Here is a 54,105-nt window from a genome sequence, read left to right as displayed (position 1 = left end):
TAAAATACTAATATCTGTAACATCTGTATTTTACAAAATATATCTAACAATTTGGGATATTAATTCAACAGTCTTTTCAATGAATTATTTTATTTAAACACCTCACTAATGTTTAATTTTATTTAACAAAAGTTAACTAGATAGTATATTTTTATCGAAGAATATCCTTAGTATGATTATTTACGTAACCAAGAATAGTGAGATTATTTTTTAGTCTAAACCAAGTCTACTAGACTAGTTTTAACTATTCTTACAAACATTCAAAAAAATACAACTATGTAAATTAAATACATTAGGGAGATTTTCTATGAAAAAAACTAAAATTCGTATAATAACAGCATTTCCAGTTAACGAACAAAACCCAACAAGGACAATTGATGATATTATACATTTAGAATCTGATAGTATCGAACTATCAATTTCCTATAACCAGTGTGGCGCAGAATATTTTAATAGCGACGTAGAACAGTTCTTATCGATAGGAGGAGTTGCTCTCGAAGCACAAAAAGCTGAAAAAGAAGGTATTGATGCCGTAGTCATTGAATCAGGAGGAGATACTGGAATTGAAGCGTGCCGTGAGCTTGTTAAGATTCCTGTAATAGGCTTATCTGATGTTGCATTTCGAGTTGCTGGTATGTTGGGTAGAAAATTTGGCCTAATTACTGCTGATGATTGGCAAGGATATGCTACTGAAAGAGTAATTCATAAATATGGTCTTGCGAATAAGTATTGCGGTGAGTTCAAATCAATTAAATCACTACCTTTTTGGGTAGATGGTGAAAAAAATACTAGCGTCTTAGATAAAGCATATCAAGCTGCAACTGTCATTATTGAAAAATATAATATAGATACAATTGTATTTAGTGGGAGCTACTTCTTTGGCTTTTCTGAAAAGTTAAAAGACTTATTATTTAAAAATGGGGTTGGAGATATTGTAATTATAGAACAAATGCCGTTAGCTATTAATTTTGCAGAAGCAATAGTAAAATCTAAACTATTACATAGTAAAAAAATATATGCTTCTCCTAAGATACAAACAAATATTCATGGTTATTTAAATATCCATGAAACACCGTTATCTGTAGTAAACGATAAATCAGACGTTGATAAACAAATCTAATCTTATTTTTTAGTTGCATTTACAAAACCTCTAGTTATTAGCTGAGGTCTTGTTATAGCTAAACCAATTACTAAAACATATGCTCCAGCACCATAAGCATTTTTTGCTTCTTGATGTGTTAATCACCTTCAGCTATTTGGGTTCTTTATAAACTTTGAAAAAAACCTCTTTAATATCTAGTAATTTTTATTTAGTTTCTATTTTAATGCTCTCGTGTACTTTCACGCTAAAACAACAGATACTAATTATCAATAGATTAACCAAGACTAAAAGATAAGCACCTTAATTATTACTAGTATTTTTTTAAAAATAAGATTTTAGAGTGATTAATAATTAAATTTATTGCTTTATTTATTCTTACTAGTAGAAAAAAAAGCCACTACACTAATAGCAAATATAAATGGTAATATTAAAGCATTTATAACTGTCACAACAATATTCTGCATACTCATTTCTAATGAATTCATTTCTATATTCATATTTTTTAAGATATAAATTAAACCAAAAGTAAGTAATGGCTTTATAATCATAAGAGCTAAGATTGTTATTGTTACTCTAAACATATAGAAAAAATTATTTTTCACTATCCAAAAATTATTAGATATTGATTCAAAAACACTTTTCTGATCTAAAAGCACAGCAGGCATTACTGTCAAAAATAATAATATCGTTATAAATATGCCAATATATTGTAGAAACATTGTCAATATTGTCATTGCAATCATAGAAAGTATAAAAACTCCTATAAAAGGAAATACTCTTTTTGAAAATATTTGTAACGCCACTCTCATAGCTTCAGATATTTTCATTTCATGCTTAACCATAATTCCTTGAAGTATGATTATCATCGCATAAACGAATATCGTTGCGATCATTATTATTAAAACCATTAATGCCAAAATATTTCCTCCAGGGAAATTATCTGGTAGACTCTCACCCCCACTCTCAACAAACTCAGCCATCCCATGCTGCATAAGATATACAAAACAAAATTCAGATATAAATGAAAGCATAAATGCTAAAAGAAAAGTAATCTTAAACCCTCTTTTATATATAGTTGTTGCAAGTGAAATTGTTTCTTTAAAATTTAAATTACTCATATCAAAAATACTCTATTAATAAATAAAACAAGCTAAAATATAACATAATTTTAAATATTTTGTGATCTTAGAACAAAGATAAATAATAAACTTAAAAAAGTTTAATAAAAAAACTTGTAAAATCTCACATCAATACCACCTTATATTAAATAAGTTATTTTAACAACGCCGAATAAAGGAATAATAAATATGGAAACAATGAAGGGAACTACTATTCTTTGTGTTAGAAGAGGAAATAAAGTAGTAATCGGTGGCGATGGTCAAGCAACTTTAGGTCATACTGTAGCAAAAGATAATATTGTAAAAGTTAGAAAATTAAATGGTGGTAAAGTACTTACAGGCTTTGCAGGATCTACTGCAGATGCATTTACACTATTTGAAAAATTTGAACAAAAACTAGAATTCTATCAAGGAAACCTTGAGCGAGCAGCTGTCGAAATGGTTAGGGAATGGCGCTTAGATAGAATGTTAAGTAAACTAGAAGCTATGATTATTGTTGCAGATGAAAAATTATCACTTTTAATATCTGGTGTTGGCGATGTAATGGCAGCAGATAAAAATGATATCATATCTATCGGTTCAGGCTCTACTTATGCTCGCTCTGCAGCTACTGCTCTTGTTGAAAATACAGATTTTTCAGCAGAAGAGATTGTTAGAAAAAGTCTTACCATTGCAGCAGATACTTGTATTTATACAAACCATAATTTCACTATAGAAAGTTTAGAAAACAAAAAAGGATAGTTATACCATGGCAGAAATAATGACTCCAAAAACAATCGTACATGAATTAGAAAGACATATTATTGGTCAAAATGATGCAAAAAAAGCTGTTGCTATTGCATTACGTAATAGATGGCGTAGGATGCAACTTGATAGTGAAATGCGTCAAGAAGTAACTCCTAAAAATATTTTAATGATTGGACCAACTGGTGTTGGTAAAACAGAGATAGCTCGTAGACTTGCTAAACTAGCTGATGCTCCTTTTATAAAAGTAGAAGCTACAAAATTCACAGAAGTTGGTTATGTTGGTAAAGATGTTGAATCTATAATCCGTGACTTAGTTGAAATGGCTGTAAAAATGAAACGTGAAGATGCCAAAAAGCAAGTTACTGAAAAAGCAGCTAAACTCGCTGAAGATAGAATATTAGATGTTTTAATTCCACCTGCAAGAGCAGCAGAATCAAAAGTTGGCTTTGCTAATGAACCAGTTGAAGAAGCAGCTTCTAAAAAAGAAAAAGAGAATAAAACTCGTGAGATTTTTAGAAATAAAATAAAAAATGGCGAACTTGATGATAAAGAAATTGAAATTGAAGTAGCTGCTGCTCCTAAAAGCATCGGAGTAATGGGACCTCCAGGAATGGAAGATATGACAAGCCAGCTTCAAGATTTATTTTCTAGCTTAAGCAGTGATAAGAAGAAAAATAAGAAAATGAAAATCAAAGATGCTATTAAACTTGTCCAAGATGAAGAAGCTGCAAAACTGATTAATGAAGAAGATATAAAAGCTCGCGCTTTAGAATCAGTTGAGCAAAATGGTATAGTATTCTTAGATGAAATTGATAAAGTTTGTAAAAAATCTAGTAACTCTGGTGCTGATGTGTCTCGTGAAGGTGTTCAACGTGACTTACTACCTTTAGTAGAAGGATCTACTGTATCAACAAAATATGGCATGATTAAAACAGATCATATTTTATTTATAGCATCTGGAGCATTCCATGTTGCAAAACCATCAGACCTTATTCCAGAGCTACAGGGAAGATTACCAATCAGAGTTGAATTAAGATCTTTAGAAATAGAAGACTTTGTTAGAATCTTAAAAGAACCTGATTGCTCTATCCTTAAGCAATATATAGCTCTTATGAAAACAGAAGGTGTTGAGTTGAGCTTCGATGAAGATGCTATCAAAAAAATTGCTGAGATATCTTACCAAGTTAATGAAGAAGTTGAAAATATCGGAGCTAGAAGACTACACACAGTTATGGAAAGACTTTTAGAAGAAATATCTTTCGATGCTCCTGAGCTTGATAATAAGACTATTAACATAACTACTGAATATGTTAACGAAAAACTAGGAACTCTAGTTAAAAATAAAGATCTAAGCCAATACATTCTATAGTGCCAAACTCCATATGGCAAATACTTATTTTTTGTCGTATAATTATCTCTTGTTTTAATTACAATCACTTAAAATGTCAATAAATTTTTCATTATTTAAAAATGCCTCAAGGCTTTTGTTAATAACTCAACTTGTTTCAACGATAAGTTATGCTGTTCTTTATTCAACCTTAGTTTTATTTATGACCCAAGGGCTTGGATTCACAGTTACTAAAGCAAGTGCTATTATGGGAGTTTTTGTTGCATTTAATTATGGTCTTCACCTTCTAGGTGGTTATGTAGGTGGTCGATTAATTAGTTATAGATCTCTTTTCTTAATAGGCATGGTACTACAAACAATTGCCTGTTTATTCCTATCTTTTCCATCTACAGAAAATCTATATATTGCTTTAGCATTATTCTTATCAGGAAGTGGTATGAATGTCCCTTGTATAAATATGATGCTAACACAGCAATTTGAAAATGATGATAACAGTAGAGAAAGCGCTTTCTACTGGAATTATGCTGGAATGAATGTTGGCTTCTTTATTGGCTTTACAGTTGCTGGCATATTCCAGCAAGATAATAGCTATAATATTCTATTTCTTCTAACTGCTATTACAAACGTTATTGCCTTTATACTTTTAGCAACAAGTTGGAATACGGTTGCAGATAGAACAACACCTCTAGTTAAAAATGTTGAAAAAATTGGGACACATATCTTACTAAAAAATAACTCCTTTGCTATTATCATTATACTTTTAGTAATTGCCTTATTATTTTTAGCATTACAGTATCCATTAAATACAAACTATATTGTTCTTGGTATTGGTATATTGCTACTAGCTATGTTTATTCCTATAGCAAACGCTCAACGGGAAAAAGAACAAAAAGAAAAAGTTTATGCTTATTTTATACTAGCATGTTTTGGTCTTGTTTTTTGGTCTGCTTATTCACTTGCCCCTATGGCATTAACGGTCTTTACTGAAGCAAATGTAAATAGACACTTTTTAGGCTTTTTAATGCCAACTCAATGGTTTCAAAACGTAAATACTATTGTTATAGCTATTGGTGGTATGATGCTTCCAAGTATATTAATAATAGTTCGTAAGCGCTTTATTTTCTCTTTCCCAATGCAGTTTTGTTTTAGTATTATCTTTATGGCTATAGGTTTCCTAATGCTTATTATAGGCATACTTTGTGCAAGTACTGCTGGCTATACTGCAGCGATATGGTTAATACTTAGTTATGTTTTCCAATCTATAGGTGAACTGCTTATTGGACCTACAGGTTATGCTATGGTTGGTAAGCTTGCTAGCCCAAAACTTCAAGGTTTAATGATGGGATCATGGATGGTTGTTACAGGAGGCACATCTGGAGTTATTGCAAGTTTATTATCAATGTTAGTTGCTTCTCCAGATATACATGCAGCCCCTACTGAAACAAACTCTAGTTACTTAATCTTATTTTCTGTCTTAACTTTAGTTGCTGCTATATCTGCATTCTTTATGTATCTAATAATCCCTCGTATTAGAAAACTTGCTCATATCTGAGTATATTATCTATATTTTATCCAAACTATATTCTATAATTTATTAAACACATTATATTGAGTTAATATTTTGTTAATGACTTTTCGAGAAAAATACTCAAAATATATACCTCTCTTTATTTCTATAACTTTAACATTAAATGGCTTTATTACTATACTAGCTGTTGCCATACCGATCATTAATAAAATTTTCTCAATAAATCTAGATACAAATATCCCATCAGATTTATATGATATAGGCATGAAATATAATACTGGCTTAGGAGTATTTTTACCTCTTATTCTTGGATATTTTATGATTATAATTGCTAGAGGTATCTATCTTAGAAAAAGATCATTTTGGTTTTTAGCTGTAATATTTATATGTTTATCTATTATTGGAGACTATGTCCAAGATAGACATATTTCATATAATGTCGCTTTTTTTACTCATATAATAGAAATTATTTTATTAATAATTTTTAGAAAAACTTTTAACAAAAAAAACTCAAGAAAATTTACTTTTTACCAATTTGTTTTAGCAATTACATTTTTCTTAGCTATCGGCTATAGTGTTATAGGACTGTATTATTTAAAAGATCAATTTGATGGTATAAAAACCATTTCTGATGCTGTCTATTTTACTATAGTTACATTTAGCACCGTTGGATATGGTGATATACACCCTATAACTGAAGAAGCCAAGCTTTTTACCGTATCTATTATGATTATGGGAATAGGATTATTTGCAACAATTATAACAGTATCTGCTGGTAGTATTCTTGGAAAAATTACTGAAAAATTTAAACAAAAAGATGGAGCCCTTTTAATGAAAGATCATATTGTAATTTGTGGCTATACAGAAATTACTAAATGCTTAATAAAAGACTATCTAGAATCTCATATTGATAATCTTGTAGTTATTGAAAAGAATTATCTACAAAAATTTGTAAATATTGATATGGAACAGAAAAAACACTTTATAGATGCTGAATCATACGATTATGATGCTCTAAAAAAAGCTAATATAGCTAATGCAAAAAGTGTTTTTATATTAAATGAGAAAGATTCTGATAATATTTTAACTTTACTTGCAATAAAAGAAGTATTAAAAGAACTTCACAAAGATTCTCAACCAAAAATATCTATTAAATTAGATAAAAATGAAAGTATTAGTATAGCTAATAACATAGGAGTTGATCAAATAGTATCACCTACTAAAAAAATTGCCGAAATGCTTATAAAATATAAATAATTTCATCAAATTATACTTAATATAAGTTTATACTATGTTATTATCTTGTTTATAAATTCTATATGAAAACTTGGTATTGGAGTTAAACCATGGAATACAATTACGATATTATTATTATAGGTAGTGGACCTGGTGGTGAAGGTGCTGCTATGAAAGCAACAAGAAATGGTCAAAAAGTAGCTATTATCGAAGATGATGCTATTGGTGGAGGTTGTAATAACTGGGGCACAATACCAAGTAAAGCTCTAAGGCAACTTTCACGTGAAATTTGGCATAACCATAAACATTATGATTTCCCTGAAATGCTTGATACATCATTCGAGATTGTTCTAAAGCAAAGAGAAATTAAAAGAAACCGCTATGCCGAAAATGAAATAGATGTATTTTATGGTTTTGCAAGCTTTCTTGATAAACATAAGATAAAAATTTCGCGTAAAAATGGCTCTACTGAAATTATTACTGCTAAGAAATTTATATTAGCTACAGGATCACGTCCTTATCATCCAAATGATATTGACTTCTCACATCCTCGAATTTTAGATAGTGATAAACTATTAGAACTAAAAGACCAACAGCTCAAATCTATTACAATCTATGGCGCTGGGGTAATTGGTTGCGAGTATGCCTCTATTTTAGGAACACTTAATATCCAAATAAATCTTATAAATACTAGAGATAAATTAATGTCTTTCTTGGATAATGAGATTATTGAGACTCTTACTAATCACTTTACAGTGAACCAAAAAATACACCTAATCCATAATGAAACATACAAAAGTATTAAAGCAAAAGGCGATAAGGTTATTACCACTCTTAACTCTGGAAGAATTATAGAATCTGACTATGTTTTATTTGCTTTAGGTAGAGCTGGCAACACAGAAGGATTAAACCTAGATAAGATCGGTGTTGAATATAATCCTCAAAGAGGTCTTGTTCAAGTAAATGACAACTATCAAACTACTCAAAGCAATATATACGCTGTTGGCGATGTTATTGGTTTTCCATCTTTAGCATCATCAGCCTTTAACCAAGGAAGATTTGCTGCGACACATATTATAGATGGTTCATGTAACGATAAATTAGTTGAAGATATTCCAACAGGGATATACACTCGTCCTGAAATTAGCTGTATTGGTAAAACAGAAGAACAACTAACTAGTGAAAATATTCCATATGAAGTTGGACGCGCATATTTTAAAGATTTAGCTCGTGCGCAAATATCAGATAGCGTAACGGGGATGTTGAAGATACTTTTCCACCAAGAAACTTTTGAAATTCTTGGAATCCATTCATTTGGACATAGGGTATCTGAGATTATTCATATTGGACAAGCTATTAAGTCAATGCCTGGAAAACATAACTCTATAAAATATTTCTTAAATACTACTTTTAACTACCCTACTATGGCTGAGGCTTATCGTATCGCAGCCATTGATGGTGTTAATAAGCTAAGAACTAAAAATGGCTTAATTATCAAGAAAGAGAATAAAAAAGAAAAATAAAACTTATGCACTACGACATTTATATAATATTTCTTTTTATTTTTCTATTTGGTGCTGCTATTGGAAGCTTTTTAAATGTCGTTATTTATAGAGTTCCAAACAAGCTTTTTTCTGAAGAAAAAGCTATTGCTCGAGAAATACTAGATCTACCAGAGGAATCTTCTTCTGAAAATTTTAACCTATTAACCTCATCGAAATGCCCTAAATGTAATAATAAATTAAAATATCGTCATAATATTCCAATATTAGGATGGTTTATTTTAAGAGGAAAATGTTATTTCTGTCATAAAAAAATATCTTTTGAGTATCCTTTAATTGAGTTTATTACTGCGATTACTTTTGTTGGTATATTTTATTATTTTGGATTTACAATACAAAGCCTTGCTCTTGTTGTTTTGAGTGTTTTCTTTATCCCATTATTTTTTATAGATGCAAAACATAAGATACTTCCTGATTCTTTTACCCTAACTCTTTTATGGATAGGAATCATACTTAATTACTATAATGTCTTTACAACTTTAGAGTTATCAGTCTGGGGAGCAATTATAGGCTATCTCTCATTATGGGTTGTTTTTTGGATATATAAAATTTTTACTGGCAAAGAAGGTTTTGGTTACGGTGATTTTAAGCTTTTAGCTGCAATAGGAGCCTGGTTTGGCTACCCTATGCTTTTATATACTATATTTGCTAGTTGTATATTTGGCATAATTATTGCAATTATGATAAATATTATAGGACGTAGAACAAACATAATACCTTTTGGACCTGCAATAATTTTAGCTGTATTTTTTTATCTGCTGACTAAAGATAATATTTATGTATGGTATAATCATATTATGTTAATTGGTATTCAATAAAATCTCTAAAATGCAAAAGAAAAATTTTACTATTTTAATATTAGTTATTATTATAGCTGTATTGATATTATACATATTTAGTACTACTAGCCTTAACAAATCATTATCAGAAAATAAGCAAGGTCTATATATTGTTGAGCAAGCATTCCCACAATATAAAGTTATCAAAACATTTGATACAGGACTTCACCTTGAGGCTTATATTCTTCAAGATAAAAAAGACCCTAACAAACGTACTGTCACATTCACAACTGAAGACGGTAGCGTAATTGTAAATGGTCAACTTTTAGCTTGGGATAGAAGTGCAAATAAACTCACGAGTCTAAATCAGATATATACAAATTATTTCACATCAAATCCTAAAGCAAATGAATTATATTTAAATATAAAAAAATATGCTTCATATATTCAACAAGGTAGCAATGATGCTCCACATAAATTTTATGCTGTAATTGATCCAAGTTGCAGCTACTGTAATCGCCTTTTTGAAGCAACACAACCTGCAATAAAATCAGGCCAACTAGCTGTGCGTTGGATTCCTTTAGGAGCATTACATAATAGTCCAGAAATAGTAAGAAGCTTATTCAACTCTCAAGATCCTTTAGAAGCTCTAATTAAATATCATGAAACAAAAACTTATGATAAAAATAAAACTCAAGCAAATGAGAAAGCTGAAAATAATATGAAGCTATCTAAGTATATCCAAGGATTCCCTACGATATTATATAAAACTCCTCAAGGAGCTTTAAAGATATCAGGTGGAAATAAGCTACCGTTAACTGATGCAAAAATTGCTGAAAATGATAATATCCAAAAAATTAATGAATTTTTACTTCTAACATCAAACCAATTCTAATTTATTAAAATGAAAAAAATAATTTTTACTTTACTATCTCTTTTTATTATAAATTTATCTTTTGCCACGAATAATGAAAATGTTCATATATCTAATGATATACATGAAATAGAAAAACACTACGGTGGTAAGGTTGGTGTTTATACTATAAATCGTAATAATTTTAGTAACTTTTCACATAATGAAACTTTTTACTTCCCTATATGCAGTATTTATAAGTTTCTTGTCGTTGGTGCTATTCTTAAAGAAAGTATGTTAGATAAAAACTTACTGAATGAAAAAGTTAGAGTTTCAAAAAATCAAATAGTTGGATACTCTCCTATTACAGAAAAATATATTGGAAAAGAAATTTCAGTTAAACAACTTTGTAAAGCATCTATTCTAAGTGACAATACTGCAACAAACCTTCTAATATATAAGCTAGGAGGATTAAAAAAACTAGATGCATTTATTCTATCTTTAAAAGACCATGCTACAAAAATCACTGCTATAGAGCCTAAAGTAAATAATGTTAGCTTAACTAATAATCTAAATAAAACTACTCCAAAAATAATAACTAGAGATTTAAATAAAATTGCCTTTAGTGACGATATTCTTGATAAAAAACATCAAAGCCTGTTTAAAAAGTGGTTAAAAGAGAATAATACTGGTAGTAATCGCATAGCTGCAGAAATTCCAAAAAATTGGAAAATTGGTGATAAGACCGGAACTTGTGATTATGGCTCAACAAATGATGTAGCTATTGTTTGGCCTAATGATTCTGATCCAATAGTAATGTCTATCTTATATACTCAACCAAATAAAGATGCAAAACCTAACGATAAGGTCATACAAGAAGTAGCTAAGATATTATTTAATAATTTTAATACCAAAAAGAATAAATAAAATGCCTAAAATAAAAATGATTGTTGGCCTAGGAAATATAGGTAAAGAATATGAGAATACTCGTCATAATGTTGGTGAATGGTTTATCTCAGAGATAGCTAAAGAACAAAGTGAAAGTTTTAGTTCAAATTCAAAATTAAATTCAAATATAGCTAAAGTTAGCCTAGCGTATAATAATGTTATATTAGTATTTCCAACAACATATATGAACAATAGTGGCCTAGCTGTTAGTAAAGTAGCTAACTTCTATAAAATTGAACCTGAGGAAATTCTTGTTGCTCATGATGAATTAGATATAGATTGTGGCCAGATTCGTCTTAAAAAAGGTGGTGGCCATGGAGGCCATAATGGGCTTAGAAGTATCCATCAACATTTAGGAACTAATGAATATTTACGCCTAAGGATTGGTATTGGCCATCCTGGTCATAAATCAAAAGTTTCAAATTATGTTTTATCAAACCCTTCTATCCAACAGAAAAACTTGATAGATGAATCTATTAATAATGCTATGTGTGTTTTAGATGATATAATAAACTACAAACTTGAGCCTGCTATGCAGAGACTTCATACTAAATAAATATTACTTCTCTAAAATATAGAAATATAAGGAATTAAAATATGGGATTTAAATGTGGTATTGTTGGTCTACCAAATGTTGGTAAATCTACTCTTTTTAATGCTTTAACTGAAGCTGGTATTGAAGCAGCTAACTACCCTTTTTGTACAATTGATCCAAATGTTGGTATTGTTTCTGTACCTGATCAAAGACTTAATGAATTAGCAAAAATTGTTAATCCAGAAAGAATCTTACCTACCACAATGGAATTTGTAGATATTGCAGGACTTGTTGCTGGAGCAAGTAAAGGAGAAGGTTTAGGTAATAAGTTTTTAGCAAACATTCGCGAGACTGATGCCATAGCACATGTAATAAGATGTTTTGAAGATGATAATATTATTCATGTAAGTGGAAAAGTTGATCCTATTGATGATATCAATACTATTAATATGGAACTAATATTGGCAGATATTGAGTCTTGTGATAAAGCTATCCAGAGATTCTCAAAAATGAAAAAATCTGGTGATAAAGAAGCTCTTGCAAAAGCAGATTTTTACACAAAATTAAAAGAGCATCTTGAATCTGAAAAGCCAGCTAGAACATTTGAGCTTACAGAAGATGAAGCTAAGTGGCTTAAGCAAACTCCTTTACTAACTAGCAAACCAGTATTATATATTGCAAATGTTAATGATGATGGTTTTGAAAACAACCCTCTTCTAGATAAAGTTATCGAATATGCTAAAGCTGAAAACTCAAATGTTGTACCAGTTTGTGCAGCTATGGAACAAGAGATCTCTCAACTGGAACCAGAAGAAAAACTTGAGTTCTTAGCGGATATGGGACTTAGTGAAACAGGTCTTGATCGTGTTATCAAAGCTGGTTATGCTCTTTTAAATCTACATACATATCTTACAGCTGGCGTAAAAGAAGTCAGAGCCTGGACTATACCAGTTGGAGCTACGGCTCCTCAAGCAGCAGGTGTTATTCATACAGATTTTGAAAGAGGCTTTATACGTGCTGAAGTTATCTCATATAATGACTATATTCAATATAAAGGTGAAAAAGGCGCTAAAGAAGCTGGTAAGGCTCGCTTAGAAGGAAAAGAATATATAATGAAAGACGGCGATGTTGTAAACTTTAGATTTAATGTCTAAACTACAATATTTATAACTTTACTCAATATGATAAAAAAAATAGCAAATTCTTATACTATTGTCATTAGCCTATCAATTATTATAATTACTGGTTGTAATGCAACCTTTAGCCTTCCAAGTTATCAACTAAATGGTACATACTACAATCCTGATTATTCTGACTATAGTAAGGATGATTTGATCCATCGTTATTTCAATCAGAGTGTAGAACAGATGGAAACTAGTCCTTATACTTACCAAGGTCAGTATTATGAGGAAACTGGTTATACTCAACCAAGCCCATTTATGCAAAATATTAATTGGAATAGGATGGGCTCAGCCTAGCTTTATAAAATATTAAGCTTTATTTAAATACTACAAAGCAATATATTAATCATCTCAAATAATATGAAGTTATAAAATAAGCTTTGATTTATTTAAACATTAGGAAACTCATATTTCTTTAGTTTATCTAAGCAACATTGACGGATAGCTTTTTTATCTATGTCTTGAAATAAGGCACTAGTACTTAACACAAAGACATTATGAAAGAAATTTATTAATATTTGAGACTGGATATTTCGATTTAATTGATAAAAATTTCTAAGTCCTTTCATTATAAAAGTTATCCCAGAATTATCTTCGACATTAATTCTTCCACTATATTTTTTATAATTACCCTCTTTATTAGCAAATAATTTAATTTCATTGATAATTTTTTTAATAACTTCTTCAGTAGGTCCATTAACCAACTCGATAGATACTGAATCAATTTCTGTATAAAACTCCATAATCCTATTATAGCCGCTATTTCCATGTACATGTATGATTCCATAATATAAATTCTTTTTATCATAGTTCTCTAAATACTGAGTAATTGATTCAAGAATCATATTTCTCAAACCAATAATTTCCTTATAATCAGATGAAATAATATCTATGCTATTTCGAAGATAGTTTTTAGAAAAATTACGATAATTTTCACCATAAATATAACCATTATAGTTATGGTAAACTATTTTATTGTCACTATATTCCTTGCCATGATTAAAACGTCCCGTAAATAAAAACTTATTATCTACTCTTGATTTACTTGAAAAATCACTAATTTTAAATGTATTTTTATTTATTTGATCTCCAAAGCTAATTACTACAGTATCGTTATATGCTATAACTGCACTTTTGGTAAAAGACTTTTGATCAAGTTCTTCCATCAAATTTTCTGCAAAGTTTTGAGCATTACAGACAATTAATTTTATCTGTAAATTTTTTTTAGCTCTTTCAGGAATATGCTTTGCAAAAATTTCTGCTAAATCCTCATAATAAATTTCAAAACTTAATAATTGATTATCTCCAGGCATTTTTATGTTTTGAATAATGCAATTATCATTTTTTTTACCATGAGCTTCAATATATATAATAGATCCTGGTTCTAGTTTTGAAAATACTTCTTGTATCATTTCTATTGCGACTTGATAATTAGTTTTATTATTATCATTAATATTTAATTTTTTATCTTTATATCTAACATCTTTTCCTTCAAATGGAAAATTAATTCTAACAAATGGAATTGTTTCATAAGGTAATTTCTTAGAGTTAATTTTGATTTTATAACTACGATTTAAGGATTTATCTGCTTGATAAAAAAACGATTTAATGGTTCCAAAACTACAATCGCCCATAAAAGATATATATACCGCTCTAGCAAATTTCATATAAATTACTCTTTTATAAAAATAATTTGAAGAATAAAGTATATTTATATCTAAAATATTTAATAATTGTTAAAAAATGTAAATGCTTTTATTATAGGATATTAAGCTTTATTGAAACAATTTTATTATCTACAATATCCGTAATTTCTAATAAAGTATTATTATATTTAATACAACATGCGCCAGATGGTAAATTTTCAATTTCTTCAATTATAAGACCAGAGAGTGTCTTAGCATCTTCACTTTCAAACTCAATACCTATATGACGGTTTATTTCCCTGAGAGTTGCACTACCACCAATTAAATAACTATTCTCATCAACTTTACGGATATTATTATTTACATCAAATCTATCAGAAAATTCTCCAACAATTTCTTCCATAATATCTTCAATAGTTACTACTCCTGTAACATCACCGTACTCATCAACAACTACCGCAAAACGTTTACTTTTTTTCTGAAAATTTATTAGCTGAGCCTGTAAAGAAACAGTTTCAGGAATAAAATAAGGCTGATGTGCAATCTTACGCAAATTAGCTCTAGTAACATTTAATTTCTTTGAAGAAATTAATAGATTAATTATATCTTTAAGCTTAATAATACCTATTATATTATTAACACCATTTTCACAAAGAATTATATTTAATGATTTAACTTTTGAAATTCTAGTTAAAATCTTATCCATCGAATTATTCAAATCAATATATTCTATTTTATTAAAATGAGTCATTACTTCTTGAACTAATATTTTATCTAGCTCCAAAACACCTAAAAGCATATTTTTATTTTTGGCACCTAGTTTTGCATTTGACTCATGCACAACCGTGTGAATTTCTTCTTTATCTAGAGATTCATTATTTACAGGCTCCATTTTAACTCCAAAAATTTTTAAAGTTAGTCTTGAGACTGTACTTAAAAAGATTACAACTGGATACAAAACCAACATAATAAACTTAAGAGGTAGAGAAAAAGGAAATGCTAATCTCTGAGGATATATAGCCGCAAATGATTTTGGGATTATCTCACCAAACACCAATACCAATATTGTTACAACGATTGTTGATATTAATAAACCAAAGTCACCAAAATGGTCTTCAGAATATGATGAAATAACTGTACCTGCAAAGATATTAGCAAAGGTATTACCAATTAAAATAGCTACTAAAAGCTTTTCAGGATTGCGAACTAGAGATAAACTTCTTTTTGCAGCTCGATGATTTTTTTTTGCTAAATGCTTTAATTTATATTTATTCAAAGCCATCATTGCAGTCTCAGAGCTTGAGAAAAATGCTGATGTACAAATAAGAATAAATAATATAATAACTACAGAATAAGTACTCATATCTTCAATTATAAAACTAATAAGTAACTATTCTAACACAAGATTTTTTCAAAAAAGAAGATTAAAGATAAATAGATAAATAGATAAATAGATAAATAAAACTTATACTCTCATAAAGTCAGCATGAACTAACTTAACTTTATATGGATGTCTTTGTAAAGCTTTGATTATAACTTTTTCTTCTTGTCCATTAATATCTAAAGTTATTTCACTTGAGAAAAATGCTTTATCTTCAGTAGAGTGTAATACTTTATCATGATCTATAAGTATAGATACAGCTTCTTTGTCACCACCATATACAACAGCTGGGATTTTACCAGCTCTTCTTAGACGGCGGCTCGCACCAGTACCTAAGTCATCTCTTTTTTCTGCTTTTAATACGAAATTTGCCATTGTTAGATTCCTTTTATATTTTTTATTTCTTTAATAAATAATCTTGTTAACCTATGCGACCCTAGATTAACTGTGCTATTGTAGTAGATTACGGTTATTAATTCAAGTGATTAATCAACTAGACCATCCGTTCTAAATATATCACTTACAGACTCTTCACCATTTGTCTTCTCCACGATTTGAGCTAATAGTGGTGCTAATGATATAACTTTGATTTTACTACAAGCCTCAGCATGAGGTTTAAGAGGAATAGAATCCGTAACAATAAGCTCTTCAATAGCTGAGCTTTGTATATTACTAATAGCATCTCCAGAAAGCAGAGGATGTACACAAAAAGCTGAAACTTTTGCTGCTCCCCCTTTCTCAATTAAAGCTTTAGCTGCTTGACACATAGTTCCACCAGTATCCATGATATCATCCACAAGAATACAGTGTTTGCCTTCAACTTCACCTATTATGTTCATAACTTCAGCAACATTTGGTTTAGGTCTTCTTTTATCAACAACAGCTATTTCAACGCCTAAATTTTTAGCAACAGATCTTGCTCTAACAACTCCTCCCATATCAGGAGAAACGATTTTAATATTATCATATTTAGCAGGATTATTACGCACGTGCTCTAAAAATATCTTTGTTGCAAATGCATTATCAAATGGAATATCAAAGAAACCTTGAATTTGTTCTGCATGAATATCAACAGATAAGATTCTATCTAAACCAACAGCTTGAAGCAGATTTGCAACGACTTTAGCAGAGATAGGAACCCTAGCAGATTTTGATCTTCTATCTTGTCTTGCATAACCGAAATATGGTAATACAGCAGTAACTCTTTCAGCAGATGATCTTTTAAGTGCATCAATTAGAAGAATTAGCTCCATTAAATTATCTGATGGTGGACAAGTTGATTGAATTACAAAAACATCTTTACCACGGACATTTTCATTTAGCACCACTTGTATTTCACCATCTTTAAATCTATCAACAGTAGCATTACCTAACGTTGCACCTAACTCTTTAGCTACTTCACAAGCCAGCTTTTTAGAAGCATTACCACTAAAAATCATCAAATCTTCAGACATCTTATCAAAACCTTCAAAATTACACATATATTCAGTTACTAATTTTAATGTTTTTTTTCACTATTGAAAGATACAATTAATAAATTTGAGAAATATTTGATAAAACATAACTTAAGAGATATGACTTTTCTGCATTTTTGAATTAAAAATAATACTTTGTTATACTACAACATCATTAATCGTAATTAGTCTTTCGATCTTTAAGTACTTTAATAAGTTATGAAATTTAAAATATTCGATAAAACTTTCCAGCCTGGTGAAATGGCAACTCTAGCAATGCCTCTACCAAGCCAATATTCTTGTGCTCCGATGTATCTTCCGATAAAAATTCTTAATGGGGTTAAAGAAGGGCCTTGTATTTTAGTTTTTGGGATGGTCAATGGTGACGAATTTAATAGTATAGAGATTATTAACTCTCTACTAGAAGAAACAAACCCTAAAAAATTACATGGAACTATTGTCGCTATTCCAGTACTAAATATATTTGGATTAGTACATTCTGTAAAACACTCAACACCTTTAGAGCAAGCATTTCCTGGGGATGAGTACGGCTCTTATATGCATCGCTATGCTTATAGAGTAACACAAGAAATTATTAAGAAAGCAAATTACTCTATTCAAATTAAAACTGGTGGTTTAAATAACGAAATCCTACCTCAAGTCTACTTCAATGGTGATGATGAAGAATCCATAATAATGGCAAGAGCTTTCCAAGCTCCAGTAATAACAGCTGTAAATATGAATCAATCAAGCATTCGTAGGATTCATCAAGATTTACATATTCCCTTTATCTGTTATGAAGCTGGTGAGGCAAATAAATTTAATGAGGAAGATATCAATGTTGGTATAGCAGGTATCCAAAATGTTATGCGTAAATTAGGACTCTTAAGTGATGAAGAGTTTGTCCAACAAGTGAAGCCTTTAGTTTCTGAAGATACCGAATGGACAGTATCAGATAAGCCAGGAATACTAAGAACAGAGATAGAACTAGGAACAAGAGTCAAAGAAGGTGAAAAAATTGGTAAGCTTATAGATCCTTTTGGTAATGATGATAGTATTAATCTAAAATCTCCAATAGATGGTATTGTTCTTGGTATTAATAACTATCCTATGATTAAAGAAGGTGATCAAGTCTTTAAAGTTTCATCATTCCAAGATGATGAAAAAGCTGAAGCTAAAATAGAAGATTGGGAAGAAATTACAAAAGAAAACTTTAGTGATGAATAATAGATTATCATTTTTAGCACTAATTATATGGCTTACTTGTGCTATATTTTTTATGTATGAGTTTCTACTCAGAACTATATTAGGAACTTTTGAGCATCAAATTATCTCAGACCTAGATCTTAGTATACTTACATTTAGTATATTAAGTTCTACTGCATATCAGCTCACATATGGTGTGATGCAAATACCCGTTGGAATAATAACTGATAAGCTTGGACTTAAAAAAGCCCTTACTCTAGCTATATTAGTATGTGCTCTTGGTGTTGGCTTATTTGGAGTATGTAATGGCTTTGCTGCCGCTCTAATATATAGAGTAATGATAGGTTTTGGAGCATCTTTTGGATTCTTGTGCTTACTTATTGCTGTTTATGATTGGTTACCTCATAAGCATATAGGCTTATTTATAGGACTCTCTCAATTTATTGGCGTTATGGGGCCAATGTTAGCAGCAGGCCCTTTAGATTCATTATCACAGGCTGGTGGAATAAATTGGCGCTATGTCTTTATAGTATTAGCAATTGTTGGTGTAATATTAGCCATTTTAACACTACTTATTGTTAAAAATAATGATAATGATCAATCATCAACTGGATCAAATAAGAATAGATTTATTCTCCTAGAAAATCCAAGTTCTATTTTAGCTGAAATAAGAAGTATTTTTTCTAATAAACAGATCTGGTTAATAGCTGTATTTTCTGCCACATCCTATTTAGCTATAGAGTACTTATCTGAAAATGCTACTACTAGCTTCTTACAACTTAATGGTTTTAACTCTAAATTTTCATCTTATTTAATTACTCTAGCTTGGCTCGGATATGGTATTGGCTGTCCTGGTTTAGGAGCTATATCAGATAGAATTAGAAGAAGAAAACCTGTGATGGTTTTTGCAGTTTGTCTAGTTTTTATATCATTAGTAACAATAATATTTTTTCCGGTTAATAAAGCTATATTATATTTAGCATTTTTTTGTTTAGGCCTTGGTGCTAGTGGACAAAGTATTGGTTTTGCTATTATAGCTGAACAATCAAACTCAAATTGTCGAGCAGCAGCACTTGGAGTTAATAACTTCTTAATTATGTTTTCGGTAGGTATTGGCTCACCAATTATTAGTGAAATCTTTGATATATTTTCTAGTCAAGGTAAAAGTGTCTCAATACAAAGCTATCAATTAAGTTTAAGCTTACTACTTATATTTACAGCTATGGGTATATTAATTAGTATTTTCTTTATAAAGGAAACATTTTGCCGTTCAACAAAAGAAGTTATTTTCTTAGAAAAATAATTTTTAAAGCTGATCAAACTTATCTAGACTAATTGCTCGTGCTCTAAACTTATCCAAAACTAAGACAAAGATTATAATAGTACTAAATAATAAAGGTACTATTAAATAAATAAATGCACTATCAAAAACTTTTATATCTATATTTACTTTTAAAGGGCCTCCATTTAAATATACACTAATATAACTTATAAGATACTGAAATACTGCTCCACATAACCCTATAACCATATTTACTATAGCCAATGCTGTTGCCTTTATTTGTACAGGAAAAATCTCTTCAACTACTGAAAATGCTAGTAGCATACTAGATACACAAAAACCTATTACAAAAAACATAATATATAGAAAATCAGCAGAGATAAGCCTAGGGAAAATTATTACTGAAGAGAATACTAGTATAGTAATTATATTACAAATAAACATCCAAACCCTCTTCTCACCAAATATACTTGCTATAAAACCATGAGATGGTCCTCCTACAGCTATTCCTATAAATAACATCACACTTACATGAGCCGCAGTATGATCTGATAGTTGATAAGCTTGTTGTAAAAACAGTACATCATATAACTCAGAAAATGAGTTTACAACTATACCAACCATTAAACCTGCATATATTGCTAATAGCCAAAGCTTTTTATTTAATAGAAGTTTCAAACTTTCAGAAAAACTTAAATATTTAAATTTATTATTGATAGATTGATTAGGATTATTTGAGTACTTTAGAAAAAGTACAATAATTACACTCCATAATATGCCAAAATAACCTATTGCTGCCAAAGCTAATTGCCATCTATAAAGCTCAACTAAATATACCAATAGAACTTGACCAAATATTCCTCCAAGAACTCCTATGGTATTTGTAAGCCCAACAGCTATTGGGAAAAACCTCTCAGGCAGTACATCTGCAGCGACTTTTAATGTTCCTACAAAAGCTACAGCTGAACCTATTGCTATAAGAATTCTACCAATAAACATAGTATATAAACTAGGATTGTATACAAATAGAAGGATTCCTAAGCTCATTATTAGACAAGATATTGATAGCATTGCTTTTGAGCCATATTTATCTAAGAGGATACCAGCTGGAACTTGTGATATAGCATAAATAGGAAAATATATACTCATTATATAAGCTATATCTTCAATACCTACACCCATATCTGATGCTATAGGTTTTATTAAGACGCTTGGCGCAGTATGTTGAAAATAATCCAAGCCATAAAAGATTGCAGCAATAGACCAAATACTCCAACCAACTATTAAACTATATTTTGTAACTTTCATTTCTTATAATTTATAAAAATACTATATTTAGAGAATATAAGAAATTACTCTCTTTTAAAACTAATTACTTAAAAGATTAACACCAAGATCTTCTAAATTACTAAAAAGTTGCTGTTTTAGCTCATCGTTTGATAATTTTTCGTTTTCAAAATTATCATAAAAATTAGGTACTGACATTGAAAAACATAACTGCCCATTAAATATTGACGCTGATTTTCTAGCTATCTCTAGAACATTCTTACCACCCATACCACCAGGAGATGTTGCTAATAAAATAAGTTTTTTACCCTGAAAAATATTTGTCGATATACGCGAGCACCAATCAAGTAAATTTTTATAGAAAACGCTATAATTACCATTATGCTCAGCATGCGATATTAATATTAAATCAAACTCTGCTAATTTATCTAAAAATTTTTGAGCCTGAGGTGGAATACCTACTTCTGTTTCATGGTCTATAGAATAAATAGGCATTTCATAATCAGTAATATCAAGGAACTCAGTATTATCACCAATATTAGATAAAATATACTTTACTAACTTCTTATTTATTGAATTTTTACTATTAGACGCCGCAAAACCAAGAACTTTCATTACCCACCTATTTTAATTAATAATTTATCTCTATAAATAATATCATTAGAGAATGATATTATTAAATCTATTTTTAACTTCAAATAGATTAGAATTAAATAATGCATTTTTTAAGCTATAATATTCTTATAAGAATTGGTATAGCTATGTAATATGCTTTTATATAATGAAATAATTTTAAATATAGTTACAACTCTAACCTATATTGTAGTAATCGCTATAATAGCTGGTTTAAGCTTTTATACTCTCAAGAAACGTGCTAAGTCTAGTCGACAAGTTAAAAAACTAAAATCAAGAACCATATATGTTAGCCTAATAATATTCTTCTTAGCTCTTATAAAAATATGGGTTGGAGGAATTGGACATTTACTAACAATGCTCAGTTTAGTTGCCGCTGGTTTAGTAATAGTTAATAAAGAGACTGTGATGAATTTTGTTGGTTGGATTATTATTAACTGGCGTAGTTTGTTTTCTGAGGGTGATTATATTCAAATCCTAGGCTATCACGGCTATATTAAAGAAATTAAACTTTTTTATTTTAGAATGTATGAAACTATTGAACATGGCGATAAAAAAACTACAGGAAAATTAATTAAACTTCCAAATGCCTTAGTAATCACAAATCCAATATCTACTTTTACTAGTGATGATAGTGTTATCCTTCATAAAATACCTTTTCTAATCAATACTGATAAAGATGTTATAGAAATAGCTGAGAAATCAAATGCCATAATAAATGATATTATTATTGATAAATATCACTTTAATAAAGATTTCTCTAAAAGTAGTGTAATAAATAAGAGCAAACTAAAACATTGTGAGATTATTGATTTTAAACCCGATGTTGAAATAAAAACTCTAACAGACAAAGAAAATATTGTAAATATTCAAGCTAACTTCTATTGCTATATTAATGATAAAAAAGATATAGAACAGCTATATATAAAAGAACTTCTAAAAGAAATAAAACTTATCATCTCTTCCTCTTTATAAAGTTTTTCGTATAGAAATTTATACTACTAATCCATAGTGGACTAAATAATAAAGATAGTGATATTAAAGTAATACTGTATTGATATATGCTTATATCTAATATACCAGAAACATATCCCATAGATATCAATACAAAACTAAACTCTCCAATTTGAGATAGCATTGCTCCACCTATCAAGGCTTCATCTAATCTCTGTCTTAAGGCTTTAAAAATCAAAGTATTAATTATAGTATTAAGTATAAAAATTAATAGTAAAAATAATATAAACATTAAAATATGATCCCAAAATAACTTAACATCTATTAACATTCCTATAGAGATAAAGAATAACGCCATAAAAATAGTTTTAACAGTTGATAAACTATGACCAACCCATTCTGTTTCCTCTACAGTCGCAACTATCATTCCTCCAACAAAAGCTCCCAAAGCTGAAGATAACTGTAATGACTCTGTTAAAGTAGCCATACCAAAGCATATGACTAAGGCGGCAAAGACTCTCATTTCTTCATCTTTTCCTAAAACAGAAATAAAAGAAAGCTTAATATTTTTTTTCACTGCCATAATAGCAGCAATAGTTATAACAAGAATACCACCTAGTATCTGAATAATTATCTGTGTAATATCAGGAGACTCTCCCCCAATAATTCTAATAATAATTAGCATTGGAACGACAGCAAGATCCTGTATTAATAATACTCCTAATACATTCTGCCCAAGACGAGTTTTAATACTACCATTATCATTCAATAACTTAAGAACAACAGCTGTACTGCTTAGACTGACAACCGCACCAAAAAGTAATATTTTTGCTAAACTCCAATTTAAAGCTAAGCCTATTATTGAAACGACTAAACTTGTTACTAGCATTTGCAATATTGTTCCTATAGTAGGAACTTTCCAATTCTCAGCAAATTTACGCGGAGAAACTTCCATTCCCGCAAAAAATAATAAAAGAATAACTCCAATTTCACCAAGCCTAGATAGGCTCTCCTGATCTTGAATTAGTTTTAACCCATAGGGTCCCAATAAGATACCTGTCAAAAGATAAGCAACAACGTACGGTTGTTTCAGCTTTTTTATAATTATAGTAACAACTAGAATACCCAACATTACAAAAACAAAGATTGGTATCAAAGGCTCATTATGCATTTTTATTTTTTTATAACAATAACTTATGTTAATAATACTTTATATGTAATCTAAATTACACAATAATAAATATTTTTATAACAGACTATAAACTCTAATTACTATACTATCAAACTCTTTGTTAAAATTATTATAGACAGTTATACACTAAATAAAAAATCAATGAATGACCTGCAAAAATTACTAGAGCTAGATACAATCAATACTGCTAAAAAATTGCTAGGACATTTTCTTGTTAGAAAACAAAATGATACTTATATAATAGGTAAAATCGTTGAGACAGAAGCATACTTAAATAATGACTTAGCTTCTCATTCTTATCCTAAAAAAACTCAAAGAAATGCTATGATGTTCGAAAAACCTGGGGTGTCATATGTTTATTTCACCTATGGGATGCATTACTGTATGAATGTGGTTACATCAGAAGTTGGTATTGGTGAAGCTGTATTAATTAGGGCTTTAGAACCAATACAAGGTATAGATCAAATGCAAATTAATAGATCAAAAACTAAACTTAAAGACTTATGCTCTGGCCCAGCTAAATTAACTCAAGCATTAAATATTAACCTAAAAGACAATGGTCTTAATTTGCTTGATACAAATAATGACTTATATCTAGAATATAACAATGATTTGAATAACTTTGATATAGTAGAAACTCAACGAATAGGAATTTCTAAAGCTAAAGAAAAACTTCTTAGATTCTATATTAAAGACAATAATTTTATTTCTAAAAAATAAATAAAGATTACTATTTATCTAATACTAAAAAACTAACCAAAATATATAACTCAATGATAGAATATCTTTAAATATGTATAACATTAAAAGCATATGTCTATAGAAAAAAAATTAAGAAAAAAACTAGCGGTATGTCATCATGTAATTCATCACTATGGTTGGGATGACTTATTAGCTACTCATATATCAGCAAGACTAACTGATGGCAATATAATAATAACTCCTCACAATGTTACTTTTGATAAGGTTAATAGTAAAAATATAGTAACTGTCACTCTTGATGGTGAAATAGTTTCAAATAATGGCTATAAAGTAATGCCTCAAGCAGCAAATATCCATTTAGAAACTTATAAAGCTAGAAAAGATATAAATGCTATAATTCACACGCATAGTAAATATGGAGTCATATTATCATCCTTAGAATGTGGTATGCAATTTACTAACCAACAATCACTAAGATTCTATGATGATATATCATATCATCACTATGACGGCCTAGCTCTAGATAATGAAGGAAAAGCAATTGCAAATAGTCTTGGTGATAAAAATAATATGATGATACTTGATAATCATGGAATTATAACTACTGCCGAGTCTATAGAAAAAGCTATTTATAAACATTATTATTTTGAACAGGCTATAGAGTTAGAAGTTAAAACTCTAACTACAGGTCAGAAGATTAAGTTAATTCCAGATGAAGTATGCAAAAAAACTTCAGAACAATTTACTAAAATAAACACTTGTCATCTAGAATTTGAAGTTTTTAAAGAAATTACAAAACACTATCGTAAATAAGTTATTTTACATTTAGTTGCATCAATGTGACATCAATCCATTTATCAAATTTATAACCAACTTTTTTTAAAGTACCTACATTATTAAATCCTAATCTTTTATGGAACTCTATTGATACTGAAGTTGATATCTTTGCGATAATGGAATGAATATTAAGAAGCCTAGCTTTTGCAATTAAAGCTTTTGCTAATAAAATACCATAACCTTTACCTAAATTATCTTGATTAAGATATATGCTATTTTCAACTGTAAAACGATAAGCTGACCTATATGAAAATTTGGTTAAATAAGCATACCCAATAATAGTATTATCTTTCTCCAAAACTAAATACGGTAGAGAATTATTAATAACCTCATCTACTCTTCTACTCATTTCTAAAACCGATGGCACTTCTTCCTCAAAAGTTGAGATAGAATTAAGCACATAATACGAGTATATATTATGTATAGCTGATATATCTTTATCTGTCACTCTTCTTATTATGACTTTTTCATCAGAATTAATAACCATAGATCGCCTATTTTACTATAAGTTTAGTAGTTCTTTTCGAAAGTGCTTTTTCATTTATTTCTATACCAAGTCCTGGAACATCTGGTGCTTCAAAATAGCCATTCACAGGCTGAGGATCTTGAATACAAAGCTCTCTATTAAAGTCTTTAAGAGCGTAAGTATGATGCTCATGAATTATAAAATTTGGAATAGCAGATTCCAAATGTAAGCTTGCTGCTGTTGCAATTGGACCACCACAGACATGAGCTTGTATTTTAACATCATACATATCTACATAGTCACAAATTTTCTTAGCTTCTGTTAAACCTCCACATAAACCAATATCTGGCTGTAAAATGTCTATAGTCTGCTTCTCTATATACTCTCGCACACCATGTCTTAGATATAACCTTTCACCAGCAGCTATGGGAACTCGAAGTTTATCTTTTAGAGGCTCATGTAACTTACTATTTAGATAATTAACCGGTTCCTCAAAATATAGACAATTAAAATCTTCTGCTATTTCACCTAGCTGTAACGCTGAAGTTAAACTAGGTAGACTATGGCATTCAAAGATAATATCACCATTTTCACCAAGCACATCACGAATAGCCTGCATTCTCTGACGAATCAATTTCAAATGATCTCTACGAAATGGTAATGTACAATCATAAAGAGTATCACCTTTGTGATCAAACATCATAGGATCAACTTTGATTGCATCATACCCTTCTGCTACAGCTTTCTCTGTAGCTTTTGCATAATCTTCTGGTTTAAATAATGTCTTACGCTCATATTCATCCCAATCAAACTGCAATTGACTAGCATATGTTCTAAGCTTTTTATTTGTCTTACCACCAAGTAGCTGGTATACAGGTACTCCTAGAGCTTTACCTTTAATATCCCATAGAGCTATATCAATAGCACTCATTGCTGCATATACAACTGGACCTCCTCCAAGTCCCCAAAAGCTCTCACGTAGCATTCTATCCCACAATCTTTCACTTTCGAATGGATCTGTACCTATTACCATCTCTTCAGCAAACTCTTTAATCATATTAGCTGCTGCTGAGTGCCCTAAGTCATAAGCAAGACCGGCTTCTCCAACTCCTGTAATACCCTCGTCTGTAATCACTTTTACAAATACTGGTGACCATGCTGGTCTTTTATCACAATATACATCAAATATTTCTACTGCTACTATTTTCATCATTTAAACCTTATTATTTTAATTATTAAAATAAATCTTCTGAGCTACATTTCTAAATACATTTTCTGATATCGTATCATTATTGATATATTTATGTAAAAAACTCTGCCAGAAATCATAATTATCTTTATGTGAAACTGGAAAGTTTGACCCATAACATAACTGTGTATCATGTATATTTTCAAAAATAAAATCTAATGCTTTATTAATGTGAGAAAAATCATTATTTAGTTCAAATCCTGATAGTTTAAAATTCCAGTTGCTATTTTGTTTACACTCATTTATAAGAATATACCAACTCTCTAAACTCTCTTTATCATTAAATATTGGCAGGCCAAAATGCTCTATTACCATAGTTACTTTAGAGTTATCTATTTTTTCTAAAATATTTAAAAACTGCTTTGGATACATTTGAGCCTCAAATACTAAATTATTTTGTTGTAGAATCTTTAGTTTATCTTCTAAATCATTTGGAATATCTTTAGTAAACGGACTATAGCTAGATTTATTAGTTTTCGCCATAATCTGACGAATACCTACAATATCTTTATATTTTCTTATAGCTGTAGTTTTTTTCTCAAAACTGTCAATGTCTAAAGTAAAATCTACAAAAGCTACCACCTTAATACTTTTATTTGCAAACTCTGATTTAAGCCATTTATACTCACATAAAGGATCAAAGATCTCACTATGGGCTTCTATATGTACAAAAGCATCCGCATTTAAGCCTTCTGGAGTCACTCGACTAGGAAAGTTTGTATTTTTAACCCAATCATTATAGCCATTTTTGAGATCCCAAAAGTGTATATGTGAGTCAATTATATTCATATCAATATGTACTTATCTTAATTTTAAAATACCTATTTAGATTATAAACATATTTATATTTTTTTGAAAAAGACTTTACAAAAATTATTTAGTGAAATATAATACACGAAAATTAAATCATATATTAATATTCATATTTAATGAGAGAGGAGAGAAATATGACTAGACAAGATATAGATAATGCACTTGCTAAATGGAAAGATGGTTTATTAGAAATATCTAAAACTTATAGGGAAGGAGGAGACTATAAGAAATTAGCTCATAATCTTATCAAAGATATATATGCTTATGATAATAGTAATGTTCTATTTAAACCTACTTTAGCTTCTAAAAAAATGTTTAGAGGCGATTTAGAAGGTGCAGTATCTTATTTTGTTGCTGGTAATGATAATTATAGTGAAGATAATGGTTTTGCAATAAATCCTTGGGCAGAACTAGAGTTTGAAAATGCTGGATACATTATCGAAGATAATATCGGTATTGTCATGGGTAACAAACATCTAACTCAAACAGATGGTACAAAAGTAGTAGCTAATTATACGATGGCATTTAAACCAAATAAAAAAGGTGAACTACAAATCGTACTTCACCATTCATCTTTACCGTATACTCCAGTATAATAAGAGAAGATAAAAGAAACTAAATATAATTTTTTACAATGAGTATAAAAAAAAATCATAACTGGACTTTTTTAACAAATCATTCACATGTGTTATGTCTCATTAATAGTAACCCAAACATCACTATTAGAGATATGGCTATCAAGGTTGGGATCACTGAAAGAGCAGTCCTAAATATACTTAGTGACCTAACCGAGACAGCCTACTTAACTGTTACAAAAGTAGGAAGAAATAATCATTATGAGATTAATAAAGATAAAAACTTACGTCATTCCATAGAAAACCACTGTACTATAGATGATTTCTTAGAGCCATTAGTTGCAAAAAAATCATAGCAATTATATTTTAAAAAGCTTAAGATTTATCAAATTATCACTTACATGTCCTAAGCAATGCTTGTACAAATCATAGACTCCATATTACCTATATTTATTATTATTTTTATTGGTTGGCTAACTGGCTATCTGAAAATAGTTGGTGAAAATGCTCATCAGACTTGTGCAAAAATTGTCACAGTATATGTATTCCCCGCATTATTATTTATGCAAACAGCAACAGCTAAACCAGATCAAATATTTGACTTGCATTGGATGTCTGCTTTTTTGATTTCTATTGCTATTATTTGGGCTATTTGTTTTAGCGCAAGTATATTTATTTTTAAAGAATCTAAGAAAAATAGTGTTATGCAAGCTATGATAAATACTTTTACAGATATGGGTGGTATGGGGATTCCATTCTTTATGAGTATAATAGGCTCCGCAGCTCTTATATCTGTGGCTAAAGCTAATTTTGTAATATCTCTAACGCTTATCCCACTGACTATATTTTTATTAGAACTTTATTCAGGATCTAGAGAATCTAAAAAAGGTATTATACTTTATGCTCTATCTCACTCACTTAGAAAACCCATGTTCTTAGCTGTTGTATTTGGTGCTATTATTAGTCTCTTACATTTATATACAATGATACCAAAGCCAATTACAGACTCTATAGATCATGCCTCAAAAGCTTGCGTATTTATGTCGCTATTTACAGTTGGTCTAGCTCTATATGGAATTAGACTTCATTTAAGTAAGATGTTTATTTTTAATATAATAATGAAAAGCTTAGTTAGTGGTTTTATAGCTTGGGGAGTTGTTATCCTATTTGGTATCTCTGGAGATTCTGCTAAAGAGCTAGTTTATCTAGTAGCTATGCCTACAGCAACTATAGCTACTATATTTGCCCTACAATGGCGCGCAATTCCTGATGAAGCAACTAGTCTATATCTCGTATCAACAGTTCTATCTATAATTACATTACCAATGTGGATGTTTATATTAGGCTAAAATTATTTAATCTCACTAATAAATCTTGGAAAATATCTCTGTAAAACATAATGTAAAATACCCATAAATGCATGAGCATAAATATATATCTCTACAGGGTCGACTAATGTCTTATGTATTTCTTCTAAATCATGCATATAAGGTGACTGCCAGTTCCAAGCTGTAAACCAAAAGAAACCTGAAATCCAAGCTATAGATAATGCAAGTAATCCTAGACCTTGTACTATTGCAGCAAGACTACCACTTCTTGAATTTGGTAGTTTTAGTTTGCGCAACTCTGATATATCTACTTTTATAGCTGAGTAGTCATTATATAAATATGGAAAATAATAACGTAACCCTCTTTTATCAAGAGACATAATAACCAAAAGTACACTTAAAGCTGATAATGATAATCCGCAGAACATATGTATATATGCCCAAGTATTAAGCCCAAATTTAACATGCATGAAGTTACTATCTATAATTTGAAAAATAACTGCCATACCTACAATAATATGTAGTATACGAAAATTTTTATCTTGTGACTGGCCTAAATATTCCCAGAACGATTTTATAAAAGAATATGGTTTTTTTAAAAGTTTCATTTTACTTACTCACTATCACCCATAGCATTTTCAACTAGATTATTATCAAGCTCTTTTTTAGGTTTTATATTTGATATTACTTTTAGTTTTTCAACTTGACCAATTAAATTTCCACGACCTGTTTTTAACTTACTAAAAGCATTCTCATAAGATTTATTAGCATCAGTTATAGATTTACCAACTTTTTCTAGATCATCAACAAATCCTACGAACTTCTTATATAGCTCTTCTGCCCTACTATATATATCTGTAATACTCTGAGCTTGCTTTTCATAACGCCAAGTATTCTCAACTGCTCTTAATGCTACTAGTAAAGTTGTAGGACTGACTAAGATTATCTTTTGCTTAAATGCTTCATCATAAAGATTAGTATCATTATCCAAAGCTAGAAGCAAAGCGCCCTCTACAGGTATAAACATAAATATAAAATCTAATGAATTTATACCTTTTAAATTCTCATAATTTTTATTTGCAAGACCTTTGATATGCTCACGAATAGATCTTATATGAGCTTTTAGATAGGCTTGTTTTTGCTCTTCATCTGCAGCCATATAGTCATTGTATGCAAATAACGAAGTCTTAGCATCTATAATTATATCTCTATTATCAGGTAACTTAACAACCACATCGGGACGATATGCTTTACCTTCATCATCTGTAGTATGCTTTTCACGAAAATATTCAAAACCTTCTCTAAGACCAGATTTCTCAAGAACATTCTCAAGCACCATTTCACCCCAGATACCTTGTTGTTTTGTACTACTTCTAAGAGCATTAGTTAGGTTATGAGCCTCAGTAGTCATCTTTTGATTTAACTCTTTGAGAGTTTTTAACTCATTCTGTAGAGCTCCTCTAGCAGTAGATTCTTTATCATAAACATCTTCTACTTTCTGCTTAAAATCTTTTAACTGTTCACGCACAGGATTTAAAACACTATTTAAGCTTTCTTGATTACGCTCATTAAGCTTTTTTGAATTATCTTCAAAGATTTTACTAGCTAAATTCTCAAACTCAGTTTTTAGTTTAACTTCACTATTTTGTAATAGCTCTAACTTATCTTGCATAGCAGTATTTTGCTCTTTAAGCTGAGTTTCAAGCATTGATACTTGAGATCTATAATTTTTTATCTCTTCGATATAGCTATAAGATTTTTCTCTTTCTTCTTTAAGTTCTTGCTTTAACTCATCTATGCGTAGAGTATTATCTTGTTTTAACTCAGAATTTTTTTGTTTTTCCTGAGCTAAAAGTGTATCAAAAGTGACATTTTTTCCACGTAACTCAACTAGCTCATTCTGAGTTAAATCTTTATATTGCTCATAAGTTTGACGGATAGCCTCGACTTGTTTTGACTTCTTGCTCCACAACAAATAAAATATTACAACAAAAGCCACAATTAACACTATTAGTGCTATTAGAAAAATCATTTATTCCCTTATTAAATTTAAACTTAAAATGTATCTTTGATAATTTTATATCTTACTAACAATTAAATATATAGAACTTAATGAAACTTTTAAGATTTAGTGGTGATGAATTTTTCTTTAGGTAAAATTATAAAGACTAATGAAAATATAGCTAGTGTAACAGGGATAGCATACATAGCATTTTTCATAACAGGTAGACTAAGCTGATTTGTAATATCTGATGTTTGTAAGCTGATTATTAAACCAATTAATATTTGCATTATTGGTCCTCCACCCATATTTAATGTATTAGCTGAACCTTGCACGGATGCCTTTGGAAATTTATTAAACTTACGTCCAAGAAATGCAAAAATCATCGTATTTGCATTTGTAATAGCACCTATTAAAAATAAAATAGATATAAGAATAATCTCTGAAGTAAATGTCCCATTTATTAAAATTATAAATAGTCCAACCGTTACAAAACCACACATAACTAATAAGTTTTTAATATTTACTAACTTATCACTTAACCAACCAAAAAATATAGCTCCAAACAATCCACCTACCGTAATTATAGAAACAAGATATGCTGCTTGAGTTGGATCAATATGATAAGCTTTTTGTAAATAACTAGGACCCCATAAAGCTAAAAATGCTGTTTGAGGCGTACTTAAACACCCCATAAATATAGCTACAATCCAAAATAATGGTGACTTTATTAAACATTTAAGGTCTTTTAGAATATTATATAAGGTTTTTCCCTTAGCTAAACTTTTTGCTTCTCGACAAAACATAGTCCAAATAAGCATCAAAACTATGCCAAATGCTGCTGCGAATATATATGTTTCTCGCCAATTTCCAAGATAGTTTGTAAACTGCAACCATGGTCCTTGGCCTATTAATGCCCCTATCATTGCCATTAGCATAGTTACACCAATGAGAGTTCCTGAATACTTGACATTCTCAACAGATAAAGCAAATATTCCAATTATCGCAAAAGCAGAGCCAATTCCCATAAAAATTCGAGCAATTATTAATACTTCTAAATTAGGAGCTAAAGCAAACATTAACGAACTTATAGCTAAAATACTTATAGCTACTATCCATGTTTTATATAAGCCAAAACGATCAATTAAAATACTCGCTGGAATCATTAAACCAATATATGCAAAATAATAAGCTGATGATAGCGATGCTAAATGATTAGCTGATAAATGATATTGATTCTGTAGATTAATTAAAATAACACTATCGGATAGTCTAAGAGCATACTCATAAATCACATATATCCAACCAATCAGAAAATATCTCACTTTTATGTGCTCTTTTATTATTAACGCTTAGACTTAATAGATCCTTGTAAAGCTTTACGAATAGCTTCCGCTGGCGTTTTAGCATCTCCAATAGAACCTCGAATCATTTTTTCAGCATCCTTTTGCTTATATCCTAAGGCTAATAATGCATCTACAGACTCATTAAATATAGAGTTTGATATAGCTGCTGGTGTTAGAGCCTTATCAGAGTGTGATTCTGAATTACTTATACTAGAATCACCAGAATCCCCATAAATCTCATTAGCCATTTTTAACAATTTATCATATATTTCTACGACTAATCGCTCAGCAGTTTTTTTACCAATACCAGGTACTGTAGCTAATAGCCCATAATCTTTATTTTCAATACAGTGCAAAAGAGTTTTAGAGTCCATACCTGATAAAATAGCTAGAGCAGTTCTAGCCCCTATACCACTTACTTTAATTAGCTCCTGGAAAACTTTCTTATCAACTTTTGATTTAAAACCATATAATTGCTGAGCATCCTCTCTAACTACAAAATGCGTGTACAAACTTATAGTAGCTCCAGTCTCACTTAATGAATAAAAAGTAGTCATAGGTACAAAAACCTCATACCCTAAACCATTTACATCAATCAATAAAGCTGTAGGATCTTTCTCAATCAATACACCTTTTATAAAACTTATCATCGATAATATTCCTTAGCTCTTTTGAACTGTTGATAATTTAAAGCTTATTATTAATGAAATTAAAAAAGCTATTGGAAGAATAATTAATGCCTTTGATATATCTAAATTAAAGCTATGAACTAATAGACCAACAATAATTGGTACGACAAAACCTGATAACATTACTACAGTATTATTAATCCCAAAAAATATTGATTTTGGCTTATCAGCTCTATAGCTAGCAATAACTGTAAATGAAAGTGTTTGTCCAGCTGCTGCACAACCAATCAAAAATAATAAAACCATACTCATAGTCTCATTTAATTGTAATATTAATAATAAAGAGACACAGATTAATCCAAGTAATGAAACTACTGCTAAGATATTTATTTTATATTTAAATTTATCGTACATCAGGCCGAAAATAGGACTCCCAATACCAAGTCCTAACCAAAGAAAAGCAATCGTATATGAAGCTTGCGTTATATTGAATCCTTTGCTTTCAAGTAAACTTACACCCCAAATAGCTCCTAAAGTAGGTATAGTACAATAAACAAAGAATGCATATAGATAGACAGTCATTAGTTTTTTATTTAAAAGATTATTCTTTATATCACTAGTGAGTTCATTATCACTTAATGCTTGATTATTTTTTGGCCCCTCTTTAACAATAAGCAAAATTAAAACAGCCAGTATAACTCCTATAATCGCAGAGATAAATATAACCAATCTCCAGCTATTTAAATAACTCACAAAAAATAGCAACGGCCCACCTGCTAAAATTGGACCCATTGTACCTAATATCTGCGTTGAGCCAGAAAGAATTCCCATATATCGCATAGGAAACCATTGCGTTGATATTATCAATAAACCCAAAAATCCAAAAGCTGCACCTAACCCCATTAAACTTCTAGCAAAAACTGCTACACTTAAACTAGAAGTAATTGAGAAAAGTAAAGCTCCTAATGAGCATACTATAACTGCAAAGAATAATGATTTTTTGATCCCGAATTTATCAAATATAAACCCTACAGGAACTTGTAATAGCGAATAAAATAAATAAAATGCTCCACCAAATATAGAAAGAGTAAATGCTGTTGCATGGAAGTCATCAACAATATACTGATGCAAAGAATTTGGAAATACTCTTAAGAAAAACTCATAAAAGAAAAACATAGCACCAATAAGCCATATAGAGCAAGCTCTAAGATAATACTTTGAATTCATAAATAAACTAATTTTTATTTTGATAATGCCATTATAAGCACTGGAAAGTATATAAACAAATATTTTGTTTATTATTTATTTTTGTATTAATTATAAAAAAACTTTTTGATTTCTTTTAACCCATTTTTTAGTTTTTTCAGGTACTTCTCTATGATTAAACATCTGCTCAAAAAAATTTATTTTTAAACTATCTTCATTGCCAAACATTTCATCTAATAACTGTCCGAACTGCTCTGCTACAAGACTATCTTGCTTATTCTCTAAACCAATAAATATGCTTTTTAATCTAGTTGTAAAGTAAGCTTGCATAGCTTTATCTATCCAGCTGACGACTTCTTCAGAAGTTACACTACTTTCAAACTTTCCAGTCATAAAACCTTTATTCCATAAGGTATGTTTTAAGCCCGCATACTTCCTACCATAAAGATTATAAACAGCTGCATGAATTTTCTCTCCCATCTTAATACCATACTCGCTATACGGATCTTTATCTAAATTTAGACTGACTTCTTCACAAAGAGTTTTCCACCTTTTGTTAAAAACTTCTTCTGTTATTTTTCTCTCTTGCTTTAACTGATTATATTGCTGCTTTTCTAAATCATTTAAAATCTCTTCAAGAGAGTTTTCATAAATTCCTGACATATTAGACTCCTTAATCATATTAAACACTTTATTTATATCAAAAGGTTTTAAATCATCTTGCTCTATAAATTTAGAGAGTATAGTTATTAACTCTTCAAGCTGATCTTTTTGTTTTTTTAAAGTTTTCAATTGCAGTAAGAAACTCTCTTTAATATCTAACTTCTTATCTAAAATCTGTTTTATTTGCTTCAAATTAAAACCAAATGTTTTTAGGACTATTATATTTTGAAGTTTTAATAGATCTTTTTCCGTATAAATCCTATAACCACTTAAATTTCGTATAGGAACTAGCAAACCTAAATTATCATAATGATGTAAAGTCTTAATAGATACGCCTGTTAGCTTGCTAATTTCTTTTGTATACCACTGCATAAAAACCCTTCTTTTTTTGATATATCGAAATGTTAAAGTATCACCAAAGGTTAGGGTCAAGCTTTTATTTTGAAATTTATTTAATTCTTTTCTGAGCTACTCTGCTTGCCCCAGAGATTTTTGCTAAAGATCGACTACTATGGTAATGGCATATTGCTATAGCTAAAGCATCTGCTGCATCTTCTGGTGGTTTTTTACTTAGACCTAATAAAGACTGTACCATATGCTGAACTTGAGATTTAGCAGCGCCTCCAGTCCCAACAACAGCCTGCTTTATTTGTTTTGCAGAGTATTCACTAACCTCTAAATTATTAATTGCTAGAGTACACATCGCCACACCTCTAGCTTGACCTAGTTTGATAGCTCCCATAGGGTTTTGAAACATAAAAATTTGTTCTATTGCTGATTCAGTTGGCGCATATATATTTATAACTTCTGTTATACCATCTGCAATCTGTCTAAGTCTTTTAGCCGTCGCAGTTTCTGTAATACGAATACATCCACTAGCAACATAATATATTTTATTAGCTTGAACTTTTATAACCCCAAAACCTGTTATTCTTGAGCCTGGATCTATTCCTAAAATAACCATCTTCTTTTTTTTAGAGTTTCTTATAATATAACTAGAAAAATTTTATTATAGATAATATCTAATAGATATAAAAACTATCAATTATTTAATAGTTTAAATTACCCAAGCTGTTCCATTAGCTCTTGAGTAAAGTTAGCATTAGAATAAACATTTTGAACATCATCAAGATCTTCTAATTTATCAATTAGATTCATCACCTTTTCAGCAGTTTCAACATCCAACTCTGCTTTTGTTTCAGCATCAAAAGTAACTTCTGCACTTTCAGAATTAAAACCTTTTGCTATTAGAGCTTCTTGAACATCTGAGAAATCTTGAGGATCTGTAATCACATCAATACTACCATCTTCATGAGTAATCACATCCTCAGCACCTACTTCTAGTGCCACTTCCATAAGTTCATCTTCATTAACTCCTGGAGCAAAAGATATAATACCTCTTTTAGTAAACATATATGCTACTGAACCATCTGTACCTAGATTACCACCACTTTTTGTAAAAGCATGACGAACCTCACCAACTGTACGATTACGATTATCTGTCATACAGTCAACCATAATAGCTACGCCATTTGGTCCATACCCCTCATAGCGTACTTCTTCAACATTAGCACTATCGTCACCACCAGCACCTTTAAGTATCGCACGTTCAATCGTGTCCTTACTCATATTATTTGCTAATGCTGTAGCAACAGCTGCTCTTAATCTTGGATTAGAATCTTTATCACTACCTCCAAGTCTTGCAGCAACTGTAATCTCCCTAATTAACTTAGTAAAGATCTTACCGCGCTTTGCATCTTCTTTTGCTTTTTTATGCTTAATATTAGCCCATTTACTATGACCTGCCATTTTTACACCTTCGTTTAAATATAACTAACAACTTTTTCAACTAATTTTTCAATTCCTTGCGATGCTTCCAAGATATTCTTAGCACACATATAAGCAGGAGTTGATACTACTTTAACACCTTCATCCACACAAATATCTGTAGCATCCATGATTACAGCTTCAGCTCCTTTTTTCTCTAATATAGCTGAAGTATTTGGATCTGTACCAACTGTTGCTTTTGTACCTTCTGGATATACTAAAGGTATCATCAATGGAGCTATACAAATATAGCCAGCTGGTTTATCTGCCAAATAAAATGCCCTTGCAAAAGTCAAAACTTCTTCATCCATTTTATAAGTTTCATCACCTACAAAAGCAAAATCCATAATATTTTTTGCAGCTCCAAATCCTCCAGGGAAAATCACTGCATCATAATCATCACTATCAGCTTCTGCTATATCTATAACATTTCCTCTTGTTATACGAGCAGACTCTTCTAGTATGTTACGCGCAGATGCTTTATTATCAACAGATTGATGTAAATGATTAATTACATGTTTTTGATCTTTATTTAAAGCTACACCTTGCCACTCTAAACCATTTTTCTCTAAAGCTAATATAGTCAATACAGTTTCGTATATTTCTGAACCATCAAGATATCCACATCCAGATAATACTACCGCTACTTTTGCCATTTTATTTCACCTTTATTTTTTGATTTTACAAATCGAGATTATTTCTTTTAAAAACTCTATCGGCTCTATAACTTGATCTAACCATTGGACCAGATGCTACTTCTAAGAATCCTTTCTCTAGACCAATTTTACGATATTCTTCAAATTGCTGTGGAGTTACAAATCTTTCTACACTTAAATGATGTCTCGTTGGCTGCATATATTGTCCAAGAGTAATAATATCTACTCCAGCCTCTCTAGCATCATCCATTGTTTGATAGATTTCTTCATCAGTTTCTCCAAGTCCAACCATGATACTAGTTTTAGTTAAGACATTTGGAGCTTTTTCTTTAACATATTTTAGAAAATCTAAAGTTTGTCTATAACCTGCCCTAGGATCGCGTACTGGATGAGTCAGACGCTCAACAGTTTCGATATTTTGAGCTATTACATCAACTTTAGTATTAATAATCTTATCAACATTTTGCTTAACTCCTGCAAAATCTGGAGTCAAAGCTTCCACTTTAATATTTTCATCAACATTTTTTATAGCTGTAATAGTCTCTGCATAATGTCCAGCACCACCATCTTCTAAGTCATCTCTATCTACAGATGTAAGTACAACATACTCTAAATTCATTAATCTAACACTTTCTGCTGTATTTTTAGGCTCATCTTTATCAAGCCATCCTTTAGGATTACCTGTATCTACAGAGCAAAATTTACACGCTCTAGTACACACAGCCCCCATTAACATAATTGTTGCTGTACCATGCGACCAACACTCGTTTATATTAGGACATCTTGCCTCTTCACAAACAGTGGCTAGTTTATGCTTTTTTGTAATAGATTTTACTTTTTGATATTCTTTAGAATCTTGTCTTTGTACTTTTAGCCACTCAGGCTTGCGTATTTGTACAGAGTTTTCTTTTTTATTTCTAATGCCATCTTTTACAGCATGAAAACCATGGTCAGTTGTATACTTATTACCACTTTCAACTTTTACTTTTATACTAGATATTTCTTTCATAATACTTACAGAATATTTGCTGAGAATATAATTTTTAGTACATTATAAAATAATAAACACTAATTATAAATATCTAGTTTTAGATTATATTATTTATAAATAATTATTAAGCAATAAATTTGAAGATGTTACAAAAAATCTTTACACTCTAATAGAATATGAAAAAACAACATGAGGATAACTATGCTATCAAAGAAACTATTAGGTGCTTTAAATGATCAATTTAATTATGAATTAGAATCTGCAAATATTTATTTAGCTATGGCTGGCTATACAGCAGACCTTGGCTTAGGAGGTTTTACAAACTGGTTTATGGCTCAATATGAAGAAGAACTTTTTCATGCTAAGAAAATCATGAAATTTATTAATGATAAAAATGGTCGTATTGAAGTCAAGCCTGTAGCAGCTCCACAAAATCATTTTAATTCTCTACTTGAAGTTTTTGAGGCGACTCTAAAACATGAGCAAGAAGTAAGTACTAAATTTTATGATCTTATGGATATAGCACTAGAAGAAAAAGAACACTCTACTAAAAGCTTCTTACAATGGTTTATTGATGAGCAAGTTGAAGAAGAAGTTACTGTTGGAGATATGATAAACAAAATTAAACTTGTTAAAGATAGTGGCCTATATTTATTAGACCAAGAAGCTGCTAAGAGAAATTTCAATGCTCCTTCTTTAAGTTAATCCATTATACAAAATCTATATTTCTTGCCTTCATATATTTTATCATTGCAAATGTTACAAAACATATAAAGATTCCAATTACTAATACTGTAGCTCCCATATTTAAAAAGTAATTTTGATATATTGTAGCACTTGCAAGAGTCGATACGCCATCTTTAGGTAAAGCAACAACTTGGTTTACTAAACCTGTAATAGAGTTTGATAATGAGCATGCTATATACCATGCCCCCATTGCAAAGCCCATAGTTTTAGAATCACAATATATTCCAATCATACTTAAACCAACAGCGCTTACAAATAATTCTGCTATTGAAAGTAAGACAAATGTAAGTCCAATATAATTACCATTTATAATACCTATTGAGGTATTTAAAAAAGCATAATATAGAACTAGTAGTGAAATTGCTGATAATAAAACTCCTACAGCAAATTGATACGGTATATAAAATCTCGGTATGAGAGGATAAATTTTAATTAATGCCATTCCACCAAAAATTATAATAATCGGATTTATTAAGTTATAACTTGCTGGTTTTACTGTTAATCCTAATAGATTTAAATCAGAGTTATTCTTAGCTAAAAGGATTAACGTCGAACCCATTTGATTATAAACAACAAAGAATACTACTGCTATTACAATTAGAAATAGTCCAATTATTTGCTTAATTCTTACCTCAGCTTTTAACCCAGTTACGGTTCTTAATAAGAAAGCTAACAAACAAATAATACTAATAGTGCCTAATATAACATTAGCCTGATTTGGAATTTGATAAAATATAAGAGTTAATACATAAGCTACTACTAGATATGAGACTACTATAAGTTTTGATTTATATGGCATAGATTCTTTATCAATTTTATCGACAACATTATCATACATTTCAAAACGATAATAAAAGTTTAGCGCTGCTATAGTCTTCCCAACAAAAACTATTGCTAAAATTGCTAAAGCTCCATATTTATAGCCTATCAATATCGGTGAAACAGTAAACGCTATTAAACTTCCTAAGTTTATCGCAATATAAAATGAAGTCATAGCTCCTTTAGCTGCTTTAAAATCTGTACTATATATTTTAGATACCATGCCTGAAGATGTCCCTAAAAATAAAGATGAACTAGCAGGAATTAAAGCATAAGAAAATATAAAAAACTCATTAGTATATTGAACAAAAAAACCACTTATAAAAATAAGCAAATAGCTAAAAGCCATAAGTAAGCTACCTAGTAGTATTGCTCTTCTTAGGCCTAAATACCTATCCGCTATATACCCACCTATCATCAAAATAGCATATCCCATAGCTTGACTAACCCCTTGGAATGAGTAGGCTTGATGTTCAGAAAAGCCTAAACCATAATGAGCCGTTGACTTAGTTAGATATAAAATTAATATAGATATAAGGCTATAAGTTGCAAACTGGCCCCAAAATGTAATAGCCGCGATTGTAAAGCTTTGCTTAGATTTTAGATCTTTAAACATTGTGTTTCCTAATGATAATAAATTTTATACTAATCTTTTTTTATAGAGAAATAAAATATAAATTAATATATTAGCTATTTTTTTAACTTCTCATTGTTATGTTTATCTAATTTCAATAAATGATATAATTAGTAAAAATATAAAAACCATACAAATAATTCACTATGAAAATATATTTGTACCATCACTGCCCCTTTTGTATAAAAGTAAGATTAGTTGCTGATTTAAGTAAACTAAATTATGAAATTATATTCCTAGCAAATGATGATGAAAAAGCACATATTGATAGAATTGGATCTAAACAAGTACCTTTCTTAGAAAAAAATGATGGTAGTTTTATCAAAGAAAGTGATGAAATATGTAAATATATAGCTAAACTACAAAATTTTAAAATAGACGAATCAACTATAGATAGCATCGTAAAAGAATATGTTGCTGATTTAGCTCCTCATTATCGTAGGGTCGTATATCCTCGTATACCTCATCATCCAGCTAATGAATGTGACTTTCCAACACAAAGTGCTAAAGATTATTTTATAAACAAAAAATCTCAATATATTGGCAACATGGATTCTCTACTAAAAAATCCTCCTTATGATTCAATCAAAGCCATAAATGCGTTATTAGAGAAAATCAATCCTTATATAAAAAGTCCTTTTATTAATGGTGAAAAATTTTCTTGGGATGATATCAATATTTTTCCAATATTTTTCATTTTAACAATGTCAAAAGGACTTATTGAAATACCTAGCAATATAGCTAATTATATAAAAGATATAGAAAGTAAAACAAACATAGAATTATATTAATATGATTATATCAGTAGACTCGATTGATAAAGTATTACCACAAACTCAATGTCAGAAATGCACTTATGAAGATTGTTATAGCTATGCAAAAGCCATAACAAATGGTGAAAAACATAATAAATGTATCACTGGTGGACAAAAAACTTTAAAAGAACTATCTAAACTATTAAATAAACCCGAAATACCTCTTGATATTTCATTGGGACAGGAAAAACCTCGTGCTATTGCAAAAATTGATGAATCAATGTGCATCGGCTGTATGAAGTGTATATTGGCTTGTCCTGTTGATGCAATATCTGGAACAAAGAAATTGATGCATACAGTTATCGAATCAGAATGCACAGGTTGTGAACTTTGTATTGAACCATGTCCTATGGACTGTATCTCTCTAGTAGATATTACAGAAGAAAGACAACCAGTAAATCTATCTGATGATGAGTATGAAACTCAAAAAGATTATTATCGTGATAGATATGAATTCCATAAACAACGAGTTGAACAATCAAAATCTAAGCAGCGCGATGTTTATAAAAATATTGCTACAGCTCAAGAAATGGATAAAAAAGCATATATAGCTGCTTCATTAACTAAATTTAGAAATAAAAAGAAAAAACCTAGCATCAATGAATAAGCAAAAAAGAATCCAAATCTTTGAGACTTGGAAACAAAATGATCCTAATCCAACTACAGAGCTTGAATATACTAGTAATTTCGAACTTTTAATAGCTGTAATTTTATCTGCACAAGCTACAGATGTTAGTGTTAATAAAGCAACTGAAGTTTTATATAAAGTTGCTAATACTCCTGAGCAGATATATGCTTTAGGAGAGCAAAAATTAGAAAAATATATAAAATCAATTGGACTTTATAAAACTAAGGCTAAAAATGTCATAGCTACATGCAAAGACTTGATTGAAAAGTTTAATAGTCAAGTTCCTGATAATTTTGATGATTTGATTTCCCTAGCAGGTGTTGGTAGAAAAACTGCGAATGTAGTTTTAAATACTGCCTTTGGGAAACCCACTATGGCAGTTGATACACATATTTTTAGATTAGCTAACCGTATCCCTCTGGCTAAAGGAAAAAATGTTAATGAAGTTGAGAAAAAACTTCTGCGGGTCATACCTAAAGAATATCTTCAAGATGCTCATCATTGGATAATATTACATGGCAGGTATATATGTACTGCTCAGAAACCAAAATGTAGAAATTGTATTATCTATGACTACTGTGAATTTAAAGATAAGGAAAAATACTTATGATTTTTTCTCAAGATAGACTTCAACTACGTAAACTTTTTATAGATAGCTGGAGTAAGTTTCAAAATAAACAATCTTTAACAGCAATCGAAGAGCAAATTGCTAGAATTATAGAACTACATCCAGAATATCAAAAACAGATTACTATAGATAATATAGACAGAGATTACTCTCCTGAAATGGGGCAAATAAACCCTTTTCTACATATAAGCCTACATCTAGCTATAATAGAGCAAGTTCAGACCAATCGCCCATTTGGTATAAATGAAACTTATTACAAACTAGTTAACAAATATAAGAATGATGAGCATAAAGTCCATCATATTATGATAGACTATTTAGCTGAAGAGATGTGGAAATCTCAAAAATATAATACTCTCCCTGATGAGAATGAATATTTATTAAAACTGCAAGAGTTACTACTTAAATAATATGAGAAAAAACATAAACATATCAAAAGTAAATATCCATTTCAAACAACCTAGAGGTTTACATATTATTGCTTTTATGGTTTTTTGTTTATGTTTAGCTATAGCTCCATCTATAACTGTTATGAGCCAATACGGTAAAATAGATTTATTCTATAATCGTGATGATCATCTTTTTGTAATATTTTTTGCAGGTATTTTTGGTTGTATTAGTAACTACTTTTTTGGATCAACTAAGTCAATAATTCATGGCTTACAATTTACAATTATTGCCGTTGCATTATCTTTAGTTAATAATATGCTTCTTTTTAGCTGTGCTGCTTTATGGATTGGAATTGCTACAGTTATTGTAAATCTCATGTTTAACTTAAGCTCTTTTTATCTAAAAACTGATTTACGTCGTTTATATGGCTTTATTGGAATATATTCAAGTGCACTACTAGGTATTGCTGTAGGTATTGCAATATATTTTCTAATTTTTAAAAATCTTTTTTATTTTAAAATATTCTACTTAGCCGTAATTATATTTTTATTAGTATTTTTCTTAAAAAATAGTTATAGATTAAATACATCACTAACAAACCAAACTGAAAGAATTAATATTAGCTTTTATGGTGTTCTTACTATATTTTTTATATTCTCGCTTATTCTTTTCTATTTATTTTTAAACTTAAATGTTTTTAGTAGCTTTAATCTAATCGTACTACCCTTATCACTGATATATTTACATATACTAACAATCACAAATAATAAAGAAAATGGTGCTCAACTCCTTAAATATATTTATTTTAGTTTAGCTCTTATTATTGTAAATAAAGTAATCTACCTTAATTTCTTAAAATATGAAAATGCTATAAATGCTATAAATTCTATAAATCCTGCATATTTAAACTCTTCAACAAGCACTCTGTTATTCCTTATAGCTGGGTATATTATGTGTCTTTTAATCTATGCAGGCTGGAGATTCAATCTTATTACATTAAAAATTGAGTCTATAATTAACACGAAACTAATTAAATCGATGTTATATATAGAATTTATTAGAGTTTTTATGATTACTATTGGTATTTTTTCTGCTAATGCATTGATTAGTAATCTTATGCTTATTTTTGCAACGTTATTAGCTTTAGTATTAAATGTTTTAATAATTCCTGTTTATTTTTCTCTTGGTAAAATATTAGCTGGTGGTAAAAATGAAACTGTTACTACTACTCTTTTATATCTAATATTTTCTTCATTAATATTCGTATCATTCTTATATGATATTTATATTAGTTTGTAAAATAAATTACTTGAAAAATTCTCATTAGATGTCATATTTAAGGATATAGTTTTATGGTATAATCATTCACTGATTAGATTTTATTTACATTATATAATACAAATTCAGAAGGAGAAAAAATGAATAATTTTGAAAACAACACTCGAGTAATAGATTCTCTATCGCAAGAGTCTGCTCTGAGAGCAAATAAAGTTCTTAGAAACACATACTGGTTACTATCAATGACTTTGTTATTTAGTGCTTTTACAGCATTCGTTTCTATGCACACTGGCGCGGCAATCATGAATCCTATTCTAATGTTAGTTGTTTATATAGGACTATTATTTGGTATTAATGCAACAAAAAACTCTCCTTGGGGTATCGTTTTAACTTTTGCATTAACAGGATTACTAGGATATTCACTAGGTCCAATATTGAACTTATATATCCAACAGTTTAAAAATGGTGCTGAATTAATAATGATGGCATTTGGTACTACTGGACTTATATTTTTAGGTTTATCTGCAATATCTATGAGCCCAGCTAGAAACTTCAATAGAGTTGGTTCATTCTGTGCTATAGGCGCGATTGTGGCTATTGTGGCTTTAGTATTAAATATTTTCTTACAAATACCTGCTTTAGGATTTGTGATATCACTAGTATTTGCATTTATCTCTGGTGGATTTATCTTATGGCAAACAAATGCTATTGTTAGAGGTGAGGAAACTAATTACATCTTAGCTACTGTAAACATTTATGTTTCACTATTTAATATCTTTGTAACTCTATTACAAATCTTTGGTGCTGTAGCTGGCGATAGAGACTAATTTATATTATCATTTATCTTATAATTTTTTAATCTAACATTTTCTAATGCTCAATAATCAAATATCTGCAAAAGATACTATTGTATCTAATGCTTATGGATCATCTTTTAGTATTTTATTTAATGAGTATCTAAAACAAAATAGTCAATTTAATCTAATAGTTACTGAAGATTCTCAACAAGCTCATAAAATATATAAAGAACTAAGATATCTAAATACTGAAAATTCAAACTTAGAAATACTATTTTTTCCTAATTTAGAAATACTTCCTTATGATAGATTCTCAGCAGCTATAGATATCATATCTAGACGCCAAGAAATATTACATAAATTAACCCAAAATTCTAGAAATACTCTCATTGTCACTAGTATATCAAATACTTTAAGAAAACTTGCTCCAGCTAAATTTATAAAAGAGCATAGCCTTATACTTAAAGCCGGTCAGACATTGGATATAACTAAACAAAAGATACTGCTAACTGAAGCTGGATACACTCTAGTAAACAACGTCTTTGAAAAAGGTGAGTTTAGTATTCGTGGTAGTATTATCGATATATTTCCAGTCGGTTCAAAAATAGCTTATAGAATAGATCTATTTGATGATGAAATCGATAGCATTAAAGAACTTGATACAGAGACCCAACGTTCTGGTAAAGAGTTAAAATCTATTAATATAATGCCTTCTCATGAATTTATTTATAATAATCAAAATATGAATCTAGCTTTAGAAAAACTAGAGTTATTCTGTGGTGAAAAAGCTCTTAATTCAACAATTGCAACCTATATAGAAAACAATGAATATTTTAGTGGTATAGAGTTTTATTTACCTTTATTTTATACAAAACTTACAAGTATTTTTTATTATCTACCTAATGCTACAAATATTCACCTTGTTGATAATATTAATAACTCTATTGAAGCTTTTATAGAAGAGGCTAAGTTTAGGTACAATGAGCTTAAGCACGATATTGATAGACCTATACTTCCATATCAAGAGCTGTTTTATTCACAAAAAGAAATCAAAGATACTTATGAGCAGTTTAATAATACCAGATGGTTTCAAGAAGCAAAATCTAAATCAAAAACCCTAAAAGTAAAGCATTTAGATAAAGTATCTGCAAATTACAAACTAGCAAATCCATTTAGAGATTTACAGCAACTTTTAGATAAATCTGAATTTAAAAAAGTAATTTTTTCTACTGATTCAAATGGTCGTGCTGAAGTTCTTTTGGAACACCTAAACAAGCTAAAATTAAATATACAAATTGCTAAAAACTTCGATGATGCTCTTAAACTTAAAGATAAATTTTGCTTAATTGTTTCACCTTTTCAAGAAGGCGTAATAATAGATGATAAGATTGCATTAATTACAGAAGTAGACTTATTTCCAGAGCATATTCAAAATACTGTCAAAATATCAGAGCATGATCATCACCCTACCGTTGATCTAAAAGATCTAACTGACCTAAAACCTGGTATGCATGTTGTACATATTGATCATGGTATTGGTAGATATGAAGGTTTAGAAAGTATTGAACTTAATGGTAAAAAAGATGAGTTTATATTACTTCTTTATGCAAATGATGCCAAAATTTATGTCCCAATAACATCATTAAATTTAATCTCTATTTATAATTCATCTCTGACCGAGAAAATAGCTTTAAATAAGCTTGGTTCAGATAAGTGGAAAAAGCAAAAAGAAAAAACTATCAAAAAAATTATTGATGTCGCAGCTAATCTTCTAGAAATATATGCTAAAAGAGAAATGCGTCAAGGTTTTAGTAACTCACTAGATGAAGAAGATTATCTAAGATTTTGTGCTGATTTTCCTTATGAAGAAACTCCTGACCAACTTTTGGCAATTAATGATGTTTTTAAAGATATGATTTCAGCTAAGCCTATGGATAGACTTATATGTGGAGATGTTGGCTTTGGTAAAACTGAAATTGCAATGCGAGCAGCATATCTGGCAACTCAAAACCAAAAGCAAGTCGCTATTTTAGTACCAACTACTATTCTAGCTCAACAGCATTATAATAGTTTTAAAGATAGGTTTACTAACACAGCTGTAAATATTGAAGTTATTACTCGCTCTAAAACAGCAAAAGCGCAAGAAGAGCTCTTTGAGAATCTTAAAAAAGGTAGTGTTGATATAATTATTGGTACACATAAATTAATCTCATCAAAGATAGATTTTAAAAATCTAGGTTTATTGATCATTGACGAAGAACATCGTTTTGGTGTAGCGCAAAAAGAGAAATTAAAATCACTAAAAGCTGAAATAGATATATTAACAATGTCAGCAACACCAATTCCTCGAAGTTTAAGTATGGCATTTTCAGCACTAAGGGATTTATCGATTATAGCCTCACCACCAGCAAAACGTCTATCTGTTAAGACTTTTGTTAAAGAATATGATACTAATATTATTCGTGAAGCAGTAAGTCGTGAAACTATACGTGGTGGACAAATCTTTTATTTATATAATAAAGTAGAAACTATAGAGAAGAAAAAAGAAATTCTTCAAGAATTATTCCCTCGTTTAAGAATAGCAATAGCTCACGGTCAAATGAGTGAAAAAGAAATCCAAAAAGTTATGTTTGATTTTAAACATAATAAATATCATATCCTACTTTGTACTACAATTATTGAGACAGGAATTGATATTCCAAATGCTAATACTCTAATTATTGAAAATGCTAACAACCTAGGACTTGCACAACTCCATCAACTAAGAGGTCGTGTTGGTAGAGCACATCACCAAGCTTATGCCTATATGCTAATACCTAATGAAGCTAGCATAACTAAAGATGCTATTAAAAGACTAGAAGCAATAGGAAATACAGAATCTTTAGGTGGTGGTTTTACCTTAGCTAATCATGATTTAGAGATTCGTGGTGCTGGCGAGATTTTAGGTAAAGAACAAAGTGGAAATATTGATGGTATCGGTTTAAATCTTTATATGGATCTTCTAGATAAAACTATCGCTAATCTAAAAGCTGGTAAAAAACTTCATATTGAAGAAGTAATAAATTCCACCATTTGTGAAGTTGAGCTTAATATTCCTACACTAATACCTGATTATTATATCTATGATGTAAATACCCGATTAAATATTTATAAAAGAATATCAAAAGCTGATCATAAAGATTTAATAAATATCAAAATTGAACTTATTGATCGCTTTGGAAGACTACCTCTAGAAGTTACATATCTTCTAAAAGTTGCTCATATAAAGATAGATGCTATTGCACTAGGTATTGGTCAAATCAAAATGTTTGCTACTTCAGGAAAAATTAGTTTCTCAGATATTAATAAATTTGAACCACAAAAAATAATAAAACTACTACAATCTCAACCAGCGGATTTTAGACTTACCAAAGACCAAGATTTATTAATTACAAAAGCTACAAAAACTGCCGAGCAAAGAATTGAGTTTGTTGAGATTTTTTTAAGAAAGATAGCTTAACTAATATACAAAATATTGTAAATAAGATCTCTAAAGAGTTTTATTTGTAATATCAAAAACTTTGACATCTATTGATAAGCTCTCTCCACCGCCACCACGATAGATTGTTCCTGTTGTTGGTGTAGCATCAATATACGTTCTACCACAAGCTATACGTACATGATCGCTATTTACTTCGCAACCATTTGTGGGATCATAGCCTACCCAACCAATCCATGGAATATAAACTTCAACCCATGCATGAGTAGCATCACTCATAGCAGTATTATTATAATGTCCGCCATTGAATATATAACCAGTACGATAACGAGCTGGTATACCTAAGAGCCTCGCTAGACAAATAAATAAATTTGAAAAATCTTGACAAACTCCTTGTCTAGTAACATAAACATCATATGCAGTAGTTGTAAAATTAGTAGAACCTGAAACATATCTATATTCATAATAAATGGTCCTATTTATATCATCTAGTACTGCCATAATATCACTGTCATTTCTTTTTACAAATGAGACTGCATATTCCATTAATTCCTCAAGCTGAGTTTGTGGTAGCTCTACAGATAATAAATATGGTGTCATCATTTGTCTTTGCCACGGCATCCATGTTATTGGCATCGTTGTACGCGTGCTTATAGATCTTTTGCGTACGCTATGATCAGTACTTATAGCAACTTTTGTTTTCATTTCTATTGTAAATTCTTTATAAGGTTCTTTAGTCTTTAAAAAGACAACATCATTGCCAAAAACATCTGTATATTCTTCTTGTTCACATGCTACAGATACATTAAGATCATAATTAAGTATTCTCTGTTTTGTATCCACAATTGGTTTCATACGAACATTATGTTTACTTAAACTTACGGGAAGCTCATAGGTATATTTTGTGGTATGAATAATCTCCAAAATTCTTTCTGAGACTTTAAGCATCTTATTCTCGATAGGAACATTTAACTGCTCGGGTTGATACTTATGTCCTCCAAAATTGCTACTATTTTTATCACTATTCCATACAATACGCCCATGAGAAGCTACTACCATTTGACCTGGTAATAATTTTCTCCATGTATCTTTTACATTATTATTATTTGAAAATATAGTATAAGTCCTAAGTCCATCCTCATATAAACCTGTAGCTATATTTATATAACCAATATCTAAATTATTACTATTTGTTGGAGGAAAAAATTTCTGATAATAAATTGGATTAAAATCATTTTTATCTTGATAAACTATTGTTATATCACCATTAGATAGAACTAAGTTTACCTGCCCTGCTTCATTGACTTGTTTTAATAGATCATATAGGTAAAAAAGATTATCATCATCTAACTCCCTAATATTTTTCTTTCTTAGCTGAGATAAAATCCAACATAATATATATTCAGAATCTGTTTTACCTACAGGCTCATAGTCAGAAAAACTTAGACATAACGTACTTTGATACATTCTATTCAAATCACCATTATGAACAAGAGTCCATTCCTTACCAGCATGTGGCTTCATAAAAGGCTGAAGATTTAAGTTAGTTTTATCAAACAAACTATGACTATAAATATGTCCAATAAAAGTACTCGAACAAAAGTTAGGATTATCTTCAAAAAAAGTACTTAAAGAATCTACATTCTCAACATAACTATCTTTTAAAATTGAAACAGCATTATGATCATCACTATACCAACCAATACCCCACATAAACTCTTGTAAAGTTGTTGCATCATCTGCTAAAAAATTAATTCGTGGAGATATCGGACAATCTGACGATATAGCTAAAATATTACTAAACATTAAATATTTTTCCTTTTATTTCTATCCTTCTAGCATTGCTATATAGAAGTCCACATCAGATATAAAGAATTCTTTTGAGATAATAGTTGTGAGTTCTGCCATTGAATTTATTAGATAAGTAATAAACTCATGGTTTCTTTCTAGTAAAGATTCTGTAGAATTTCTTTCAAAATATTTTATTATTTCTTCTACTTTTGTTCTTGATCGCATACCTACTCCAGTTGAGTGATATGACACTCTTTTCAATACAGCAAGACAATCATTTAAACAGAAAGCTATAGTTCTAGGATAATCATCAGATTTTAGCAAAAATTCTGCTACATCTTTTCTATTAATATCTAAATCTGCTTTGCGCATAAATGCATCTTTAGACATTGTATTTAATAACATTTCTTGCCAATATTGAGATTCATCCATACTTTCATTTTTTGATGCAAGACTAATATCCCTTTGATGATGAATATCACCAAGTCTTAATGTAAAGTCAACTCTCTCAATAAGCATACCTAACTTCATAAAATTATAGGTATCATTTCTTAAAATAAAGTTATGATAAAATCCTATCCATAAAAAACAAAACTTAATAATTTTCTTACAAAAATCATCTAGATTTACCATAGAAAATCTATGTGTTTCAGCTGAGTTGATCCATAACCATAGCTCATTTATCTCTTCCCACATATCTGCAGCAATTAGATCTCTAATTATCCTAGCATTTTCACGCGCTGAAGATAATGATGAATATATCGAAAATGGATTTTCTTTATCCCAAATTAAAAATTCTTGAATCTTTTTAGCATTAGATATTGCACTATAACCACACTTCTTAATAAACTCATCTTTACACCCTAATACAACTATCAAAGGGTACCAAATATCTTCTGCATCTCCATATATCTCAAGCTCTACATTATATGCAACATTTATAGCGTTAGTTAACATTTGAACTCTTTCTATATTTCTACTCAACCAAAAACAATTCTCTGCTGTACGAGATATCATCATTTTTTATCTCTCCCTAAAACCCATGTATCTTTTGAACCACCACCTTGACTAGAATTTACAACATATGATCCCTCTTTAAGAGCCACCCTTGCTAGTCCTCCTGGTAACACCCACGTGTCCTTACCTGTAACTAAAAATGCTCTTAAATCTACCCTTCTAGGCACTACTTTTCCATTTATAAATGTTGGACTTGTAGATAACTCAACTAATGGTTGAGCAATATAAGCTCTTGGTTTTTCTTTTATTTTAACTGCAAATTCTTGTAGCTCTTCAGCTGTAGCTTGAGGTCCAATTAGCATACCATAGCCACCAGAACCATTAGCCTCTTTAACAACTAATTTATCAAGATTACTTAAAACATAATTTCTATCATTCTCTTCGCTACAAAAAAATGTTTTAACTTGAGCTAGTATTGGTTTTTCATTGAGATAATATTCAATCATTTTATGAACATATGGATATATTGCCTTATCATCTGCTATACCATTACCTACAGCATTTGCTAGAACAACATTACCAGCCTTATATGCTTCGATTATGCCAGGTACACCTAGCATACTTTCTGGATTAAAAAACTCAGGGTCTAAAAATTTATCATCTATGCGTCTATAAATTACCGTTACAAGTTTAGGTCCTTTAGTTGTCTTAAGATAGACATAATTATTATGTACAAATAGATCTGAACCTTGGACTAATTTACATCCCATCTTACGAGCTAAATAACTATGCTCAAAATATGCCGAATTATACTGTCCTGGAGTCAATACTACACTTAAACCTTTTTTGCCATCTACAACTGGAAATATGCTTGAAAGAGCTTTTCTTAATTCAGTTGGGTAATCTACTACTTTTTTGATGTTAGTATTTGCAAAAGCCTCTGGAAGTACTTTAATTAAAGAATTACGATTTTCTAAGACATAAGATACTCCTGAAGGAGTTCTTACATTATCTTCTAGAACCATAAAACCACTTTCATCTTTAATAAGATCAAGCCCAGCTATATGACAATATACCCCGTGAGGCGGCTTTACACCTCTCATTTCTGGGAGATATTCTTCAGATGATTCTACAAGTTCTCTAGGAATCACACCATCTTCAAGTATTTTCTGATCACTATATATATCATTTAAGAAAGCATTTAATGCTTTAAGTCTCTGTTTCAACCCCTTCTCAAGCTCTTGCCATTCTTTTTTGGAAATTACTCTTGGAATTAAGTCAAATGGAAAAATCTTTTCTGTGCCTTCACTATTATTATAAACTGTAAATGTAATACCATTTTTCAAAAAAGATGCATCAACAAACTTTTGCTTTTCATATAATGATTCTTCACTTAACTCATCTATAGTTTTAATTGCTTGATAAACATCATTTCGTACATTTCCTTCGCTAGAAAAAATTTCATCATATACTCCATGATAAGGAGTATAACCAGAAAAAACACTATTACTAGACATTTATAAGAAGTCTCCAACTAAAATAACTTAATAAATTCATAGTATTATAAATACCTACTTTTGTACACAAAAACTTCTATCGTAATAGTTTTTAGTTTGGCATAATTAGGTTACTTTCTCCGTAAATTAAATCCTTTTATATAAGTCTAAATTATTAATTAATATAAAAAATCTAATGATTAAGTTTTACATTACTAATAGTTCTTCTTAGATAAATTAGTTGTTCTAACTCTTTTTATTTTTATAGATAATTAATACCGCTTTAACTTCATATAGACGTTAGGTAGCATTAAAAGACTGTTGAATAAATCTTTCAATTTCTATGAATAGGAATATTTTTGCTATTTTTAGTAAAAACTTAGCC

53 protein-coding genes and 1 pseudogene are annotated in these 54,105 nt (G+C 29.8%); 28 read left to right on the top strand and 26 right to left on the bottom strand.

The window, feature by feature from the left end; translation table 11 throughout:
• The first annotated feature begins 307 nt into the window (after window positions 1–307).
• Window positions 308–1,120, top strand: a complete 813-nt coding sequence (locus R8535_RS03680) for an aspartate/glutamate racemase family protein (protein WP_329496586.1) — start codon at window positions 308–310, stop codon at window positions 1,118–1,120.
• A gap of 2 nt (window positions 1,121–1,122) precedes the next feature.
• Here the strand turns inward: R8535_RS03680 and R8535_RS10855 are convergent.
• Window positions 1,123–1,227 (bottom strand): annotated as a pseudogene (locus R8535_RS10855) (hypothetical protein); the annotation flags it as partial.
• Between the two features lie 240 nt (window positions 1,228–1,467).
• Window positions 1,468–2,220 carry a hypothetical protein gene (locus R8535_RS03675; RefSeq protein ID WP_329496588.1) on the bottom strand — a complete coding sequence of 251 codons (753 nt, stop codon included), beginning with the start codon at window positions 2,218–2,220 and terminating at the stop codon, window positions 1,468–1,470.
• 189 nt (window positions 2,221–2,409) lie between these two features.
• On the opposite strand from R8535_RS03675, the gene hslV reads away from it, so the two are divergent.
• From hslV to R8535_RS03620, 11 genes are all read left to right on the top strand, one after another.
• Window positions 2,410–2,961, top strand: a complete 552-nt coding sequence (gene hslV, locus R8535_RS03670; protein ID WP_329496590.1) for an ATP-dependent protease subunit HslV — start codon at window positions 2,410–2,412, stop codon at window positions 2,959–2,961.
• A 7-nt stretch (window positions 2,962–2,968) separates the two neighbouring features.
• Window positions 2,969–4,336: an ATP-dependent protease ATPase subunit HslU gene (gene hslU / locus R8535_RS03665; RefSeq protein ID WP_329496592.1), complete on the top strand. Its 1,368-nt coding sequence runs from the start codon at window positions 2,969–2,971 to the stop codon at window positions 4,334–4,336.
• Between the two features lie 73 nt (window positions 4,337–4,409).
• Window positions 4,410–5,867 carry a peptide MFS transporter gene (locus R8535_RS03660; RefSeq protein WP_329496594.1) on the top strand — a complete coding sequence of 486 codons (1,458 nt, stop codon included), beginning with the start codon at window positions 4,410–4,412 and terminating at the stop codon, window positions 5,865–5,867.
• A gap of 75 nt (window positions 5,868–5,942) precedes the next feature.
• Window positions 5,943–7,100 (top strand): ion channel, encoded by a 1,158-nt coding sequence (locus tag R8535_RS03655; RefSeq protein ID WP_329496596.1) that lies wholly within the window; start codon window positions 5,943–5,945, stop codon window positions 7,098–7,100.
• Window positions 7,101–7,189: 89 nt separating this feature from the next.
• Window positions 7,190–8,602, top strand: a complete 1,413-nt coding sequence (gene sthA / locus R8535_RS03650) for a Si-specific NAD(P)(+) transhydrogenase (protein ID WP_329496598.1) — start codon at window positions 7,190–7,192, stop codon at window positions 8,600–8,602.
• A 5-nt stretch (window positions 8,603–8,607) separates the two neighbouring features.
• Window positions 8,608–9,459 carry a prepilin peptidase gene (locus R8535_RS03645; protein ID WP_329496600.1) on the top strand — a complete coding sequence of 284 codons (852 nt, stop codon included), beginning with the start codon at window positions 8,608–8,610 and terminating at the stop codon, window positions 9,457–9,459.
• Between the two features lie 10 nt (window positions 9,460–9,469).
• Window positions 9,470–10,315, top strand: a complete 846-nt coding sequence (locus tag R8535_RS03640) for a DsbC family protein (RefSeq protein ID WP_329496602.1) — start codon at window positions 9,470–9,472, stop codon at window positions 10,313–10,315.
• Between the two features lie 9 nt (window positions 10,316–10,324).
• On the top strand, window positions 10,325–11,200 hold the full coding sequence (bla, locus tag R8535_RS03635) for a class A beta-lactamase (protein WP_329496603.1): 876 nt from the start codon (window positions 10,325–10,327) through the stop codon (window positions 11,198–11,200).
• Window position 11,201: 1 nt separating this feature from the next.
• Window positions 11,202–11,777, top strand: a complete 576-nt coding sequence (gene pth / locus R8535_RS03630) for an aminoacyl-tRNA hydrolase (protein ID WP_329496605.1) — start codon at window positions 11,202–11,204, stop codon at window positions 11,775–11,777.
• Between the two features lie 41 nt (window positions 11,778–11,818).
• Window positions 11,819–12,910, top strand: coding sequence for a redox-regulated ATPase YchF (gene ychF / locus R8535_RS03625; protein WP_329496607.1), 1,092 nt, complete (start codon window positions 11,819–11,821; stop codon window positions 12,908–12,910).
• 27 nt (window positions 12,911–12,937) lie between these two features.
• The gene (locus R8535_RS03620; RefSeq protein WP_442902159.1) at window positions 12,938–13,234 is read left to right on the top strand and encodes a hypothetical protein; all 297 of its coding nucleotides are present in this window, start codon (window positions 12,938–12,940) and stop codon (window positions 13,232–13,234) included.
• Between the two features lie 92 nt (window positions 13,235–13,326).
• Here R8535_RS03620 and R8535_RS03615 read toward each other — a convergent pair whose 3' ends face one another.
• The 4 genes from R8535_RS03615 to R8535_RS03600 form a co-directional block, all read right to left on the bottom strand.
• On the bottom strand, window positions 13,327–14,604 hold the full coding sequence (locus R8535_RS03615) for a hypothetical protein (RefSeq protein ID WP_329496609.1): 1,278 nt from the start codon (window positions 14,602–14,604) through the stop codon (window positions 13,327–13,329).
• Between the two features lie 91 nt (window positions 14,605–14,695).
• Window positions 14,696–15,946, bottom strand: coding sequence for an HlyC/CorC family transporter (locus R8535_RS03610; RefSeq protein WP_329496611.1), 1,251 nt, complete (start codon window positions 15,944–15,946; stop codon window positions 14,696–14,698).
• A 102-nt stretch (window positions 15,947–16,048) separates the two neighbouring features.
• The gene (rplY, locus tag R8535_RS03605) at window positions 16,049–16,339 is read right to left on the bottom strand and encodes a 50S ribosomal protein L25 (RefSeq protein ID WP_329496613.1); all 291 of its coding nucleotides are present in this window, start codon (window positions 16,337–16,339) and stop codon (window positions 16,049–16,051) included.
• Window positions 16,340–16,449: 110 nt separating this feature from the next.
• A complete protein-coding gene (locus R8535_RS03600) occupies window positions 16,450–17,418 on the bottom strand; it encodes a ribose-phosphate pyrophosphokinase (RefSeq protein WP_329496683.1) in 969 nt (322 codons plus the stop codon).
• 219 nt (window positions 17,419–17,637) lie between these two features.
• On the opposite strand from R8535_RS03600, the gene R8535_RS03595 reads away from it, so the two are divergent.
• On the top strand, window positions 17,638–18,645 hold the full coding sequence (locus tag R8535_RS03595) for a succinylglutamate desuccinylase/aspartoacylase family protein (protein WP_329496615.1): 1,008 nt from the start codon (window positions 17,638–17,640) through the stop codon (window positions 18,643–18,645).
• Window positions 18,638–19,927, top strand: a complete 1,290-nt coding sequence (locus tag R8535_RS03590; protein WP_329496617.1) for an MFS transporter — start codon at window positions 18,638–18,640, stop codon at window positions 19,925–19,927. The genes R8535_RS03595 and R8535_RS03590 overlap by 8 nt, the downstream gene beginning before the upstream one ends.
• 3 nt (window positions 19,928–19,930) lie before the next feature.
• On the opposite strand, the gene R8535_RS03585 is transcribed toward R8535_RS03590, so the two are convergent.
• Both R8535_RS03585 and R8535_RS03580 read right to left on the bottom strand, forming a co-directional pair.
• Window positions 19,931–21,214, bottom strand: a complete 1,284-nt coding sequence (locus R8535_RS03585; protein WP_329496619.1) for an MFS transporter — start codon at window positions 21,212–21,214, stop codon at window positions 19,931–19,933.
• Between the two features lie 60 nt (window positions 21,215–21,274).
• A complete protein-coding gene (locus R8535_RS03580; RefSeq protein WP_329496621.1) occupies window positions 21,275–21,808 on the bottom strand; it encodes an NADPH-dependent FMN reductase in 534 nt (177 codons plus the stop codon).
• A gap of 153 nt (window positions 21,809–21,961) precedes the next feature.
• On the opposite strand from R8535_RS03580, the gene R8535_RS03575 reads away from it, so the two are divergent.
• Window positions 21,962–22,801, top strand: a complete 840-nt coding sequence (locus tag R8535_RS03575; RefSeq protein WP_329496623.1) for a mechanosensitive ion channel domain-containing protein — start codon at window positions 21,962–21,964, stop codon at window positions 22,799–22,801.
• Here R8535_RS03575 and R8535_RS03570 read toward each other — a convergent pair.
• Window positions 22,782–23,951, bottom strand: coding sequence for a cation:proton antiporter (locus R8535_RS03570; RefSeq protein ID WP_329496625.1), 1,170 nt, complete (start codon window positions 23,949–23,951; stop codon window positions 22,782–22,784). The genes R8535_RS03575 and R8535_RS03570 overlap by 20 nt on opposite strands.
• Window positions 23,952–24,113: 162 nt before the next feature.
• On the opposite strand from R8535_RS03570, the gene R8535_RS03565 reads away from it, so the two are divergent.
• Together R8535_RS03565 and R8535_RS03560 are read left to right on the top strand one after the other, a co-directional pair.
• A complete protein-coding gene (locus R8535_RS03565; RefSeq protein WP_329496627.1) occupies window positions 24,114–24,692 on the top strand; it encodes a DNA-3-methyladenine glycosylase in 579 nt (192 codons plus the stop codon).
• A 93-nt stretch (window positions 24,693–24,785) separates the two neighbouring features.
• Complete coding sequence (locus tag R8535_RS03560; RefSeq protein ID WP_329496628.1) at window positions 24,786–25,487, top strand: class II aldolase/adducin family protein; 702 nt, start codon at window positions 24,786–24,788, stop codon at window positions 25,485–25,487.
• A 1-nt stretch (window position 25,488) separates the two neighbouring features.
• Here R8535_RS03560 and R8535_RS03555 read toward each other — a convergent pair whose 3' ends face one another.
• The 3 genes from R8535_RS03555 to R8535_RS03545 are packed head-to-tail and all read right to left on the bottom strand — an operon-like array spanning window position 25,489 to window position 28,015.
• Window positions 25,489–25,998: a GNAT family N-acetyltransferase gene (locus tag R8535_RS03555; RefSeq protein WP_329496630.1), complete on the bottom strand. Its 510-nt coding sequence runs from the start codon at window positions 25,996–25,998 to the stop codon at window positions 25,489–25,491.
• A gap of 7 nt (window positions 25,999–26,005) precedes the next feature.
• Window positions 26,006–27,187, bottom strand: coding sequence for a mandelate racemase/muconate lactonizing enzyme family protein (locus R8535_RS03550; protein WP_329499478.1), 1,182 nt, complete (start codon window positions 27,185–27,187; stop codon window positions 26,006–26,008).
• 18 nt (window positions 27,188–27,205) lie between these two features.
• Complete coding sequence (locus tag R8535_RS03545; RefSeq protein WP_329496634.1) at window positions 27,206–28,015, bottom strand: amidohydrolase family protein; 810 nt, start codon at window positions 28,013–28,015, stop codon at window positions 27,206–27,208.
• 158 nt (window positions 28,016–28,173) lie between these two features.
• On the opposite strand from R8535_RS03545, the gene R8535_RS03540 reads away from it, so the two are divergent.
• The 3 genes from R8535_RS03540 to R8535_RS03530 are packed head-to-tail and all read left to right on the top strand — an operon-like array spanning window position 28,174 to window position 29,963.
• Window positions 28,174–28,635 carry a phosphoribosyl-AMP cyclohydrolase gene (locus R8535_RS03540; RefSeq protein WP_329496636.1) on the top strand — a complete coding sequence of 154 codons (462 nt, stop codon included), beginning with the start codon at window positions 28,174–28,176 and terminating at the stop codon, window positions 28,633–28,635.
• A 38-nt stretch (window positions 28,636–28,673) separates the two neighbouring features.
• Window positions 28,674–28,970, top strand: coding sequence for a helix-turn-helix transcriptional regulator (locus tag R8535_RS03535; protein WP_329496638.1), 297 nt, complete (start codon window positions 28,674–28,676; stop codon window positions 28,968–28,970).
• A 57-nt stretch (window positions 28,971–29,027) separates the two neighbouring features.
• Window positions 29,028–29,963 carry an AEC family transporter gene (locus R8535_RS03530; protein ID WP_329496640.1) on the top strand — a complete coding sequence of 312 codons (936 nt, stop codon included), beginning with the start codon at window positions 29,028–29,030 and terminating at the stop codon, window positions 29,961–29,963.
• A 2-nt stretch (window positions 29,964–29,965) separates the two neighbouring features.
• Here R8535_RS03530 and R8535_RS03525 read toward each other — a convergent pair whose 3' ends face one another.
• The 10 genes from R8535_RS03525 to lipA all read right to left on the bottom strand — a co-directional run bounded on the left by R8535_RS03525 (window position 29,966) and on the right by lipA (window position 39,280).
• Window positions 29,966–30,550, bottom strand: coding sequence for a cytochrome b/b6 domain-containing protein (locus R8535_RS03525; protein ID WP_329496641.1), 585 nt, complete (start codon window positions 30,548–30,550; stop codon window positions 29,966–29,968).
• 5 nt (window positions 30,551–30,555) lie between these two features.
• A complete protein-coding gene (rmuC, locus tag R8535_RS03520) occupies window positions 30,556–31,974 on the bottom strand; it encodes a DNA recombination protein RmuC (protein ID WP_329496643.1) in 1,419 nt (472 codons plus the stop codon).
• Between the two features lie 89 nt (window positions 31,975–32,063).
• On the bottom strand, window positions 32,064–33,269 hold the full coding sequence (locus R8535_RS03515; RefSeq protein WP_329496645.1) for an MFS transporter: 1,206 nt from the start codon (window positions 33,267–33,269) through the stop codon (window positions 32,064–32,066).
• A 20-nt stretch (window positions 33,270–33,289) separates the two neighbouring features.
• On the bottom strand, window positions 33,290–33,940 hold the full coding sequence (gene ruvA / locus R8535_RS03510; RefSeq protein ID WP_329496647.1) for a Holliday junction branch migration protein RuvA: 651 nt from the start codon (window positions 33,938–33,940) through the stop codon (window positions 33,290–33,292).
• Between the two features lie 12 nt (window positions 33,941–33,952).
• Window positions 33,953–35,146, bottom strand: coding sequence for an MFS transporter (locus tag R8535_RS03505; RefSeq protein ID WP_329496649.1), 1,194 nt, complete (start codon window positions 35,144–35,146; stop codon window positions 33,953–33,955).
• A 90-nt stretch (window positions 35,147–35,236) separates the two neighbouring features.
• Window positions 35,237–36,160, bottom strand: a complete 924-nt coding sequence (locus R8535_RS03500) for a MerR family transcriptional regulator (protein ID WP_329496651.1) — start codon at window positions 36,158–36,160, stop codon at window positions 35,237–35,239.
• A 76-nt stretch (window positions 36,161–36,236) separates the two neighbouring features.
• Entirely contained in the window at window positions 36,237–36,752 is a 516-nt protein-coding gene (gene ruvC / locus R8535_RS03495) for a crossover junction endodeoxyribonuclease RuvC (RefSeq protein ID WP_329496652.1), read from the bottom strand.
• Between the two features lie 98 nt (window positions 36,753–36,850).
• Complete coding sequence (locus tag R8535_RS03490) at window positions 36,851–37,597, bottom strand: YebC/PmpR family DNA-binding transcriptional regulator (protein WP_329496655.1); 747 nt, start codon at window positions 37,595–37,597, stop codon at window positions 36,851–36,853.
• A gap of 14 nt (window positions 37,598–37,611) precedes the next feature.
• Window positions 37,612–38,271, bottom strand: a complete 660-nt coding sequence (gene elbB / locus R8535_RS03485; protein WP_329496657.1) for an isoprenoid biosynthesis glyoxalase ElbB — start codon at window positions 38,269–38,271, stop codon at window positions 37,612–37,614.
• A 25-nt stretch (window positions 38,272–38,296) separates the two neighbouring features.
• Window positions 38,297–39,280: a lipoyl synthase gene (gene lipA, locus R8535_RS03480; protein ID WP_329496659.1), complete on the bottom strand. Its 984-nt coding sequence runs from the start codon at window positions 39,278–39,280 to the stop codon at window positions 38,297–38,299.
• Window positions 39,281–39,463: 183 nt separating this feature from the next.
• Between lipA and R8535_RS03475 the strand changes: the two genes are divergently transcribed.
• Entirely contained in the window at window positions 39,464–39,967 is a 504-nt protein-coding gene (locus R8535_RS03475) for a ferritin (RefSeq protein ID WP_329496661.1), read from the top strand.
• A 4-nt stretch (window positions 39,968–39,971) separates the two neighbouring features.
• Here R8535_RS03475 and R8535_RS03470 read toward each other — a convergent pair whose 3' ends face one another.
• Window positions 39,972–41,444, bottom strand: a complete 1,473-nt coding sequence (locus R8535_RS03470; protein ID WP_329496663.1) for a peptide MFS transporter — start codon at window positions 41,442–41,444, stop codon at window positions 39,972–39,974.
• Between the two features lie 164 nt (window positions 41,445–41,608).
• Between R8535_RS03470 and grxB the strand changes: the two genes are divergently transcribed.
• The 7 genes from grxB (at window position 41,609) to mfd (ending at window position 49,497) form a co-directional block, all read left to right on the top strand.
• Window positions 41,609–42,253 (top strand): glutaredoxin 2, encoded by a 645-nt coding sequence (gene grxB, locus R8535_RS03465; protein ID WP_329496665.1) that lies wholly within the window; start codon window positions 41,609–41,611, stop codon window positions 42,251–42,253.
• A 1-nt stretch (window position 42,254) separates the two neighbouring features.
• Window positions 42,255–42,884 carry an RnfABCDGE type electron transport complex subunit B gene (locus R8535_RS03460; protein WP_329496668.1) on the top strand — a complete coding sequence of 210 codons (630 nt, stop codon included), beginning with the start codon at window positions 42,255–42,257 and terminating at the stop codon, window positions 42,882–42,884.
• Window positions 42,877–43,515, top strand: coding sequence for an endonuclease III (nth, locus tag R8535_RS03455; protein ID WP_329496669.1), 639 nt, complete (start codon window positions 42,877–42,879; stop codon window positions 43,513–43,515). Before R8535_RS03460 ends, nth begins: the two co-directional genes overlap by 8 nt.
• Window positions 43,512–43,943 carry a DUF1841 family protein gene (locus tag R8535_RS03450; protein ID WP_329496671.1) on the top strand — a complete coding sequence of 144 codons (432 nt, stop codon included), beginning with the start codon at window positions 43,512–43,514 and terminating at the stop codon, window positions 43,941–43,943. The genes nth and R8535_RS03450 overlap by 4 nt, the downstream gene beginning before the upstream one ends.
• 1 nt (window position 43,944) lies before the next feature.
• Window positions 43,945–45,222, top strand: a complete 1,278-nt coding sequence (locus tag R8535_RS03445; RefSeq protein ID WP_329496672.1) for a hypothetical protein — start codon at window positions 43,945–43,947, stop codon at window positions 45,220–45,222.
• Window positions 45,223–45,341: 119 nt separating this feature from the next.
• Window positions 45,342–46,028: a Bax inhibitor-1/YccA family protein gene (locus R8535_RS03440; RefSeq protein ID WP_329496673.1), complete on the top strand. Its 687-nt coding sequence runs from the start codon at window positions 45,342–45,344 to the stop codon at window positions 46,026–46,028.
• Window positions 46,029–46,074: 46 nt separating this feature from the next.
• Window positions 46,075–49,497, top strand: coding sequence for a transcription-repair coupling factor (gene mfd / locus R8535_RS03435; protein WP_329496675.1), 3,423 nt, complete (start codon window positions 46,075–46,077; stop codon window positions 49,495–49,497).
• Window positions 49,498–49,527: 30 nt separating this feature from the next.
• Here the strand turns inward: mfd and R8535_RS03430 are convergent, their stop codons facing one another.
• From R8535_RS03430 to R8535_RS03420, 3 genes are read right to left on the bottom strand one after another with little or no spacing between them, the layout of a single operon-like run.
• Window positions 49,528–51,282 carry a class II glutamine amidotransferase gene (locus R8535_RS03430; protein WP_329496677.1) on the bottom strand — a complete coding sequence of 585 codons (1,755 nt, stop codon included), beginning with the start codon at window positions 51,280–51,282 and terminating at the stop codon, window positions 49,528–49,530.
• Between the two features lie 21 nt (window positions 51,283–51,303).
• Window positions 51,304–52,284: an alpha-E domain-containing protein gene (locus tag R8535_RS03425; protein WP_329496685.1), complete on the bottom strand. Its 981-nt coding sequence runs from the start codon at window positions 52,282–52,284 to the stop codon at window positions 51,304–51,306.
• The gene (locus tag R8535_RS03420; protein ID WP_329496679.1) at window positions 52,284–53,741 is read right to left on the bottom strand and encodes a circularly permuted type 2 ATP-grasp protein; all 1,458 of its coding nucleotides are present in this window, start codon (window positions 53,739–53,741) and stop codon (window positions 52,284–52,286) included. The genes R8535_RS03425 and R8535_RS03420 overlap by 1 nt, the downstream gene beginning before the upstream one ends.
• Between the last annotated feature and the right edge of the window lie 364 nt (window positions 53,742–54,105).

Source organism: Francisella sp. 19S2-4 (genome assembly GCF_036281795.1).
In the GTDB taxonomy this organism is placed as follows: Bacteria; Pseudomonadota; Gammaproteobacteria; order Francisellales; family Francisellaceae; genus Francisella.
This window is presented reverse-complemented; position numbering and strand designations above follow the sequence as displayed.

Excerpts from the sequence above, each read along its gene's own strand:
- R8535_RS03680 (WP_329496586.1), top strand. The coding sequence starts at position 308 with ATGAAAAAAACTAAAATTCGTATAATAACAGCATTTCCAGTTAACGAA.
- R8535_RS03675 (WP_329496588.1), bottom strand. The coding sequence starts at position 2,220 with ATGAGTAATTTAAATTTTAAAGAAACAATTTCACTTGCAACAACTATA.
- hslV (WP_329496590.1), top strand. The coding sequence starts at position 2,410 with ATGGAAACAATGAAGGGAACTACTATTCTTTGTGTTAGAAGAGGAAAT.
- hslU (WP_329496592.1), top strand. The coding sequence starts at position 2,969 with ATGGCAGAAATAATGACTCCAAAAACAATCGTACATGAATTAGAAAGA.
- R8535_RS03660 (WP_329496594.1), top strand. The coding sequence starts at position 4,410 with ATGTCAATAAATTTTTCATTATTTAAAAATGCCTCAAGGCTTTTGTTA.
- R8535_RS03655 (WP_329496596.1), top strand. The coding sequence starts at position 5,943 with ATGACTTTTCGAGAAAAATACTCAAAATATATACCTCTCTTTATTTCT.
- sthA (WP_329496598.1), top strand. The coding sequence starts at position 7,190 with ATGGAATACAATTACGATATTATTATTATAGGTAGTGGACCTGGTGGT.
- R8535_RS03645 (WP_329496600.1), top strand. The coding sequence starts at position 8,608 with ATGCACTACGACATTTATATAATATTTCTTTTTATTTTTCTATTTGGT.
- R8535_RS03640 (WP_329496602.1), top strand. The coding sequence starts at position 9,470 with ATGCAAAAGAAAAATTTTACTATTTTAATATTAGTTATTATTATAGCT.
- bla (WP_329496603.1), top strand. The coding sequence starts at position 10,325 with ATGAAAAAAATAATTTTTACTTTACTATCTCTTTTTATTATAAATTTA.
- pth (WP_329496605.1), top strand. The coding sequence starts at position 11,202 with ATGCCTAAAATAAAAATGATTGTTGGCCTAGGAAATATAGGTAAAGAA.
- ychF (WP_329496607.1), top strand. The coding sequence starts at position 11,819 with ATGGGATTTAAATGTGGTATTGTTGGTCTACCAAATGTTGGTAAATCT.
- R8535_RS03620 (WP_442902159.1), top strand. The coding sequence starts at position 12,938 with ATGATAAAAAAAATAGCAAATTCTTATACTATTGTCATTAGCCTATCA.
- R8535_RS03615 (WP_329496609.1), bottom strand. The coding sequence starts at position 14,604 with ATGAAATTTGCTAGAGCGGTATATATATCTTTTATGGGCGATTGTAGT.
- R8535_RS03610 (WP_329496611.1), bottom strand. The coding sequence starts at position 15,946 with ATGAGTACTTATTCTGTAGTTATTATATTATTTATTCTTATTTGTACA.
- rplY (WP_329496613.1), bottom strand. The coding sequence starts at position 16,339 with ATGGCAAATTTCGTATTAAAAGCAGAAAAAAGAGATGACTTAGGTACT.
- R8535_RS03600 (WP_329496683.1), bottom strand. The coding sequence starts at position 17,418 with ATGTCTGAAGATTTGATGATTTTTAGTGGTAATGCTTCTAAAAAGCTG.
- R8535_RS03595 (WP_329496615.1), top strand. The coding sequence starts at position 17,638 with ATGAAATTTAAAATATTCGATAAAACTTTCCAGCCTGGTGAAATGGCA.
- R8535_RS03590 (WP_329496617.1), top strand. The coding sequence starts at position 18,638 with ATGAATAATAGATTATCATTTTTAGCACTAATTATATGGCTTACTTGT.
- R8535_RS03585 (WP_329496619.1), bottom strand. The coding sequence starts at position 21,214 with ATGAAAGTTACAAAATATAGTTTAATAGTTGGTTGGAGTATTTGGTCT.
- R8535_RS03580 (WP_329496621.1), bottom strand. The coding sequence starts at position 21,808 with ATGAAAGTTCTTGGTTTTGCGGCGTCTAATAGTAAAAATTCAATAAAT.
- R8535_RS03575 (WP_329496623.1), top strand. The coding sequence starts at position 21,962 with ATGCTTTTATATAATGAAATAATTTTAAATATAGTTACAACTCTAACC.
- R8535_RS03570 (WP_329496625.1), bottom strand. The coding sequence starts at position 23,951 with ATGCATAATGAGCCTTTGATACCAATCTTTGTTTTTGTAATGTTGGGT.
- R8535_RS03565 (WP_329496627.1), top strand. The coding sequence starts at position 24,114 with ATGAATGACCTGCAAAAATTACTAGAGCTAGATACAATCAATACTGCT.
- R8535_RS03560 (WP_329496628.1), top strand. The coding sequence starts at position 24,786 with ATGTCTATAGAAAAAAAATTAAGAAAAAAACTAGCGGTATGTCATCAT.
- R8535_RS03555 (WP_329496630.1), bottom strand. The coding sequence starts at position 25,998 with ATGGTTATTAATTCTGATGAAAAAGTCATAATAAGAAGAGTGACAGAT.
- R8535_RS03550 (WP_329499478.1), bottom strand. The coding sequence starts at position 27,187 with ATGAAAATAGTAGCAGTAGAAATATTTGATGTATATTGTGATAAAAGA.
- R8535_RS03545 (WP_329496634.1), bottom strand. The coding sequence starts at position 28,015 with ATGAATATAATTGACTCACATATACACTTTTGGGATCTCAAAAATGGC.
- R8535_RS03540 (WP_329496636.1), top strand. The coding sequence starts at position 28,174 with ATGACTAGACAAGATATAGATAATGCACTTGCTAAATGGAAAGATGGT.
- R8535_RS03535 (WP_329496638.1), top strand. The coding sequence starts at position 28,674 with ATGAGTATAAAAAAAAATCATAACTGGACTTTTTTAACAAATCATTCA.
- R8535_RS03530 (WP_329496640.1), top strand. The coding sequence starts at position 29,028 with ATGCTTGTACAAATCATAGACTCCATATTACCTATATTTATTATTATT.
- R8535_RS03525 (WP_329496641.1), bottom strand. The coding sequence starts at position 30,550 with ATGAAACTTTTAAAAAAACCATATTCTTTTATAAAATCGTTCTGGGAA.
- rmuC (WP_329496643.1), bottom strand. The coding sequence starts at position 31,974 with ATGATTTTTCTAATAGCACTAATAGTGTTAATTGTGGCTTTTGTTGTA.
- ruvA (WP_329496647.1), bottom strand. The coding sequence starts at position 33,940 with ATGATAAGTTTTATAAAAGGTGTATTGATTGAGAAAGATCCTACAGCT.
- R8535_RS03505 (WP_329496649.1), bottom strand. The coding sequence starts at position 35,146 with ATGAATTCAAAGTATTATCTTAGAGCTTGCTCTATATGGCTTATTGGT.
- R8535_RS03500 (WP_329496651.1), bottom strand. The coding sequence starts at position 36,160 with ATGCAGTGGTATACAAAAGAAATTAGCAAGCTAACAGGCGTATCTATT.
- ruvC (WP_329496652.1), bottom strand. The coding sequence starts at position 36,752 with ATGGTTATTTTAGGAATAGATCCAGGCTCAAGAATAACAGGTTTTGGG.
- R8535_RS03490 (WP_329496655.1), bottom strand. The coding sequence starts at position 37,597 with ATGGCAGGTCATAGTAAATGGGCTAATATTAAGCATAAAAAAGCAAAA.
- elbB (WP_329496657.1), bottom strand. The coding sequence starts at position 38,271 with ATGGCAAAAGTAGCGGTAGTATTATCTGGATGTGGATATCTTGATGGT.
- lipA (WP_329496659.1), bottom strand. The coding sequence starts at position 39,280 with ATGAAAGAAATATCTAGTATAAAAGTAAAAGTTGAAAGTGGTAATAAG.
- R8535_RS03475 (WP_329496661.1), top strand. The coding sequence starts at position 39,464 with ATGCTATCAAAGAAACTATTAGGTGCTTTAAATGATCAATTTAATTAT.
- R8535_RS03470 (WP_329496663.1), bottom strand. The coding sequence starts at position 41,444 with ATGTTTAAAGATCTAAAATCTAAGCAAAGCTTTACAATCGCGGCTATT.
- grxB (WP_329496665.1), top strand. The coding sequence starts at position 41,609 with ATGAAAATATATTTGTACCATCACTGCCCCTTTTGTATAAAAGTAAGA.
- R8535_RS03460 (WP_329496668.1), top strand. The coding sequence starts at position 42,255 with ATGATTATATCAGTAGACTCGATTGATAAAGTATTACCACAAACTCAA.
- nth (WP_329496669.1), top strand. The coding sequence starts at position 42,877 with ATGAATAAGCAAAAAAGAATCCAAATCTTTGAGACTTGGAAACAAAAT.
- R8535_RS03450 (WP_329496671.1), top strand. The coding sequence starts at position 43,512 with ATGATTTTTTCTCAAGATAGACTTCAACTACGTAAACTTTTTATAGAT.
- R8535_RS03445 (WP_329496672.1), top strand. The coding sequence starts at position 43,945 with ATGAGAAAAAACATAAACATATCAAAAGTAAATATCCATTTCAAACAA.
- R8535_RS03440 (WP_329496673.1), top strand. The coding sequence starts at position 45,342 with ATGAATAATTTTGAAAACAACACTCGAGTAATAGATTCTCTATCGCAA.
- mfd (WP_329496675.1), top strand. The coding sequence starts at position 46,075 with ATGCTCAATAATCAAATATCTGCAAAAGATACTATTGTATCTAATGCT.
- R8535_RS03430 (WP_329496677.1), bottom strand. The coding sequence starts at position 51,282 with ATGTTTAGTAATATTTTAGCTATATCGTCAGATTGTCCGATATCTCCA.
- R8535_RS03425 (WP_329496685.1), bottom strand. The coding sequence starts at position 52,284 with ATGATATCTCGTACAGCAGAGAATTGTTTTTGGTTGAGTAGAAATATA.
- R8535_RS03420 (WP_329496679.1), bottom strand. The coding sequence starts at position 53,741 with ATGTCTAGTAATAGTGTTTTTTCTGGTTATACTCCTTATCATGGAGTA.